At 51.5% G+C, this 57,671-nt stretch carries 50 protein-coding genes (2 of these 50 only partly in view); 22 read left to right on the forward strand and 28 right to left on the reverse strand.

All coding sequences use genetic code 11. The features are described 5' to 3' along the window. Positions 1-2,649: the 5' portion of a translocation/assembly module TamB domain-containing protein gene (locus ACYVJM_RS14220; RefSeq protein WP_461148895.1), read on the reverse strand. 2,412 nt of this gene lie to the left of the window's left edge; the window shows 2,649 of its 5,061 coding nt (coding positions 1-2,649); it begins with the start codon at positions 2,647-2,649; its stop codon lies off the left edge, out of view. A gap of 373 nt (positions 2,650-3,022) precedes the next feature. Between ACYVJM_RS14220 and ACYVJM_RS14225 the strand changes: the two genes are divergently transcribed. The 3 genes from ACYVJM_RS14225 to ACYVJM_RS14235 all read left to right on the forward strand — a co-directional run bounded on the left by ACYVJM_RS14225 (position 3,023) and on the right by ACYVJM_RS14235 (position 6,547). Continuing rightward, positions 3,023-3,838 (forward strand): TerC family protein, encoded by an 816-nt coding sequence (locus tag ACYVJM_RS14225; protein WP_461148896.1) that lies wholly within the window; start codon positions 3,023-3,025, stop codon positions 3,836-3,838. A 96-nt stretch (positions 3,839-3,934) separates the two neighbouring features. Continuing rightward, positions 3,935-5,455 (forward strand): NADH-quinone oxidoreductase subunit N, encoded by a 1,521-nt coding sequence (locus tag ACYVJM_RS14230; protein ID WP_461148897.1) that lies wholly within the window; start codon positions 3,935-3,937, stop codon positions 5,453-5,455. Positions 5,456-5,545: 90 nt separating this feature from the next. After that, the gene (locus tag ACYVJM_RS14235; RefSeq protein ID WP_461148898.1) at positions 5,546-6,547 is read left to right on the forward strand and encodes a bifunctional heptose 7-phosphate kinase/heptose 1-phosphate adenyltransferase; all 1,002 of its coding nucleotides are present in this window, start codon (positions 5,546-5,548) and stop codon (positions 6,545-6,547) included. Between the two features lie 93 nt (positions 6,548-6,640). Here ACYVJM_RS14235 and hemE read toward each other — a convergent pair whose 3' ends face one another. Continuing rightward, positions 6,641-7,675, reverse strand: a complete 1,035-nt coding sequence (gene hemE, locus ACYVJM_RS14240) for a uroporphyrinogen decarboxylase (protein ID WP_461148899.1) — start codon at positions 7,673-7,675, stop codon at positions 6,641-6,643. Between the two features lie 160 nt (positions 7,676-7,835). Between hemE and ACYVJM_RS14245 the strand changes: the two genes are divergently transcribed. Beyond that, positions 7,836-8,918: a glycosyltransferase family 4 protein gene (locus ACYVJM_RS14245; RefSeq protein WP_461148900.1), complete on the forward strand. Its 1,083-nt coding sequence runs from the start codon at positions 7,836-7,838 to the stop codon at positions 8,916-8,918. 490 nt (positions 8,919-9,408) lie between these two features. Here ACYVJM_RS14245 and ACYVJM_RS14250 read toward each other — a convergent pair whose 3' ends face one another. From ACYVJM_RS14250 to ACYVJM_RS14275, 6 genes are read right to left on the reverse strand one after another with little or no spacing between them, the layout of a single operon-like run. After that, positions 9,409-9,726 carry a hypothetical protein gene (locus ACYVJM_RS14250; RefSeq protein WP_461148901.1) on the reverse strand — a complete coding sequence of 106 codons (318 nt, stop codon included), beginning with the start codon at positions 9,724-9,726 and terminating at the stop codon, positions 9,409-9,411. A 26-nt stretch (positions 9,727-9,752) separates the two neighbouring features. Further along, positions 9,753-10,460: a hypothetical protein gene (locus ACYVJM_RS14255; protein WP_461148902.1), complete on the reverse strand. Its 708-nt coding sequence runs from the start codon at positions 10,458-10,460 to the stop codon at positions 9,753-9,755. A 10-nt stretch (positions 10,461-10,470) separates the two neighbouring features. After that, entirely contained in the window at positions 10,471-11,169 is a 699-nt protein-coding gene (locus ACYVJM_RS14260; RefSeq protein ID WP_461148903.1) for a hypothetical protein, read from the reverse strand. A 6-nt stretch (positions 11,170-11,175) separates the two neighbouring features. Then, positions 11,176-11,841 (reverse strand): hypothetical protein, encoded by a 666-nt coding sequence (locus ACYVJM_RS14265; RefSeq protein WP_461148904.1) that lies wholly within the window; start codon positions 11,839-11,841, stop codon positions 11,176-11,178. Between the two features lie 6 nt (positions 11,842-11,847). After that, a complete protein-coding gene (locus tag ACYVJM_RS14270; RefSeq protein WP_461148905.1) occupies positions 11,848-12,519 on the reverse strand; it encodes a hypothetical protein in 672 nt (223 codons plus the stop codon). Positions 12,520-12,521: 2 nt separating this feature from the next. Further along, positions 12,522-12,866 carry a PadR family transcriptional regulator gene (locus tag ACYVJM_RS14275; protein ID WP_461148906.1) on the reverse strand — a complete coding sequence of 115 codons (345 nt, stop codon included), beginning with the start codon at positions 12,864-12,866 and terminating at the stop codon, positions 12,522-12,524. A gap of 175 nt (positions 12,867-13,041) precedes the next feature. Here ACYVJM_RS14275 and ACYVJM_RS14280 point away from each other — a divergent pair, with 175 nt between their 5' ends. Beyond that, on the forward strand, positions 13,042-14,874 hold the full coding sequence (locus ACYVJM_RS14280) for an ABC transporter ATP-binding protein (RefSeq protein ID WP_461148907.1): 1,833 nt from the start codon (positions 13,042-13,044) through the stop codon (positions 14,872-14,874). A gap of 42 nt (positions 14,875-14,916) precedes the next feature. On the opposite strand, the gene ACYVJM_RS14285 is transcribed toward ACYVJM_RS14280, so the two are convergent. The 5 genes from ACYVJM_RS14285 to ACYVJM_RS14305 form a co-directional block, all read right to left on the reverse strand. Further along, positions 14,917-15,819: an SAM hydrolase/SAM-dependent halogenase family protein gene (locus ACYVJM_RS14285; protein WP_461148908.1), complete on the reverse strand. Its 903-nt coding sequence runs from the start codon at positions 15,817-15,819 to the stop codon at positions 14,917-14,919. Between the two features lie 53 nt (positions 15,820-15,872). Then, positions 15,873-16,649, reverse strand: a complete 777-nt coding sequence (locus ACYVJM_RS14290) for a bacteriorhodopsin (protein WP_461148909.1) — start codon at positions 16,647-16,649, stop codon at positions 15,873-15,875. Positions 16,650-16,712: 63 nt separating this feature from the next. Then, a complete protein-coding gene (locus ACYVJM_RS14295; RefSeq protein WP_461148910.1) occupies positions 16,713-17,369 on the reverse strand; it encodes a DUF305 domain-containing protein in 657 nt (218 codons plus the stop codon). Positions 17,370-17,582: 213 nt separating this feature from the next. Beyond that, on the reverse strand, positions 17,583-18,890 hold the full coding sequence (gene murA / locus ACYVJM_RS14300; RefSeq protein ID WP_461148911.1) for a UDP-N-acetylglucosamine 1-carboxyvinyltransferase: 1,308 nt from the start codon (positions 18,888-18,890) through the stop codon (positions 17,583-17,585). A 109-nt stretch (positions 18,891-18,999) separates the two neighbouring features. Beyond that, positions 19,000-19,812: a DUF4290 domain-containing protein gene (locus tag ACYVJM_RS14305; RefSeq protein ID WP_461149225.1), complete on the reverse strand. Its 813-nt coding sequence runs from the start codon at positions 19,810-19,812 to the stop codon at positions 19,000-19,002. Between the two features lie 233 nt (positions 19,813-20,045). On the opposite strand from ACYVJM_RS14305, the gene ACYVJM_RS14310 reads away from it, so the two are divergent. Then, positions 20,046-21,446 (forward strand): MATE family efflux transporter, encoded by a 1,401-nt coding sequence (locus ACYVJM_RS14310; protein WP_461148912.1) that lies wholly within the window; start codon positions 20,046-20,048, stop codon positions 21,444-21,446. 4 nt (positions 21,447-21,450) lie between these two features. Here the strand turns inward: ACYVJM_RS14310 and ACYVJM_RS14315 are convergent, their stop codons facing one another. From ACYVJM_RS14315 to ACYVJM_RS14325, 3 genes are all read right to left on the reverse strand, one after another. Next, positions 21,451-21,690 (reverse strand): hypothetical protein, encoded by a 240-nt coding sequence (locus ACYVJM_RS14315; protein WP_461148913.1) that lies wholly within the window; start codon positions 21,688-21,690, stop codon positions 21,451-21,453. Between the two features lie 89 nt (positions 21,691-21,779). Continuing rightward, entirely contained in the window at positions 21,780-23,915 is a 2,136-nt protein-coding gene (locus ACYVJM_RS14320; protein ID WP_461148914.1) for a carboxy terminal-processing peptidase, read from the reverse strand. A 144-nt stretch (positions 23,916-24,059) separates the two neighbouring features. Then, on the reverse strand, positions 24,060-24,836 hold the full coding sequence (locus ACYVJM_RS14325) for an FKBP-type peptidyl-prolyl cis-trans isomerase (RefSeq protein ID WP_461148915.1): 777 nt from the start codon (positions 24,834-24,836) through the stop codon (positions 24,060-24,062). Positions 24,837-25,209: 373 nt separating this feature from the next. On the opposite strand from ACYVJM_RS14325, the gene atpA reads away from it, so the two are divergent. The 9 genes from atpA to ACYVJM_RS14370 all read left to right on the forward strand — a co-directional run bounded on the left by atpA (position 25,210) and on the right by ACYVJM_RS14370 (position 39,376). Next, positions 25,210-26,784 carry a F0F1 ATP synthase subunit alpha gene (gene atpA / locus ACYVJM_RS14330; protein WP_461148916.1) on the forward strand — a complete coding sequence of 525 codons (1,575 nt, stop codon included), beginning with the start codon at positions 25,210-25,212 and terminating at the stop codon, positions 26,782-26,784. 87 nt (positions 26,785-26,871) lie between these two features. Continuing rightward, entirely contained in the window at positions 26,872-27,762 is an 891-nt protein-coding gene (gene atpG / locus ACYVJM_RS14335) for an ATP synthase F1 subunit gamma (protein ID WP_461148917.1), read from the forward strand. Positions 27,763-28,025: 263 nt separating this feature from the next. Then, positions 28,026-28,595 carry a DUF4136 domain-containing protein gene (locus tag ACYVJM_RS14340; protein ID WP_012930964.1) on the forward strand — a complete coding sequence of 190 codons (570 nt, stop codon included), beginning with the start codon at positions 28,026-28,028 and terminating at the stop codon, positions 28,593-28,595. 345 nt (positions 28,596-28,940) lie between these two features. Further along, positions 28,941-29,588, forward strand: a complete 648-nt coding sequence (locus ACYVJM_RS14345; RefSeq protein WP_461148918.1) for a response regulator — start codon at positions 28,941-28,943, stop codon at positions 29,586-29,588. A gap of 27 nt (positions 29,589-29,615) precedes the next feature. Then, on the forward strand, positions 29,616-31,394 hold the full coding sequence (locus ACYVJM_RS14350; RefSeq protein ID WP_461148919.1) for a tetratricopeptide repeat-containing sensor histidine kinase: 1,779 nt from the start codon (positions 29,616-29,618) through the stop codon (positions 31,392-31,394). A gap of 84 nt (positions 31,395-31,478) precedes the next feature. After that, positions 31,479-34,706 carry a SusC/RagA family TonB-linked outer membrane protein gene (locus tag ACYVJM_RS14355; RefSeq protein ID WP_461148920.1) on the forward strand — a complete coding sequence of 1,076 codons (3,228 nt, stop codon included), beginning with the start codon at positions 31,479-31,481 and terminating at the stop codon, positions 34,704-34,706. Positions 34,707-34,821: 115 nt separating this feature from the next. Next, on the forward strand, positions 34,822-36,387 hold the full coding sequence (locus tag ACYVJM_RS14360) for a RagB/SusD family nutrient uptake outer membrane protein (protein WP_461148921.1): 1,566 nt from the start codon (positions 34,822-34,824) through the stop codon (positions 36,385-36,387). Between the two features lie 69 nt (positions 36,388-36,456). Beyond that, entirely contained in the window at positions 36,457-37,551 is a 1,095-nt protein-coding gene (locus tag ACYVJM_RS14365) for a cell shape determination protein CcmA (RefSeq protein ID WP_461148922.1), read from the forward strand. A gap of 70 nt (positions 37,552-37,621) precedes the next feature. Continuing rightward, entirely contained in the window at positions 37,622-39,376 is a 1,755-nt protein-coding gene (locus ACYVJM_RS14370; protein WP_461148923.1) for a glycosyl hydrolase, read from the forward strand. Positions 39,377-39,427: 51 nt separating this feature from the next. On the opposite strand, the gene ACYVJM_RS14375 is transcribed toward ACYVJM_RS14370, so the two are convergent. The 6 genes from ACYVJM_RS14375 to ACYVJM_RS14400 all read right to left on the reverse strand — a co-directional run bounded on the left by ACYVJM_RS14375 (position 39,428) and on the right by ACYVJM_RS14400 (position 45,154). Beyond that, positions 39,428-39,718, reverse strand: coding sequence for a hypothetical protein (locus tag ACYVJM_RS14375; RefSeq protein WP_461148924.1), 291 nt, complete (start codon positions 39,716-39,718; stop codon positions 39,428-39,430). 22 nt (positions 39,719-39,740) lie between these two features. Further along, entirely contained in the window at positions 39,741-40,208 is a 468-nt protein-coding gene (locus ACYVJM_RS14380; protein WP_461148925.1) for a DinB family protein, read from the reverse strand. Next, positions 40,208-43,216, reverse strand: a complete 3,009-nt coding sequence (locus ACYVJM_RS14385; protein WP_461149226.1) for a glycoside hydrolase family 3 N-terminal domain-containing protein — start codon at positions 43,214-43,216, stop codon at positions 40,208-40,210. The genes ACYVJM_RS14380 and ACYVJM_RS14385 overlap by 1 nt, the downstream gene beginning before the upstream one ends. 101 nt (positions 43,217-43,317) lie before the next feature. Further along, positions 43,318-43,998 carry a porin family protein gene (locus ACYVJM_RS14390; RefSeq protein WP_461148926.1) on the reverse strand — a complete coding sequence of 227 codons (681 nt, stop codon included), beginning with the start codon at positions 43,996-43,998 and terminating at the stop codon, positions 43,318-43,320. A 136-nt stretch (positions 43,999-44,134) separates the two neighbouring features. Continuing rightward, a complete protein-coding gene (locus ACYVJM_RS14395) occupies positions 44,135-44,545 on the reverse strand; it encodes a hypothetical protein (RefSeq protein ID WP_461148927.1) in 411 nt (136 codons plus the stop codon). A 6-nt stretch (positions 44,546-44,551) separates the two neighbouring features. Then, a complete protein-coding gene (locus ACYVJM_RS14400; RefSeq protein ID WP_461148928.1) occupies positions 44,552-45,154 on the reverse strand; it encodes an RNA polymerase sigma factor in 603 nt (200 codons plus the stop codon). A gap of 192 nt (positions 45,155-45,346) precedes the next feature. On the opposite strand from ACYVJM_RS14400, the gene ACYVJM_RS14405 reads away from it, so the two are divergent. Together ACYVJM_RS14405 and ACYVJM_RS14410 are read left to right on the forward strand one after the other, a co-directional pair. Further along, positions 45,347-45,622: a hypothetical protein gene (locus ACYVJM_RS14405; protein ID WP_461148929.1), complete on the forward strand. Its 276-nt coding sequence runs from the start codon at positions 45,347-45,349 to the stop codon at positions 45,620-45,622. A 43-nt stretch (positions 45,623-45,665) separates the two neighbouring features. Beyond that, on the forward strand, positions 45,666-45,998 hold the full coding sequence (locus tag ACYVJM_RS14410) for a hypothetical protein (RefSeq protein ID WP_461148930.1): 333 nt from the start codon (positions 45,666-45,668) through the stop codon (positions 45,996-45,998). A gap of 79 nt (positions 45,999-46,077) precedes the next feature. Here ACYVJM_RS14410 and ACYVJM_RS14415 read toward each other — a convergent pair whose 3' ends face one another. From ACYVJM_RS14415 to ACYVJM_RS14435, 5 genes are all read right to left on the reverse strand, one after another. Further along, a complete protein-coding gene (locus ACYVJM_RS14415; protein WP_461148931.1) occupies positions 46,078-47,265 on the reverse strand; it encodes a DUF748 domain-containing protein in 1,188 nt (395 codons plus the stop codon). Positions 47,266-47,423: 158 nt separating this feature from the next. Continuing rightward, positions 47,424-48,197, reverse strand: a complete 774-nt coding sequence (locus ACYVJM_RS14420) for a pentapeptide repeat-containing protein (RefSeq protein ID WP_461148932.1) — start codon at positions 48,195-48,197, stop codon at positions 47,424-47,426. A gap of 150 nt (positions 48,198-48,347) precedes the next feature. Beyond that, complete coding sequence (locus ACYVJM_RS14425; RefSeq protein ID WP_461148933.1) at positions 48,348-48,695, reverse strand: hypothetical protein; 348 nt, start codon at positions 48,693-48,695, stop codon at positions 48,348-48,350. Positions 48,696-48,708: 13 nt separating this feature from the next. Beyond that, positions 48,709-49,503, reverse strand: a complete 795-nt coding sequence (locus ACYVJM_RS14430; protein WP_461148934.1) for a PD-(D/E)XK nuclease-like domain-containing protein — start codon at positions 49,501-49,503, stop codon at positions 48,709-48,711. Between the two features lie 19 nt (positions 49,504-49,522). Further along, entirely contained in the window at positions 49,523-50,161 is a 639-nt protein-coding gene (locus ACYVJM_RS14435; protein WP_461148935.1) for a hypothetical protein, read from the reverse strand. Positions 50,162-50,495: 334 nt separating this feature from the next. On the opposite strand from ACYVJM_RS14435, the gene ACYVJM_RS14440 reads away from it, so the two are divergent. From ACYVJM_RS14440 to galU, 4 genes are all read left to right on the forward strand, one after another. Beyond that, on the forward strand, positions 50,496-50,861 hold the full coding sequence (locus tag ACYVJM_RS14440) for an XRE family transcriptional regulator (protein WP_461148936.1): 366 nt from the start codon (positions 50,496-50,498) through the stop codon (positions 50,859-50,861). A gap of 115 nt (positions 50,862-50,976) precedes the next feature. After that, positions 50,977-51,459 carry a hypothetical protein gene (locus tag ACYVJM_RS14445; protein WP_461148937.1) on the forward strand — a complete coding sequence of 161 codons (483 nt, stop codon included), beginning with the start codon at positions 50,977-50,979 and terminating at the stop codon, positions 51,457-51,459. 160 nt (positions 51,460-51,619) lie between these two features. Continuing rightward, a complete protein-coding gene (locus ACYVJM_RS14450; protein WP_461149227.1) occupies positions 51,620-52,615 on the forward strand; it encodes a mevalonate kinase family protein in 996 nt (331 codons plus the stop codon). Between the two features lie 62 nt (positions 52,616-52,677). Further along, on the forward strand, positions 52,678-53,541 hold the full coding sequence (gene galU, locus ACYVJM_RS14455; RefSeq protein ID WP_461148938.1) for a UTP--glucose-1-phosphate uridylyltransferase GalU: 864 nt from the start codon (positions 52,678-52,680) through the stop codon (positions 53,539-53,541). A gap of 96 nt (positions 53,542-53,637) precedes the next feature. Here galU and ACYVJM_RS14460 read toward each other — a convergent pair whose 3' ends face one another. After that, positions 53,638-56,607 carry a sialate O-acetylesterase gene (locus ACYVJM_RS14460; RefSeq protein WP_461148939.1) on the reverse strand — a complete coding sequence of 990 codons (2,970 nt, stop codon included), beginning with the start codon at positions 56,605-56,607 and terminating at the stop codon, positions 53,638-53,640. A gap of 213 nt (positions 56,608-56,820) precedes the next feature. On the opposite strand from ACYVJM_RS14460, the gene ACYVJM_RS14465 reads away from it, so the two are divergent. Then, a protein-coding gene (locus tag ACYVJM_RS14465; RefSeq protein ID WP_461148940.1) for a sulfatase family protein crosses the window boundary here: on the forward strand, positions 56,821-57,671 show its 5' portion. It continues 715 nt past the right edge of the window; only the first 851 of its 1,566 coding nucleotides appear in the window; it begins with the start codon at positions 56,821-56,823; its stop codon lies off the right edge, out of view.

Below are 57,671 nucleotides of genomic sequence, written 5' to 3' on the forward strand. Positions count from 1 at the left end.
GATCCCCCGTATGGCCAGCGTACTTCCCTGCAAGGTGGTCGTGTCGTACACAACCACACCGGTGCGCAGCGTGGCCGATAAGGTCGTGTCGCGCGTGTTGTCCAGATAGGCGTTGAACCGGACGGTGTCCATTCGGGTCAGTGCCGGGACAAAGGCCTGCAGCAACGGATTCTGGTACGCTTTCATTGCCAGCGTAAAGGCATGAGGGGGCGGAATTCGCTTGTAGGTCAGTGAGGGCAGGGCAATGTACTGGCTGATCTCTCCGGCAATTATGTCGTACAGTTGTGCGTATTCGAACTGGCCATTCAGGCGAAGCTGAGCACCCGGAAGCCGGGCTACCACGTTTTTGGTCTTGCCATCGACGGCTAGTTTGGCATAGAGCGAATCGACAGGGTAGCTTTTGCCGTCCAGACTAATGACTGCATCACTCGCCGAAATGGTACCCACGGGTTTGGCCGGGTCGGTGGAGGTCATATCCAGGTTGATCTTCCCTTTCAGCGAGAGCGGGTCTTTGTACAGTTTTAGTTGCTGAAGGTTCAGTTCGTTAATGACCGTCTGTCCCGCTACGCTTGGAAAATCGCCTTTTAAACTGGCTTTGATGTCGAGTGCCAGATTGGCGTTCGGGTCTTTGAGGGCACCCACTAAGTTTAAGTTACCATTCGCCAGCCGACCCTCGGCGTCGAGGTTCTGATAGCGATAGCCGTTCAGCTCGGCCGATTGAACGGCCAGATCGAAGCGGGTGGTCAGCGTATTTACGTCGATACCGCGCCCATCGACCGTAGCCCGTCCGGTGATTTTTCCAACCGTACCCGATTGCTTGAGCCATTTGCCCGCATCGAAATCGTTCAGGTTCAGGGTGCCTTTATACGTCTGGTTTTTACCCGCCACAAATCCGGCAAGCCGACCATCGAATCCGGCGGTGCCCCAGGCGGTGTTCAGTTTGGCATCCAGAACGAGGTCGTTTAGTGCGCCTTTAAGTTTACCCGTCAGTTTGAAGGATGGCGGTAAAGCAATGGATGAAGGAATGGTCCCTTTAGGCACCAGTTTGTTGATGTCGGCCAGGTTCGTCGTAGCATCTTGAATCGCCATGTCGACACCTATGCGGTTGGGGTCCGTTACGTTGGTTAACCGGCCACTGGCGCGAATTCTGGTTCCGGAAAGCATATCGAATTCCAGACGGGGCAGGTTCAATGCAGCCAGTGTACCCGTTGCCAGGGCGTTGGCCCGGAATACTCCCCCACGATTCCCCGCAAAAGGCGGTGTGTCGGCCAGAAAGGGTGCCAGTTGAAGGACATCCTCCACCGACAATCGGCTTTGGCGCAGATTTACCCGAACGGCTACTCGTTTCGCAAAACGGGGGTCTGTCAGTTGCCCAAGCGAGTCGTACCGGAGCACCAGCTGATCCCGCAGCAAACTCGTTGGCGTTTGTACGTAAAGTTTGGTGATCGTGGTTGTGGTGTCGGTGTATAGAATATTACCTTCCAATTGCTGCAGCACGAACCCGCTGGTAGCCCGGAAGCGGCCGTTTCTCAGTTGGCCGCTGATTTTCTGCCCACGCTTACCCAGATCCCGATAGACCAGGAATCGGCCGTCGATACCCAGGTTCTGCAAATCGAGATGGCTGTAGTCGAGGCCCGTTTTCTGCCGGGGGGCCGTTTCGTCGTCGTACCGGATTCGGTTATTGGTAAAGCGGACGTTGGTTAGCTTCGCCTGCCAGCCGGGCGTTACTGCCGAAGCGGGTGTTGGCGGGGTTACCGTTGCCTTTTTTGTTGGTTTTGTTAGGGTAGCGGCCACATCGGCATTGGCCAGATCGAGAGATTTGATACCTATTTTTTCGCCGTCCAGGTAAAAATAATCCGATTCCATGGCCAGTCGCTCGGCGCTGCCTTTGGTTTTAAAGTCGGCGGTTTCTACGCGGATATCCCACTTAGCCCGGTTGATTTGCCATTTACCCAGCGCAATGTCGAGGGTGTCGCCGGGTTTGGCGGGCGCACCGGGTGGCGTGGGCAAGCCCTCGTACAAGCGGGTATACACGTCAAGTCTATTTACCGCTACATTCGACAAATGGTATTTCGAGGTGTTTACGTCCGTGGCGCTAAAGCCAGCCCGCAGGCTATCCATGTAGGCATTGACATCGGCTCCGGTAACGTCGTCTTTATACTTGATCCGCACATCTTTCAGTGCAATGCCGGTTAGGTTAATGGCCATCGGAGTCGACACCGTGTCGGAAGGCTCCGGAGCTGCGCCTGTGTCGAATGCATCAAGAATATACTGGAAATTAAAAGCCGTATCGGGTAGTGTTCGGCTGATATTCAGTCGGATATGCTCAAGCTCTACCTGATTGATGGCAACGCGGTTGTTAAGCAAACCCCACATGTCGAGGTCGACGCGCATACGGCCTCCGTTGAGGAGAGTGTCTCCTTTGGGCGTTTTGAAGAAAACATCTTCCAGTTCAATCCAGTCGGGAATGGAGTAGTGGATGCGCCCAATATGAAAGGGCGACTGAAGTTTTTGGGCGAGATAGGAGTTTACCTGTCGGGTTACCTGTTGCTGTCCCCAGGGCGTTGTGGCAATAATAACCACAAATCCTGCCAGTAACAGCACGATAGCAAGTAAACCAAGTAGTATTCGGACAAACAATTTCGACACAAGACGCTGAGTTTTGGCAGGTAACTAACCGGTTTAGGATCGAATCAGATTACTAATTGCTGCAAGTATAACGAGCCGGATGTAAATATGTTACCATCTCGTTTTAACACAACCAAATGTCCATAAATATCTTTTATTTATGAAATTGTATAATACCTGTCTGTGAATTCACCAGCACCTGTTAATCGGAGTCTCCTGCATTCAGTATAACTATACGAAGCTAACCCTTGTTTTGTTGCTAATGTCCCATTTGGCGGCATTTTACCAACTGTCCAACTTACCCGCCTTTTGTCCGGTGCTGCGTTCTTTCTTGAACAAGTTGTTGCAGACCTGAAGGACAGGGGGTAATTTTGGCTTTCACCTTTGTTCAACTATGAGCGATCTTTTTACTGCTGAATCCATCATCAGCCTGCTTACCCTGACATTCCTCGAAATTGTTTTGGGTATCGACAACATCATCTTCATTTCAATTGCGGCTAATAAGCTTGCCCGAAATGATCAGCCCAAAGCACGAAACATCGGCTTAATATTGGCTATGGCTTTCCGGTTGGCGCTGCTAATGGGTATTTCATTCGTTATCTCGCTTAGCAAACCTTTCACGCACATCGACGCCGGCTGGTTCAAAGCGGCTCTGACCGGACAAAGTCTAATTTTATTTGCGGGTGGATTGTTCCTGCTCTACAAAGCTACGTCCGAAATTCACCACAAGTTAGAAGGGGGCGAAGAGGAAGAGATTGAGGGAGGAGCGGTTAAAGGGAAAGCAACGGTTTCCAGCGTCGTGACCCAAATTGCCATTACCAATATTGTCTTTTCTATCGACTCCATCCTGACAGCCATTGGCCTCACCCAGAACGTAACGATCATGATGATCGCCGTGGTGCTGTCGGTAGTTATTATGATGTTTTTTGCCGGCCCCGTCGGCTCGTTCGTCAATGAGCACCCAACTATACAAATGCTGGGATTAGCCTTTCTGATCATGATCGGGTTTATGCTCGTGGCCGAAGGAGCTCACTTATCCGAGGTCGTCATCTTCAACCAGGAAGTGGGCGTTGTCCCGAAAGGGTATTTATACTTCGCCATTGCCTTCTCGCTACTGGTCGAATTCCTGAATATCCGGTTACGCAAAACGCAGCAGCCTGTAAAACTGCGCGGCTACGAAGGCCGACCCGACCGCGACGGAATGATTTAATCTGGCTTTGTAAAGTACGTGGTACCGTATCGTTTACGGTACCGCGCCACTTACTTCACAAAATCACCACGTTCACTTACCCCACTACTCTTTATTTTGCCACTTACCGACCAATTAAACGACATTTTAAGTAGCCTTGGGGGTTTCGGACCGGAAATCTGGTTGTCTGTAACCTTTTGTGTTGTGCTGGTCGCCGAGCTACTGCTGGTTCGGGCATTAGCCTTACCCAAAGCTCGTTTATACCTGGCTGGATTAAGTGTTGCCGTACTGCTGGTGGCTGGCGGCTGGTCCGTGCTGTTGCCTACGCGCGGGTTTCTGTTCATGCACCTGCTCTTTATCGACCAGCAAGCCATTTTTATTCAGGTGGTCGTTGCGTTGAGTGCGGTGAGCGTTGTCCTGTACGAAGCTTTCACATCGCCCACTAATCAGGCCATCGACCGGCCGAAGCTGCCGCTGGAGTGGTACTCTCTGCTGGTTGCCATGACACTCGGGTTATTTCTGATGACCTTGTCCGTCAATCTGCTCAGCATTTACCTGAGCATTGAACTGGTTTCCATTTGCTCCTACCTGCTCACCGCGCTCACCGCCGACCGGAAAGCCTCTGAGGGGGGGATCAAGTACCTGCTGTTTGGGGCGATCAGCTCGGCCGTCATGCTCTATGGTATGTCGTTGCTCTACGGCATGACCGGCACCCTCGACCTGACCGCTGAAGCCTTCGGTGCCGAAATGGCCCGGCAGGATGGGGCCGTTGTTGCTGTGGCCATGCTGTTGACACTGGCCGGTTTGTTGTTCAAACTGGCGGGTGTGCCTTTTCATGTCTGGACGCCCGATGCTTACGAAGCGGCTCCGGTGCCGGTAGCGGCATTTTTCTCGGTAGCACCCAAAGCAGCCGCCGTGCTGGTGTTGCTTCGGCTGGTAACTGCTCTGCCCCTGGCGGCATCGGGCTTCGGCTCGACTGCCCTTGTGCTGCAAACGCCACTGGCGGTATTGGCATTGGCGGGTATTCTGATCGGAAACTTATCGGCCCTTCGGCAAACAGATGCCAAGCGACTTCTGGCGTATTCGACTATTGCTCACGCCGGTTTTCTGCTGGTGGGTGTTGTTGCGTTCAATGAAGCCGGTTTCAATGCCGTCTTGTTTTATATTGGCACTTACCTGTTTAGTTCACTGTCGGCTTTCTTTCTCATTGACCTGCTGGCCCGGAGTAACGGAAGCCGACTGGCGATCAAAAATTTTGCCGGTTTAGGAACCCGGCAACCTTTGCTGGCCATTGCGCTGACAGTTGTCATGCTGGCCCTGACAGGATTGCCGCCCACGGTCGGTTTTACCGCAAAACTCCTGTCGTTCTCCGCCCTGTACGACGCTTACCAGCAACGTGGCGATGCCTGGCTGCTGGCGTTGTTTGGGCTGGGTTTACTCAATGCGCTGGTTTCGCTGGTCTATTACCTCAAAATCCCGTTCCTGCTGTTTTTTCGTACAGCACCTGAACCTCTTGAACAAAATACCCCGGTTCGTTTACCTGGAACAGCGGTCTGGCTGGCCGTTGGACTGGTGATCCCTATCGTCCTCTTATTCCTGAAACCTGATCTGTTACTCGACCTCATTACGGCTCCGTAGTCGTTCCATTTCCTCAAAGACAATACATGGTTTCGGAAAAGGCATTGCTGTTTCGTTTCTTTGTATCCTGAAACAAGCTGTTTAGTGAATATGAGTCCGGTTGGTGTCTTGGATATGTCTATTGATGAACTGTTCGATCAGTTCGATAAACTCCGCGTGTTGATTGTCGGTGATGTGATGCTCGACTCTTATGTGTGGGGGCGTGTTGAGCGGATTTCGCCCGAGGCACCGGTTCCCGTTGTAACCGTCGATCGGCGTGAACTGCGTCTGGGTGGCGCCGGAAATGTTTTGTTGAATGTACAGGCATTGGGAGCCGAAGCCATCATTTGCTCCATTATTGGGACCGATGCACCGGGCGATCAGCTCGAACAGGAACTATACAACCGGGGCCTCAACTGCGACGGCCTCATTCGAAGTACAGATCGGATTACAACCATCAAAGAACGCATCATTGCTGGATCGCAGCAGGTGGTTCGGGTGGATACGGAAACGGACAAGTACATCACCGTCGACGAGCGGGCGAAATTAATCGCCAAAGCAAAAGAGCTGATCCCGACTTGCCATGTCGTCATTTTTGAAGATTACGACAAAGGTGTTCTAAGCAAAGAAGCCATTGCCGAAATCACCGATTTTGCCAACGATAAAGGTGTCCCAACGGTTGTTGACCCTAAGAAGCGGAATTTTCTGTCGTACCAGAATACAACGTTGTTCAAGCCGAATCTGAAAGAGCTGAGGGAAGGCCTGAAGGTAGATTTTGATGTCGATAAGCCGGAGGAGTTTCGCGCGGTCGTCAATCAGTTGAAAGAAACTCTGAATTTGAAAGGGGCTCTGATTACCCTTTCGGAGCGGGGAGCGTATATTGATTACAAAGATGAATGCCTGAAATTACCGGCTCATATCCGCAAAATTGCCGATGTATCCGGCGCGGGCGACACGGTCATTAGCATTGCCGCCTGTTGCGTGGCCTTGCAGCAACCCCCGCACATTATTGCCGGCTTGTCGAACCTGGGCGGTGGCTTGGTTTGTGAATCAGTGGGCGTGGTACCCATTGATAAGGCACTGCTTAAACAGGAAGCGAAAGAGAGCTTGTAGTCAGTATCGGGGTGAGCACCCGCGCAGCCGTAGGCTAACCTCTGTTGAGTTACAACTTGGCCTACGGCTGCGCGGGTGCTCACCCCCGATACATTACATGTCTTTAATAGCGTCGACAAAGCACCGCGCCTTGTCGGGGTCGGTATCGGGGTAGATGCCGTGACCGAGGTTGGCAATGTAATGCTGGTGACCGAAGTCGCTGAGCATCTGTTTCACCTCCGCCCGAATCTGGGCAAAATCAGCGTACAGGACACAAGGGTCTAAATTTCCCTGCAAGACTCGGTCGGGTACCAGCGCCCGCGATTCTTTCGGGTCCATGTTCCAGTCCAGTCCTACCACGTCGCAGCTCAACTGGCCAATTTCGTGCCGGGCAAAGAAGGCTCCTTTAGCAAAAACGGTTACGGGTACGTCACGGTCCGGCGTTCCGGAGATCACGTCGCAGATTTGCTTGATATAAGGCAACGAGAATGTCCGGTACTGCTCCGGTGAGAGGATTCCCGCCCACGAATCGAAAATCTGAACCAGATCAACCCCCGCCCGAATCTGCGCCTGTAAGTACGCAATGGTGCTGTCCGTAATTTGCTGGAGCAGCGCGTGAGCGAAGTTGGGATCGGTATAAAGTAATTTCTTGGCTACTGAGAAGGTCTTTGAGCCTTTGCCCTCGGTCATGTAGCAGAAAATAGTGAACGGTGCCCCGGCAAAGCCAATGAGCGGCACCCGATTGTTCAGTTCTTTCTTGGTGAGTTTGATAGCATCCAGTACATAGCCCAAATCACTTTCGGCATCGGCTACGCGCAGGCGGCTCAGGTCGGACTCATTGCGCACAGTGGTCGGGAAAACGGGGCCCCGGCTTTCGATCATTTCATAGGGGAGGCCCATCGCTTCGGGCACGACCAGAATATCGGAGAAAATAATGGCGGCATCCACGTCGAAGGCATCGACTGGCTGAATGGTTACTTCTGCGGCTAATTCCGGGGTTTTGGCCAGCGTGATAAAACTACCGGCCCGCTCCCGAACGGCTCTGTATTGAGGAAGGACACGTCCCGCCTGCCGCATCATCCAGACGGGCACCCGCTCGGTCAATTCGCCCCGCGCGGTGCGGAGTAACAAGTCATTTTGTAAAGTCATGGTGCAAAAGTAAGTCTGAACCGGGATTTTTAGGATTGAAATGATTTATATGATTTTTCCGAAAGCAGGAAGACGGGCCACAGTTACAAACTATGGTCCGACTTTTTATTTGGGCTTGATGTTTAAATATTTCCCAATTTTGCCAAAATCAGGAAATCGTATGCCCTCTCTCTTTATCGACGCCGAACGCCTTCGGGACCTCAACAGTGGTTTAGGGCAGGTTTGCCTGCACCTTGGTCACGAACTTGTTCGCCAACGTCACGATGGGTGGAACCTGACGTTTCTGGTGCCAAAAGGAAAATCGGGTGTTTTTGGTGACTCGGTCTCTTACATTGAAGCATCCTGGCAACGGAAATTGCTGATTCCCGGCAGTTATAATGTCTGGCATTGCCTGCATCAGGATTCATCGTATTTGCCAAATTCGTTGATCAATAAGTCGGCTAAGTTGATGCTGACGATTTACGACCTTAATTTTCTGGAACGGGCCGATTATTCAGCCGCCAAAAAGGAACGTAAACTGGCCCGGTTGCAGCGAAAGATCAACAAGGCATCGTTGCTAACGGCTGGTTCGGCGTTTACGGCTTCGGTCGTTCGGAAGCACCTGACGATTCCGGCAACGACACCCTTCGATGTGGTATATACCGGTGTGGCTGTTGATCCAAAGAACACACCGCCCGAGCTACCCGCCGAGTCGCCCCTGCGCAATTTTACACAGTCTGCTTTTCTCCTGTTTGTGGGTGTCATTCACCCGAAAAAGAACGTACACACGCTGCTGCCGTTGCTCGAAGCGTTTCCCGACTACCGGCTGGTGCTGGCCGGTCCCGACCGCCACCCATATGCTCAACACATCCGCGAACAGGCCGAGAAACTAGGTGTTGCCGACCGGCTATTAGTGGCTGGTTCGGTTGACGAGTCAACAAAATTATGGCTCTACGCTCACTGTGAAGCGTTTTTGTTCCCCTCTCTGACCGAAGGTTTCGGTTTGCCCGTGGCCGAAGCCATGACATTCGGCAAGCCGGTGTTTATCTCTAACCTGACAAGCTTACCCGAAGTGGGCGGCAAAGAAGCATATTACTTCGAGGATTTCGAGCCGGAAACTATGGCCAAAGTGCTCCACGACGGACTGCACGATTTCGGTCAGAACTCTCTGCGCGAGGAGCGATTACGCAAACGGGCCGCCGGATTCAGCTGGCCCAGTGTAGCGGGGGAGTACTGGAAGTTATATGAGGGGTTAGTGAAGTAAATAAACTCGTGTCTATGGTTAGCCTGGCTACAAATAGTATATCGCTAGGCGACGGACGATCCGAGACAACTCCTGGGTGCATCGGTTGAGTTGGCTATTCTGAAACGTGTTCACCGACTCTTTTCATAGTCGTGTAACAACTCACGCATGTAGTGAGCGGTAAGCGCATACAAACATAGTTTTGACACGAACAGTGATACCAGAAATGCCTGAACAACTGATGGCAGCAGCGGCATTAACCAAAAATAACCTATTCCGAGGAGGCCTTGTATGGATGCGAGCAGGGTCTGACGCTTTACAAGATACAATACCTGGACCGGAACATTATGAAGTCCGTGCTGAAAGATGGCTTTCAGATAAGGCCACAGCAGCCCAAGTGAGCCTATTAAAATGCCTCCTAAAAGCCCCTGCCATATACCCTCCGCAAAGCTGGTCCACTTAGGATTCGTGACCGGATCTTGAATGAGAATGAGAAGAGAACAGAAAAAAGTTACAGCATAAACAGGCACCGTCTGCTGCCAAAGCAACGGTTTCTGAAACTGGGTGCGCAATGCCTGCCGCCAACGCTCATCGTACTGCCGGAAGGTGACCAGGTTGTACTGACGCTCCATTTTCTGCAATCCTTTGCGCCCCCAAACGCCTGTTGCGTATCCGTCAGGGCCGTTTCAAAGGTCATGCCCTGCGCCATACGGTCGAGTAGTGCCGTAGTATAATGGTCTGTCAATTCAAGAATCAGTTCCTCGTTTGTGAGCAGGTTCGTCTCGCGAAGGTGACAATCAAGGGCGGATTGTTGGGCGGGTGTGAGCATGGGATGACGTAGTTGAAAAAGGTGAATCAGCCGGCGGTAACGCCCGGAGCAGCCTGTTTTTTATACAATTGAACGTAAGTAAGCGTGTACAAAATAGCAACGAATGCCAGGGCCGCTGACAAACCCGCGTGCCACTCGAACAAGTATGGTCGATTCGGATACCAGCGCGTACCATCTAAAAAGAAGCTGGCTACCAGCGCGGGCAGTTGGATAACGACCAGATACAGGTAATTTCCGTAACGGGCCTGTCGATACACAACTTCCCGGCGGAGTGAAGTAAGTATTTGTCGTTTCTGGATACGCGCTTGCCAGATCAACCGTAATTCGCCGGGGATAAATAATAAATAGGGTGCGAAAACGAGCACCAGAAACGCCAGTGGTAAGGCTCCCGGCGGTACAGCCTTCGCTATGGAATAGGCTAATACGCCAATCAGAAACGTCGTGACCAGCGTAGGCCACCGGAAATAACGACGTACGATGGCCCAGTGCTGTACCTGCATCTGCTTCAGGAGTAATTTTTTGTACCGTTCCTGGATATGCGAAATGCCCTGCCCGCTCCCCAGATTGATCCACGCCTTTCGACTGGCTTCGTCAAACGAGTAACCTTCGTCCATCCTGTGCTCGGTCAGGCTGGCGTAATGGTCTAGTAGTTCATCCAGCACCTCTTTGTAAGAAATGTTCGCTTCCTCAAGCAGGTCCTGATGGAGAACATCGAGTTGGGCGGGTGTGAGCATGTTCGGTTAGTTAAGCGGACTTAGGAAGACGTTGGTTACGTTCTTTCAATAAAATGTGTCTCATCGCCAGCGCGATGGCAGCGTAATAAACAAAGCATAACGTCTGCAGCAAGGTTTCCAGTAATAGGATTGCTGAAACGGGGAGACCTGAGCCGTATTTTGTCAAACCATATTTGTTTAGAAGCAGCAGGGACATCGCGAGCAGGTAGGCCGTAATGTAAACTGGCGAGCTGGGTTGACCGATAGCCTGATTAACCTCATTCCGGTTCCGATAAAAGAAGTACAGGCTCTGGGCAACGCTGGCGAGAACGGAGATCGTAACGAACAGAAAACCAAAACTCAATCCGGTTCTGACGATGTTCTCTTCACCAGTATAGCTATTCACTGCATATAGGCCAACGAACAGACAGGCAGTAAATGGCCATTTTGCGCCGTGCATAAACGAGCGGACAAATTGCCATTCTAGTTGAACGAGTTTTCTATGGTTGTGCACCTGATAGTCCTCTTCCATTTTCAGCAGCCCTTTGCGACCGCCAAATCCGGTATGGATTTCCCGCAGGGCCATATCAAAAGCCATCCCTTGCGCCAGTCGGTCAGTGATACCATTGATGTAATGGTCGGTGAGCTCGCTGATCAGGTCTTCGTTGAGCAACCAGTTTTCCTTACGCAGATGCTGGTCGATGGCGGTGAGTTGGGCGGGAGTGAGCATGGTCGGTTAAGCGAGTTTCAGGCTGAAATTTTCTTTGAAAAGCTGAATGTAACTGACCGCATAGAGCAAGCTAACCATGCATAAGACAAGGCCAACTGTTGAGTGTACCTGAAACAGCCAAATTCTGCTCTTCTCTTCGAATAACGAATTAAGGTTATTTATGCCAAAAACGTAAATCAGATTCCATACAGTGCTAAATGACGCCCGCAGATAGTTCCAGACAATCTTTCGGCTATCCGTTTGTTGGTCTAGGTGCTTCTGATAACCATAGAATAAGATAGCTGAAGGAGACAAACCACAAATGAAGAAAATAGTAAACATGCCATTCGCGGTAATAAGTGGGGCAGTAAAGTACATTAATGCACCAATTAACGCCGTTGTCACAAAGGCAGGCCATCGAAAATAGCTCTTCAGGATTTCAAAGTGCCGGGTTCGTACCTGTGCTGTGATACTTTTCTCATAATCCGTCTGAATCTGCTGCAGGCCTTCGCCACTACCTAATTCGGCCCAGGCCCACTTACTGGCGTCTTCGAACGACATACCGGCGTCTATTTTTCGCTCCGTCAGGCTGGCGTAATGATCCAGCAGTTCGGCCATCACTTCATCGTATTCAATGTTCGCCAGACCAGATAGATCTTGTTGGAGATAGTTAAGTTGGGTGGGAGTGAGCATGGCGGGCTAAACGAATTTATGTTTGTACTGATGCTGGAACAGTTGGATAAAACTCGCGGTGTATAGTAGTACCAGTAGGCAAATGATAACAGAAACGGTCGGATACGTTTGCAAAAATGTCCGGGTTGACTGAGCGCCGTTTTCTGCAAAACTATTGGGCAAATTCAGTCCTAGCTGGACAAGGCTAGCCGCTCGCCCCCCATTATTCAGCATGTATTCCCAGACAACCTTACCGGTTGTAGTCTGTTGGTGAAGCCCGTAGTAATAGCCCCAAAGCAGAAACAGGAATGGTGTCAGACAAATAACACAAACGCCAACAATCAACCATTTGATAGGGATCATGGGCACAGCAATGTACACCAGTACTGAAACAAGCACCGATGTCAGCAGCATGGGCCACCGGAAATAGCTTTTCAAAATAGCCATATGCTGGGTTCTGATCTGACTCTCAATGGCTTTGATCGATGATGCTTCTATATGTTGGACGCCCCGAACCCCACCCAACTGCGTCCAGGCTTTTTTGCTGGCGTCTTCAAAGGGTAGACCGGTTTCCATTTTCTGTTCGGTCAGGCTGGCGTAATGGTCGAGCAATTCATCAATCACATCGTCATATTTGATGTCGCCAAGGCCAATCAAATCGAAGCGCAGGTATTTCAGTTGAAAAGGTGTCAGAGCCATGATTACATGGACGGTTTAAGTTTCATAACCAGATTCAGGTTTTCCAGAAAGGCGGCTAACTCGGCGATGCGCCCGGCGGCTTCGGTATGGCCGGTTTTCGTGAGCGAGTAGTATTTACGGGCGCGGCCATCGACAATCTGGGTTTCGGTGGTGAGCAGACCATCGGCCTCGAGTTTGTGCAGGGCAGGGTAGAGGGCACCTTCGGTAATGGTCATTTCACCCGCCGTCAGGTCTTTCACTTTTTGCGTAATCTCGTAGCCGTACATCTTCTCACGGTCTTCCAGCAACCGCAAAATCATAACCGACAGGCTACCTTTCAATAAAGAGGAATTTGAGGACGTGTTCATGACCCAAACGTACAAAAGAATTTTATATACCTCCAAATCTTAGGTATTAAATCTGAACCCGGATTTGTATGATTTTTTTGATTACTCTGATTTTAAAAGGATGCTTTCTAATGAAAGAATCAGAGTAATCAAAAAAATCACATAAATCCAGGTTCGGATTAACTTTGCACCATCAATGAAAACATACCTTCGATTACTTTCCTTTGCCAAACCACTCGGGCGTTTTCTGACACCGTTCGTGTTTACATCGCTGTTGTCCAGTGTTTTTGGCGTGTTGAATTTTACACTGCTCATTCCGCTGCTCAGCATCCTGTTCGATAAAGTGGACGCGCAGGAAATGAGTGCGTTTCTGAATCAGCCCGCGCCAACGCTCACCACCAGCCCCACCGGTTTTTTTAGATATTACTTTGCGCAGGTCTTTCAGGACTACGGTAAAGTGGGAGCCCTGCAATTCGTCTGCTTCGTCATTATTCTGTCAGTCCTGCTAAATAACCTTTTCAAGTATCTTTCTGTCAGGCAATTGGAATCGTTCAAGGCGAAGATGGTGGCCAAACTGCGTGAGGCTGTTTTTGCCAAAACGCTGGAACTTCATCTGGGCTTTTTTACGAACGAACGCAAAGGCAACCTCATTTCCCGGACTACCACCGACGTGCAGGAAGTGGAAAATTCCATTGCCAACACGCTGTCGGCAGCCTCGAAAGAAGTGTTTCTGTTGATTGGTTACGTCATTGCCCTGCTTACTATTTCGGTAAAGCTGACGCTGTTTGCCATCGTCGTCATTCCCATTTCGGGGGTTTTTATTGCCACGCTGGTCCGCCGGATGAAGCGCGACGCCCAGGAAGGGCAACAGCGATTAAGCGGTTTGGTAAGCCTGCTCGACGAGACCTTTGGCGGTATGCGCGTGGTGAAAGGGTTCGTGGCGGAGGGCTTTATCCTGGATAAATTTCGCCGAGAAAACGAAGGCTACCGCGACGCCATCCGCTCGCTGGCCAACCGGCGCGAACTGGCTTCGCCGTTTTCGGAAGTAGTCGGTGTAGCCGCCGTAGCCAGTATCTTGTTTTATGGCGGGTCGCTGATCCTGAGCGGTCAGTCGGACCTTACGGCATCGGAGTTTATAACCTATATCGCCATTTTCTCGCAGGTGACACGTCCTGCCAAAGATATTTCCAACGCCTTCAGTGGCTCGCAGCGGGGGCTGGCTTCGGGTGAGCGGGTGCTCGAACTGATCGACACGATGCCTGTGGTTCAGGACAAACCCGACGCGGTGACGCTGACTGGTTTCCGGGATAAAATCTCGGTGCAGCATGTGTCATTTGCCTATACTGTTGACACCCCTGTGTTGCGTGATATTACATTCGATCTGCAAAAGGGTAAAACCATTGCGCTGGTGGGTTCGTCGGGGGGGGGGAAATCGACCATTGCTGATTTGATTCCGCGCTTTTATGACCCCACGGCCGGGCAGATTCTGATTGATGGCGTCGACATGCGCGATTGCAGCATGGCTTCCCTGCGCGCACAGATGGGCATCGTGACGCAGGAAAGTATTCTGTTTAACGATACGATCTTCAATAACATCGCCTTTGGTAGTGCCGCTACTGAGGCTCAAATCATGGAAGCGGCCCGGATTGCCAATGCGCACGACTTTATCATGGCGCAGTCGGACGGGTACCAGACCATTATCGGCGACCGGGGCGGCAAGCTGTCTGGCGGTCAGCGGCAGCGCATTAGCATTGCCCGCGCCATCCTGAAAAATCCACCGATCCTGATTCTAGATGAAGCTACTTCCGCCCTCGATACCGAATCCGAAAAACTGGTACAGGAAGCCCTGACGCGCCTGATGGCCAACCGTACCACCCTCGTGATTGCTCACCGGCTCAGTACGATTCAACACGCCGACGAGATTCTGGTGGTCAATCAGGGACGCATTGTAGAGCGCGGTCGGCACGACGAACTGCTCACCCTGGACGAAGGCTTCTACCGGAAGTTGAGCACGATGCAGAGTGTGTAAGTCACGCCCGACCGCCGAAGCGTCGATGCGTTGGTACTACAGTTACTTACCACTAACCATAATCCACCAGTCCGGGCCGCTGAACACCTTGTACTTCTCCGAAAAATTACCCTGATTGACGGCGATGGAGAAGTTGAGCAGACTGTTCACATAAGCGACATCCTCGCCAACCGGAGCTTCCCCAAACGTATTGACCATTCGGATGGTCTTGTCGTACCGTGTGGTAGTACCCTGAAAGATTTGTACCCGCACCGACGCGCCGGGTTTCACGCCCAGCCGGTCGATTATAGCCCGTGGAATGTTGCTCCAGACATTGCCATACTGAACATCGAGCACGGGGATGTTTCCTTTCACAACCCCATTGTCAAGATCAGCTTTCTGGTAGTCCAGCTTAACGACCTGTGCGGGAAGCTTCGGACCGACTTGCTGAAACGTGATGGTATGGGCAGCCAATCGGGCGGCTGTATAGGCATATACGTCGCGGCCGTGGAAGGTGTAGGATGCGCCTGAGTTTTTCAATCGGTTAATCGCTTCGTCGATCTGCCTGATCTCAGCAATGCCGAGGTGTTCGGCCAGTAAGGTAAGCGTGCCGTTATCGGGTGTAACGATGTACTGTCCGGTTTTTGTGAGCATCACCACCGATTTCCGCTCGGTACCCACACCGGGGTCGCAAACTGAGACGAAAACGGTTCCCCTGGGGTAGTAAGGCACGGTCTGGTATAACCGGTAGGCTGCCTCCCAGATGTTATAAGCTGGAATTTCGTGGGTAAGGTCTTCCAGTTTAAGCGCTGGCGATACGCCCAGGGCAACCCCTTTCATCGCTGAAACGGCTCCATCTTTCAAGCCAAAGTCGGATTGAAAAACAACGATGCCATTCTGGGCTTTTGCTGGTGAAACCAATACGAATAGCAGCAGAATACCCAGGCTATATAGACGTCGCATCATAAACATACGCAGGTAAATGGTGTATAATGCTCAATGTACGCAGAATGTGTTCGTTACTCAACAGGGGGTTTATACGTATGGTAAACGGCCAGACCCAGGCCTGCTTTACTGACTACATCGGCGACCGTATACAGAATATGAATACTATTGAAGTCGATAGGGGCGAAGGTCAGAAAATAACCCAGTGGATAGGCCAGAGCAAATGCGGCCAGCGAAATCGTTATAAGCTGATTGACAGGCTGGGGGCTGGCCTGCTTTAAATGGGGTAGTAACGTTCGTACTACGACGGCATAGCCGAGGAGAGAAACAAGACCCCAAATCAGTTTGGGACCGACTAAAATTTCGTTGTCGAAGCCAAGCTGCTCATGACCGATATAGCCGGTTAGAATCATGAAAAAACTGGCTCCCATCAGCATGATGGGCAGCCGGCTCTGCTTTACGGTCGTATTGGTGCGTAGCAGAACCACTTGAATCAGCAGCAGCGGAATTGTGACGGCCCAATCCATAAACCGGTATTGGCCTATGGCGTTGTACGATTCGCGGATAAGAACCTGTCGGTCATTGGGGCTGGTAACCGTAGCCAGCTCGGCCAGCATGATATGGTAATGACTCTGAATCTGGTAGTAAGAGAAGCCCGCAATGGCAGCAATAACTGCGGTAAGGATCAGCGCAGGTTGAAGGGGCTGGGGTGTTGTGGCCGGACGCATGGCCAGAGACGCGATGAATGCACCCAGAAAAAGATAGGTAGCCACTACTAAGAAGAAGTAGGTAACTAACGGAAAAACGCCAACGACACCCGCCGTTGGAACAAACGAATCAGCTATTTCCATGAATGTACTAACGTTAGTAGCGTCAAAACTAACGTTAGTACATTCATGGTGCAACGATTGGCGTTATTTAGGCGTGGGTGCCATCGTTTTCATCTGCTGCATCTGTTGGGTCGACTGGTCGATCAACTGCTGCGCGTAAGTCTTCAGAGAATTATTCTTACCGTATTGCAGGTAAGTCTTTGCCAAATCGATTGCGTCCTGTCGCTGGTCGATCAAAAGGGTCGAGAAATTCTTATCCAGATTACTAGTCAGCTTATCGCTGGACCCCGTCTGCTGTAGCTTCAGGTTAATTGCTTCTACATTCCGGTTTTGCTGCTGTGTAAACGCCTGATTTGGCCGCGTTGGCTTTATGTTGGACAGGGTGTTATTCAGTTGAGAAAGTTCGGATTCGCTGGCGGTCAGCAATGTCTGCGCCATCTTTTTCAAAGACGAGTCTTTCCCATTCTGAATTTCCTGCTTTAACAAGTCCTGAGCCCCCTGGGCATGAATTTTAGCCTGAAAAGCATAGTCGAAGTCCGGGTCGCCGGTTGCCTGTAACTTTTTTAGTTTTGTAACCATCTGCTGAAGCGGTTGCAACAGCATTGTTTTGGCGGGGTCGCTGGCTGTTGAGGCACTGGCTGTTGCGCCACCCGTTGTTGCCTGGGCGCAGGCTACCAGCGAACCGCCGGACAGGAGAGCCGCCAGTGCCCAAGCGGCTAAGTTGAATTGGAACGTTTTCATTAGGCGTACTTATTTTTTGCTGTTAAACTAAACCTATTCTGTACTAAAGACAAGAATCTATGAAGAAGGTTTAACGGACTTTCGTTCTCTATCAACGAATTGTGTGGTACGGGGTTCTTGAAACCGATGTACTTAAGCACTGGATGACTGATTACACGCAGAAAAGCCCGGCCTGCATCTCACAGGCCGGGCTCAATACTATAGATGGGTTTGTTACAACCGAATGATCTCGGCACCAATGGCATTTAGCCGGGTGTCGATGTTCTGGTAGCCCCGGTCAATCTGCTCGATGTTATCAATGATGCTCGTGCCCTGCGCCGACATAGCGGCAATGAGCAAGGCAACGCCCGCCCGGATATCCGGCGACGACATGCGGATGCCTTTCAGGGGAATCTGGCGATTTAAGCCAACAACCGTAGCGCGGTGCGGATCGCACAGAATAATCTGAGCGCCCATGTCGATGAGTTTGTCAACGAAGAACAGTCGACTTTCGAACATTTTCTGATGGATCAGCAGCGTTCCCTGCGCCTGCACGGCGGTTACGAGAACAATGCTCAGCAGATCAGGTGTAAAACCAGGCCAGGGCGCATCGGCAACGGTCATCATGCCGCCATCCAGAAAACTTTCGATCTGGTAACGTTCCTGAGCCGGAATAAAAATATCGTCGCCCCGGAATTCCATCTGGATACCTAACCGCTTGAACTGGTCAGGGATAATGCCCAACTCCGGAATCCGACAGTTTTTAATCGTAATTTCCGACTGCGTCATGGCGGCCAGCCCGATAAACGAGCCAATCTCGATCATGTCGGGTAGCATGGTGTGCTCCGTGCCGTGTAATTCCGAGACGCCCTCAATGGTGAGCAGATTGGAGCCTACACCGGTTATTTTGGCACCCATGGAGTTCAGCATCTTGCTCAGTTGCTGCAGGTAGGGTTCGCAGGCGGCATTATAGATCTGCGTCGTGCCCTCGGCCATAACCGCGGCCATAAGTACGTTGGCGGTACCGGTTACCGAGGCTTCATCGAGCAGCATATAGGTGCCGCGCAGGTTGCTGGCATCCACCTGATAATAACCACCGTCGTTGGCATCGTAGTTGAACTGGGCACCCAGTTTCTCGAATCCTAAAAAGTGCGTATCCAACCGGCGCCGACCAATTTTGTCGCCACCCGGCCGGGGAATACGCCCTTTCTTGAAGCGGGCCAGCATAGGGCCGAGCAACATAACCGATCCCCGCAAGGCGGCTGCTTTGCGCTTATAAGTGTCGGTTTCGAGGTAATCGAGGTTGACGTCACTGGCCTGAAATCGGTACGAACTTTCGCCGATTTTAGTAACCCATACACCTAGATCGCCCAGCAGGTCGATAAGCTGATTCACGTCCCGAATGCCCGGAATGTTATGAATCGTAATGGGTTCTTTGGTGAGCAGTACGGCACACAGAATTTGGAGAGCTTCGTTTTTTGCTCCCTGCGGATTCAGTTCGCCTTTAAGTTTACGTCCGCCAGTAATTTGAAAAGATGCCATTTAGGAAATGATGAATTATGAATTATAAATGATGAACGAGTTACCGGAACAGGTGAATAAGAAAACGGTCAAAAGCCGACCTGAACCCGTTATCCTTTATAACTGGAATTTACCGTCTGCGACGGTCGTTGTTTCTGTTTTGGTCATTGCGGTTACGGCTGCCAAAATTCCGTGGATTCTGCCCGCCATCGCCGTTGCGGTCATTGCGGTTGTTAGGCCGTCCCTGCGAATTATCGTTCCGGTTTCGGTTATTGACATTACGCGGGTTTTGTCCGTTTTCATTATTCCCGTTGCGGTCATTGCGGTTATTAGGCCGTCCCTGAGGGCCGTTGTTGCGGTCGTTACGGAAATTGTTGCCGCCATTCCCAATGCGCTGTGGCTGGTCGCCGGTACGCTCGCGGGGGGTCGATTCAACGAGGCCCTGCTCCCGGATGAGCTTTATATCATCGGAAAGTTTACCGTTCGAGAGTTCGATCAGGCTTTGATAAATCGTTTCATCTTCAACGGATTCTTTATTCCAGGCTTGATAGAAGGTCCGCATCAGGCGCGTCAGGTAAGAAACAAAGGCGCGTCGTTCTTCGGGTTCTTCCAGGGCAACTGCTTTGGCAATGAGTAGATCGACATTCCGGCCAAAATGTCTGAATTTCAGGTTATGGGTGTTATAAGGAACCCGCTGGGGTTTTTTGCCGAGTGCTTCTTCCGATGGGGGTGGGTAGGGGCTATCCACATCCAGCGTAAAATTAGACATGATGTACAGGTCGTCCCACAATTTATTGTAGTAGTCCTGACCATCCTTCATGTTGGGATGGATTTGTCGCATCAACTCAATCAGGATATGTGCATACCGAGTTCGGGTTGAGCGATCGTCAATGTTGACCATATTGTCAACGAGCTTTTGGATACTACTGCCGTATTCTTTCAAGGGCTTGCCCGATAGGTGATAAAGTAACAAAAGTACAAAGGAATGGGCCAAGGGACAAGGGGTAATGAGTGTAGGGCCTCGGGATGCCAGGCAAAGGCGTAGGGCAGCGGGGTAAGGACTGGGGATAGGGGAAAGCATATGGGTAACGAAGAATGAGGAATCAGGAAGTGCTATATTTGTACCCTGATTTTGTCGCCCGTACCCTTCTGCCCAAGGCCCAACGCCCTTTACTCATGCCTGCTGCCCAACGTCCGCTGCTACCTATCTACAGAGCCGAATTTACCGATACCCTTCGACTGAGTATACCCATCATCATTGCCCAGTTAGGTGTGGTGCTGATGGGCGTAACAGACAATCTGTTTGTAGGACGATTGCTGGGGGCGGTGCCTCTGGGTGCTTCCGGCCTGGCCAACTCACTGTCTTTTCTGATGTCGAGCATTGGCGTAGGGTGCATGTCGGTTGTGGCGGCTTTAGTCTCCAAAGCCAGCAACCAGAACGATTCGGCGGCAGTGAATCGGTTATTTCGGGCCGGGTTACGGGTGGCCGGGCTATTGAGTATTCTGCTGGGCGGTTTGTCTATACTGCTGGCTTTCAACTTTAAGCTGTTCGGCCAAACACCCGAAGTAACGCGGCTGGCGCGCGACTTTATGCTGATTTTAAGTGCGTCACTTCTACCGCTGCTAATTTTTGTAGCCGCCCGTCAACTGTGCGATGGGCTTCGATATCCTCGGGTGGCCATGGCCATCACGTTATCTGCACTAGGGATAAACGCACTTTTCAACTACGTATTCATAAAAGGTGTCGGTCCATTTCCTGAACTGGGACTAATGGGTTCGGCCCTGGCAACCTTACTATCCCGGACGTTCATGGCGGGGGCAATGCTGCTCTATATCTACCGAACGGCGCACTTTAGGCCCTACCTGAAAAAGGAATTCAAGTCATTGCCGTCCAAAGAGGAAGCCTGGATTATTTTACGGCTGGGTATTCCGGGTGGCCTTACGTTTTTCTTTGAGGTAGCTACCTTTTCACTGGCGGTTGTCATTGTGGGCTGGCTGGGAGAGGCTCAACTGGCCGCTCATCAGATTGCCATCAATATGGCATCGGTGACCTACATGATGGCAACGGGTATTTCGTCGGCGGCTGCCATCCGGGTCAGTGCGGCCGTAGGACGGGGAAGCCGGGAGGATGTCTGGCGAGCCGGCGTGTCGGCCTTTCTTCTGTCGATAAGTTTTATGAGCGTTGCGGCTCTTATCTTCCTGACGGCCAACGACTGGCTCGTGACGCTTTACCTCCGCGACAATCCGGCCGTAATGAGCATTGCGGCTTCGCTGGTGATCATGGCGGGGTTTTTCCAGCTCTCCGATGGGGTGCAGGTTGTAGCACTGGGTGGCTTGCGGGGGCTTTCGGATGTGAACGTGCCCACACTCATTACACTATTTTCTTACTGGATGGTTGCCCTGCCGCTGAGTTACATCCTCGCGTTTCCGATGGGTATGGATGCCGTTGGAGTCTGGATTGGTTTATTGGCGGGACTTTCCATTGCCGCCGTTCTGCTTACCTGGCGTTTCTTCCAGCGGGTAAAACGAGCCGACATTTTTCCCGGAGTCCGGCTAATGGATGTTCCGGCAACCTGACCCGTTAGCGCATACTGTCCAGCATTTCATCACGCGTTGGGCGCTCGGTAGCCAGATCGTATCCAATACCAGCGCGGTCCAGATGGTCCATAAACGTTGTGTATGCGTCTTTCTCAACCGAAAAAACATACCAGTTTTCGTAAGGCTCATTGAACAATTCGACTTCGGTTAGCGAAGCCCGTTTTTGCAGTGACTGGTATTGAGCCCTGTCGAGGGTGTTTTGTTTGATAAGGAAATACCACATACGGTAATTTAGAAATTGACTATTGGTAAACACAAAAAACGCGCAACGGTTCGTTGCGCGTTTTTTAATGAATCGAAGTTGACACCGACCTACTTATTAACAGCCATATGAGCAGCCGTAATGTAATCGGCCAGTACCAAACCTGCTTCGTTGAGATACAGGTCTTTCTTCTTTTTGGATGTTGCTGGCGTCGCAGCCGCAACAGTTTCTGGCTCATCCGTTGAGGGGGCCGACAACTGCGACACTTTATTAGCCGCTGCGCGCTTACGTTCCGCTTCCTCGCGTTCTTTCCGGCGCTTGGTTTCCTGCAGCGACACAACCGTATTCTCTTTCGCTTTCTTAAAGTCGGCCAGTTCCTGCGCCAGTTGCTTTAGTTCAGGGTCTGACTTAAGCCGCTGGTCGAACCGTTCACGAAGCCGGCTCAGGATCTTATCATCAATACCGCGAGACTGCTCAAAGCGGGTCGAGTTAATCTGATCCCAGGGTAGCGCACTTGGCTGTGAGCTTTCGCCATACTCTTCGGCCGAAAAAGCGGAAGGCAATTGAACATCCGGCGTTACACCTTTGTGCTGTGTGCTGCTTCCGTTGATGCGATAAAACTTCTGAATGGTCATTTTCACCTGACCAATTTTTTCCGGCTCTTTGGGCAACCACTCACTCAGGTCGACCATCGTTTGCACCGTGCCTTTGCCGTAAGTTTGACCACCCACGATAATACCGCGCTTGTAATCCTGAATAGCAGCCGCAAAAATTTCCGAAGCCGACGCGCTGAAACGGTTAACCAGAACAGCCAGTGGGCCGTCGTAGAACACCGTTCCGCCATCTTTATCTGAGTAAACTTCCGTTTCGCCCGACGATTCTTTCACCTGAACAACCGGACCTTTGGGAATGAACAAACCCGTCAGGTCAATGGATTCGGTCAATGAGCCACCGCCATTGTCGCGGAGGTCAATGACAATACCCGCCACTTTCTCTGCTTTAAGCGAATCGATCAATCGCTTAACATCGCTCGTGGTGCTGCTAAATCCCTCTTCGCGCTTGCGTGCTCCTTCGAAATCCCGGTAAAATATGGGGATGTTGATAACCCCAATCTTGAACGGTTTGCCATTGTCAGTCACTTCGATGATCTCTTTCTTGGCACGCTGTTCTTCCAGTTTTATCTTTTCCCGAACCAGTCGAATTTCTTTAGGTGGAGCACCCGCCAGCGAATTTGGTGATATGACCTGTAAACGAACGATCGTTCCTTTAGGCCCTTTGATGAGCTTCACAACTTCATCGACCTGCCAGTTCATGGTGTTCACCATTGCGCCGTTATCGCCCTGCGCAACACCGGCTATTTTATCGTCTTTGTTGAGCAGCTTGCTTTTAAACGCCGGGCCACCGGGCAGAACGTCCATGATCCGGATGTAGTCGCCATCTTCGCGCAGAATAGCGCCAATGCCTTCCAGAGACTGGCTCATATCCTGATTGAACCGATCGGCCGTGCTTGGCGACAGGTAGTTGGTGTGCGGATCGAGCGCTTCGGCGAATGAGTTCATGTACATCTGGAACACATCTGCGCTTTTAACCCGGTTAATGGCTTTGTCGAGGTTGGTGTACCGCTGGGTCATCAAGGCGACCACGGCACTGTCTTTCCGATTGCCCAACTTAAGCTCGAGGGCCTGGTTCTTGAGGATTTTCGTCCACAGCTCATTCTGCTCTTCTACCGTCTTGGGCCAGGCTGCTTTCTCCCGATTTGTATTAAAGCTTTCGTCGGCGGTAAAGGTAAACGGCTTTTTGATTTGCGCTTTAATGAAATCACTACGTTCCTGATACCGCTTCCGATAGAGGTTAAACAAATCATAAGCTGCCGTCAGGTCGCCGTTGATAAGCGCGTCATCGATCTGATACCGATACTTCTCAAACGAGGCTACGTCCGATGCCAGAAAATACGTTTTGTTACCATCCAGTTCTTTCAGGTAATTATCCCAAACGACCGATGAGAGGGAGTCATTGAGCTTTACTTTTCGGTAGTGATACGTTGTCAGCAGCTTTGCTACCAGCGTTTCGACTTTTTCCTGCGAGACAGATGGCTTCAACTCCTCACCGGGGCCAGCATTTTTACTTCCATCCACAACGCCCGTAGAACTGGATTGCCCGTGTGTTTTGGGAGCACCATTCGAAGGCGAATCCGGCTGAAAACTCAGCATCAGCACGGGTACTAGGGTCACCAGATACTTTTTCATCTATATTACCCAGGTTAATGGCGAAAGAGCGGAAGAGTGAAAGAGCGAGCCGCTGATGGAGTGAAGAAGTGAACTATAGAAATCTAACATCATTTCTTCACTCCATTGGCGGCCCGCTCTTTCACTCTTTCATTCATTCACTCTTTATTGTTTAACTATATCAAGCAACTCTACGTCGAAGACTAATGTTGAGCCGGGTTTGATATCAGCACCGGCACCACGGTCTCCGTAGGCTAAATCAGACGGAATGTAAAGTTTCCACTTTGAGCCAACCGGCATCAATTGCAGGGCTTCCGTCCAGCCTTTAATTACTTCATTTACGCCAAACTCGGCGGGTTGACCGCGTTCAACCGAGCTGTCAAACACCTTGCCATCCAGTAAACGGCCGGTGTAGTGTACCTTAACACGGTCGGTAGCGGTTGGTTTGGCGCCAGTTCCTTCTTTTTCAATTGAATACTGCAAACCACTTTGGGTAGTAACTACCCCCGCCTTAGCTTTGTTCTCTGTTAAAAAAGCAGTGCCGATCTTTTTGTTTTCGGCCGATGCTTTCATGCCTTCTGCATTCCGAACGGCCATTTGCTTTTGCTGGTAAGCCATCATTACCTGATTGCATTGCTCCAGCGTTAGACGGGTTGGCTGACCGCCGATCGCGTCCTGAAGGCCGCGCGTCAACAGAGCTGTGTTAAGATCGGTAATTCCCTGCTGTTTCAGGCTTTGTGCCATGAACACGCCAATGCTATAACTAACAGAATCCTGAGTAGAGGCTATTGCCGAACCGGTGGTGGCAGGCCTGGCTGCGGTGGCTGATTTGGCAGGAGCAGCTGGTGATTTAACCGTTGACTTCTTTACTTGAGCTGTTGCGGAACCGGCAACAAAAACGGCTGACGCAATACCGGCCAGCATCCATTGATTAAACTTCATGCGAAAACGAAACGGGGTGTATGTAAACAAAATCAGATACTATTGAAACGTGAAAGAATAGGATAAAAGTTTAAGTACGGGTCTCTTTGATAAAAAATAGTATGGTGCTAACCTGTTAATAAATCTTAATTCTATGTAAGGCCAGACAGATAAATGTAGTTGAAAAGTTGGCGTATGCCAATTTTCGCGGGGTAAAGTACTGTTATTTTGGATGAACGGTTTCCGTGACCCACTTACTGGTTGAAAGCTGCCTGACGATTTAGCGGAAAAGTCTAACATTCAGCCGTTGTTTCTTTGTTTCATCGCAGTTTTATTAAATTTTAATCGTACCTTTGCGGCCGAAAAATCAACATTAAATTCTCATTATACTCATATGGAATCCGTAAGACCCGACGAGATATCAGCCATCCTGCGCCAGCAACTGGCCGGTACGCAAACCGAGGCTGAACTCGAAGAAGTCGGTACGGTGCTGCAAATCGGCGACGGCGTAGCGCGTATCTACGGCCTCTCGAAAGTGCAGGCCGGCGAATTGCTGTCGTTCGACAATGGGCTTCAGGCCATGGCTCTGAACCTTGAAGAAGACAACGTTGGAGCTGTATTGCTCGGCGACTATTCAGAAATCAAAGAAGGGGATACCGTAAAACGGACCGACCAGATTGCCTACGTGAATGTAGGCGATGGCATTCTGGGCCGTGTGGTAAACACCCTTGGTTTGCCTATTGACGGTTTGGGCCCTATTCAGGGTGAACTCTATCAAATGCCGCTGGAGCGTAAAGCGCCGGGCGTAATTTTCCGTCAGCCGGTAACCGAGCCTCTGCAAACCGGTATCAAAGCTATCGACGCCATGATCCCCATTGGCCGGGGCCAGCGGGAATTGATCATCGGTGACCGCCAGACGGGTAAGACCGCCGTGGCTATCGATACCATCATTAACCAGAAAGAATTCTACGACAAAGGTCAGCCTGTATTCTGTATCTACGTTGCCTGCGGTCAGAAAGCCTCTACTGTAAAGCAAGTTGAGCAGACGCTGCGTAAGGCCGGTGCTATGGATTACACCGTAATCGTAGCCGCCAACGCATCTGACCCATCGCCGATGCAGTTCTTCGCGCCGTTTACGGGTGCCGCCATTGGCGAGTTCTTCCGCGATACGGGCCGCCCGGCGCTGGTCGTTTATGACGATCTGTCGAAACAGGCCGTTGCCTACCGCGAAGTGTCCCTGCTGCTGCGTCGCCCACCAGGACGCGAAGCCTATCCCGGAGACGTGTTCTACCTGCACAGCCGTTTGTTAGAGCGGGCTGCTAAAATCAACGCCAACGACGACATCGCCAAAACGATGAACGATCTGCCGCCAAGTCTGAAAGACCGGGTGAAAGGTGGTGGTTCGCTAACGGCGCTTCCAATCATCGAAACCCAGGCGGGTGACGTATCGGCGTATATCCCGACGAATGTAATCTCGATTACGGATGGTCAGATCTTCCTGGAGTCGAACCTGTTCAACTCGGGTATCCGTCCGGCTATTAACGTAGGTATCTCGGTATCGCGGGTGGGTGGTAACGCCCAGATCAAGTCGATGAAGAAAGTAGCCGGTACGCTGAAACTCGACCAGGCTCAGTTCCGCGAACTGGAAGCTTTCGCCAAGTTCGGTTCGGACCTTGACGCATCAACCAAACTGACCATCGAACGGGGTCGCCGGAATCAGGAGATGCTGAAACAGCCTCAGTACTCGCCCGTACCGGTTGAGCAGCAGGTGGCAATCATCTACGCATCGACCAACGGTTTGCTGGACAAAGTGCCGGTTAACAAAGTGAAAGAATTTGAAAGCGAGTTCGGTATGGTTCTGAGTGCCCAGCACCCAACTGTTCTGAACGACCTTCGCGCCGGTAAACTGACCGATGAAGCAACGGCAACCCTGAAGCGAGTAGCGGCTGACCTGTCTGCAAATTATTAGTTTTAAGGAGTTAGTGGTTAGAAGCGGGGAGCCATCCAGTGGCCGAATTCCCGCTCCTAACTACTCGCTCCTAACTACTTAAAAAAAATGGCCTCACTAAAAGAAGTACGCGCCCGGATTTCGTCGATCAACTCGACCCAACAGATAACCAAAGCCATGAAGATGGTGGCGGCTGCCAAGTTGCGCCGGGCACAGGATAATATTACGCAACTGCGGCCTTACGCTCAGAAATTAAGCCAGATGCTCGGTACCGTTTCGGCAGGAGCAGAAACGGCGTCGGAGAACCCCTACAAGCAGACACGGGCCATCGGTCGCGTTCTGTTGATTGTGGTTACCTCAGACCGGGGTCTGTGCGGTGCGTTCAACACAAACGTGGTGAAAGCAGCGCTAACCCTGATCGATGAGAAGTATTCGGCCCAGGCTCGTTCGGGCAACGTTGAAATTATGGCCATCGGTAAAAAAGGTGGTGAAGCCTTTCAGCGTCGGGGCTTTAAAGTCAACACCTCGCACGTCGATGCGTTTGGCTCGTTAAGTTTTGCTACCGTGCGTACAGCAGCTGAAGAAGCGATGGAAGGCTTTGCCAGCGGTCGCTATGATCTTGTTGAGGTAATCTACAACGAGTTCAAAAATGCAGCCATGCAGATCGTTCGGACGGAGCAGATGCTGCCCATCGTTTCGGCAGATAAGCCGGGTTCGGGTGCTGCAGCGGCTTCGGTCAATTACATCTTTGAGCCATCGGAGGTTGAAATTATTACGGAGTTGATCCCGAAGACGATCAAAATTCAGTTGTATAAAGCCGTTCTGGATTCGAACGCATCGGAACACGGTGCCCGAATGACGGCCATGGATAAAGCAACGGAAAACGCCGGTGAACTTCTGAAAGAGTTACGCCTGGTTTACAACCGGACACGTCAGGCAGCCATCACGACCGAGATTCTCGAAATCGTGGGTGGTGCCGAAGCACTGGCCAGCGCGTAAAGCGACTAACTATATGGATTAATGAGAAAGCCATTGCCTTAGGAGGTAATGGCTTTTTTGTGGGCTGATTAAACGCTTGTTAAAAAAGCTTAACGGCCACAACAGGCATTGATTATCAGTAGTTTGTCTGGACTTTTTGCCCATATTGCTGTTTGAAAAACCTGAACGAATACGACTTGTTTTTAGTTATTTAGTTGTGATATACGAACGGCTTTTTTTCAGCGTTTACTAATCGGTTCGATACCAACTAACGATTCAACACAATGAAACTTACCCACATAATCACCAGTTTGTTCGTCGCCGGTACGCTGGCGTCCTGCGCTCCTGCCATTACGGTCAAATATGATTACGATCCTAAAGTGAACGTTCGGCAGTTTGCCACCTATCGCATCGAAGCGGATCGCCAACGGAATGCTGACCCCATTGTAGGCAGCAATCTTAACCAGCGTCGTATTGCTGATGCCCTCGACCAATCCCTCAAGGCACGCGGCTATAAGCCCGTAACGCAGGGTGAAGCCGATCTGGTTGTCCGATTCTTTATGGATTCCAAAGACAAGCAGCAGATTCAGTCTAACAACATGTATTCGCCTTACTCTTGGTGGTATGGCGGCATGGGCAACAACGTATACTCCCGTCAGTATGAAGAGAACCGGGTAGTTGTTAACGTATCGGATGCCCGTACCAATGATATCATCTGGCAGGGTTGGGCAACAGGCCAGCTCAATACCCGGAATAAAGAACGTGATCGTGATCAGGCTTTCCGCGAAACGGTAACCAGTATCATGAAGAACTTCCCTGAAAGTGCCGGACAGGATTATGGTGCCGCTCGGTAATCAGTAAATGACAACGCAGCAAGCCTGCCAACCCGACGGTTGGCAGGCTTTTTTTATGGCTTAATTTTATCGTTAAAAGCAGTGTATCTCTATAGGGTTTTCCCTAAATTTATAGTCTGTTGGGTTTTCACTATTCCCTATATCGTGTACTTAGTCCTACTTTTGCTAAACAAAATTCTATTTGCCTGTTTCGTGCAAATTAATAGTAAACGGGTTAAATTTTATGAACTCGTTTTTGTAAGCTGGTAAGAAAAAGGTGGGTAATAAGAAGGGCTGATTGAGTGCGGAGTGACAGATTATCTGCTTTTTTAGCTTATTTTCAATCTATACGAACAAACCTATTGCATGATACGGGTGCTGATTGCGGACGACCATAATGTGTTTGTGGAGGGGATCGCATCGCTTATTTCTGGCTCGTCGGATATCAAAGTGACAGAGCGTTGTTACACAGTTCAGTCTGCGGTGGAACGATTGAGTAAAGAGGCTGTCGATGTGGTGCTGCTGGATATTTCATTTCCGCAGATTGAAGACGGGCTTAATCTTTGTGAACACATCACGCGTAATTATCCGGGTACCAAAGTTGTAGCCTTAACCATGCATGACGACGCCAGCCTTATTAAGCGGGTGGTGAAGAAAGGAGCAAAAGGCTATTTGTTAAAGAACACAACCAAAACCGAGCTATTGCAGGCTATTCAGACGGTTCATCATGAAAAGCAGTACTTCAATGAAACCATCACGCATATTCTGCTGAACGACGGGCCAAAAAACAGAAAGTCGGCTGCCGGAATGGGCGTGAAGCCTAATCTGACGCCCCGTGAAACGGAAGTGCTGACGTTGATGTCGCAAGGGCTGACAACCCAGCAGATGGCTACGCAATTGTTCGTAAGTGCCAAAGCCATTGAATTTCACCGGAGTAGTTTACTCATGAAATTCGGGGTGCCCAACACCGCGCTCCTGATCAAGACGGCTATGGAAATGCAATACATTGATTGAGCCATAACGGTTGTACAAGGTAAATAGATGTCGTCCAATTCCGGGTTTTTCCTGCATCAACAAAGATGGATACTGGTTATTCTGCTCCTCGGAGTAAGTGGCTGGTATCGGCAGGGATGGGCTTTGTCGGCGTCATCGTCAATCGACAGCCTGAAGAGGCAGATTAGTGTATTGACGAAAGACCGTAAGTATGGCGATGTGGCCCGTTCATACGATAACCTGGGGTGGGAGTACCACCAGCAATATGGCTACAATAAGTACACCATGGACGCCTTTTTCAACAGCCTGAAATATTACAGTTTGCTGGGCGATTCTCTGGGGTACTATAATGAGCACATTGTTATCGGCGATTACTATACGCATGACGAGTTCATGCAGCCCTATGCCGAGAAGTACCTGAAGAAAGCACGTCAGTATTTTGAGCGGACGCACAACATTCCGAAGGTGATCGAGTGCCGACTGGGGCTGGCCGATATCGACCAGAAGAAAGAACCGATACCCGCCGGATTGCTAACGCAACTGCGGGAAACTGAACGGATGAGCGACCAGCACAAACTGGCCTACTCGCAGGCCTATGCTTTGAATCTGCTGGCCAGCACGTATTCGCGGATCAAGCAACCGGATTCGGCGCAGTATTTCGCCACCCGGAGTTTGGTGATAGCCCAGCGGCTAAAGATAAAGTGGCTGATTGCGCTCAACCATTTCTACATGGGTATCGTAAATCAGTTCAGAAATCAGTCGAAAGAAGCTATTGAAGAATACCAGAAGAGTTATCAACTGGCTGTAAATGAAAACAATGTGACCATGTTGCGGGAATTGTCCAAACACATGGCCGATAGTTATTCCCGAATGGGCGACAATAAAAACGCGTACGCTGCGTCGTTGAAGGCGCTGGATTTTACGACACAATTTTACACGTCTGAACAGACCAAAAGTATTCGCTTGCAGGAGTTGGATAGTCAAATTAAAACGCTGGCTGTGGAAAAACAGCTGGTCGAAGAGCAAAGTCGCAGCCAGCACGTGCTGAACTCAATGTTAGGTATTGGATTACTCATTAGTGTGCTGGGCGTAGGCGCGCTGGTATTTCTGCGTCGCCAGCAAAAGTTGATTGCGCATCAGGAAACGGTTATTGCTCAGCAGCAGATCCGGCAACTGGAGCTTAAATCGCTGCGAGCGATGATCGAAGGGCAGGAGGGCGAACGGAGCCGCATTGCCCGCGACCTGCACGACGGCCTGGGCATCCAACTGTCGCGGATAAAGCTGTTTGTCGAAGCGCATCAGGAACAGTTGCCCTTATCCGTAAAAGAACCGTTAAATCAGTTTTTAGATGAAGCTTGTACTGAAACCCGATTGATATCCAATAATTTACGCCCCTATGCCTTGTCAACATTCGGACTCATTCCGGCGCTGGAAGATCTGGTGCAAAAGTTAAACCTTGTCAATCAGACCAAATTGGTGCTGGAGCATTACGGCGAAGTACCGGCTTTGGACGACGAATCCTCGGTCATGCTCTACCGGGTGGTGCAGGAACTACTGAACAATGCACTCAAGCATGCCAATGCCCATACCGTAACAGTCCAACTGATGGCCAGTGACGAAACAACCCTGATCAGTGTCGATGACGATGGGAAAGGGGGCGACTTTGAGAATATGCCGATCCGGGGAAACGGCATTGCCAATATTAATTCACGAATTGCCTACCTCGGCGGGCAGGTCATGTGGCAGAGCGAAGACGGTAAAGGAACGTCCGTCATGATTTCGCTGCCTGTCAAAAAAGAATCACCCAAAATCACTTCAGTCGCGTAATTTCCAGGAAAGGCCGCCCTGTCAGATACGCTAAAATTCAAATTTCCTACTTGCTCTATATAATTGCTTTCAATTAACTATCGTATGATTAAACATATGCTTTCAGGCGCGTTTGTCCTGAGTAGCTGGCTTACTGTCCACGCTCAGGATCGAACCGCACCCAGATTAGCCCAGCTAGACAATCCAGCTGTTCTGGCCACTGCCAGAGGTGCCAAAAACCGCGCCGACGTCCAGTCGGATGTAAAAGCCCTCATTAAAGGGACCGTATCCGACGAAAAAGGGAATACATTGCCCGGTGCTACAGTATCGGTGAAAGGGACACAGTTGGGAACGACAACGGATGTGAACGGGGCCTTTACCCTCAATATGCCCGCCGGTGCCAAAGTGCTCGTTATCTCGTTTATCGGGATGAAAACGCAGGAGGTTGAAGTTGGAAGCCGTACAACCCTGAACATTACGCTGCAATCCGGCGATCAGTCGCTGGATGAAGTGGTCGTAATCGGCTATGGCACCGCCAAACGGTCGGACGTTACGTCGTCTATCACGACGGTAAAAGCGGCCGATCTGAAAGATATTCCGGCGGCCGGTATTGACCAGCTTTTGCAAGGTAAAGCGGCTGGTGTAACCGTAACCAGCAACGGTGGTCAGCCGGGGGGGGGCGTATCGGTGAAAGTGCGCGGGGTAACATCCATCAATAGCAACGACCCGCTGTTCGTGATCGATGGTGTACCGTTTGTGGGGGGTAATACATCCAACAGCACAGGTTATGCTGGTCTGGGTGGTGGCGATGGCCAAACCGGAAACAGCGTGATGGCCATGCTGAATCCCAATGATATTGAGTCGATCGACGTCCTGAAAGATGCGTCGGCCCAAGCGATTTACGGGTCGCAGGCTGCCAATGGTGTGATTATGGTCACGACCAAAAAAGGTAAGCAGGGTGAAGGCAAGATCAACTATGAAATGTACACCGGCGTTTCGGAAGTGGCTCGTCGGCTGAACCTGATGAAGCTGCCTGATTTTGCCCGGTATCAGAACGAAGTCCTGCCGATCATTGGCAATCCCGTTGCCGATGAGTTTAAAAACCCGGATCTGCTCGGGCCCGGCACCGACTGGCAGGAAGCCATGTTCCAGCAGGGTAAGATCAACAACCACCAGCTGAGCTTCTCAGGTGGCCGCGATAAAACGACTTACTACCTGTCGTTGAATTACTTTGATAACAAGGGAATTCTGCTGGGTTCGGATTTCAAACGCTACTCGTCGCGTTTCAGCCTCGATACACAGTTGAAGAGTTGGGTTAAAGTGGGTCTGAGCGCCAACGTATCGCGTAGTATCCAGAACGTATCCCTGGCCGATGCCGCCGAAGGAACCATCTGGTGGGGTGCTTCGACCAGTCCGCTGATTCCCGTCAAAAACCTCGACGGTTCGTGGGGTGGCGGTCAAACCGTAGGTGGTGTGCAATACAATAATGCCAATCTGGTCGGTAACAGCCAGTTCCGGGGCAATACCAAAACTTCGAACAACGTGTTCGGTAGTCTCTACGCCGAATTTCAGTTGCTGAAAGGCCTCTCGCTTCGCAACGAATTATCCTACTCATTAGGGCAGGACAACAACATTGCATTCCAGAAAGCGGGTAACGTGGGTGGTACGTCGTTCCGTAGCAAACTGATCGATTCCCGGTCGGACAGCTATTACTACTCGATCACCAACTACCTGAACTACAACCTGTATTTCAAGAAGCACGGTATTCAGGCCACGGTGGGCCATCAGGCGCAGAACTCGTATTACCAGTCGATTTCGGGTACGAAAGTGGATTTGCAGGCCAACATTTTTGACCTGAATACGGGCAGTTCGGACCAGACAACCTGGGGTCTAAGCGGTGGTAAAGGCCAGTGGGCTATGGACTCTTACTTCGCCCGGGCTAACTACACCTACGATGATCGCTACTCGGTTTCGGCCAGTTTCCGCGCCGATGGTTCATCGAACTTCGGTCCTAACAATCGCTGGGGTTATTTCCCCGGTGTATCGGCAGGCTGGACGATCTCGAACGAGAAGTTCATGAAAGGCAATATCTCGAAAGTGTTGACCTACGCCAAAGCGCGTGTGGGCTACGGTATTGTGGGTAACCAGAACTTCCCGAATGGCGCGCCGAACCCGGCTTATGTGGGCGCGGTTCAGTTCTTCTCCGGTCCGGTGGGCTTCGGTTCGTCCAACATGATCAATGGTATTCCGAACCCGAACCTGAAATGGGAATCGGTAAAAACAGCCAACGCCGGTGTTGACCTCGGCTTCTTCAATGGCCGCATCGACGCGACCATCGACGTCTACAAGAAAGTAACCTCCGACATGATCATCTTCCTGACCGGCCCGAACCTGATCGGGGTAGGTGACCAGTGGGACGATCTGAAAGCACCGCTGGGTAACGCCGGTCAGATGACCAACACAGGTATCGACATTGGCCTGACTACGACCAACATCAAGAAGGGTAATTTTAGCTGGAAGAGCAACGTCGTGTTCACGCAGTTCACCAACCGGTACGACCGGGCTGCCAGTGCTGCTTCGGCGCTCGATGGTAAGGTGTACTACAACAACTACCTGATTACCCATACCACGCCGGGTACGCCGGTGGGCTCATTCTGGGGACTGGTCACGGACGGGTTATTCCGCACCCAGGCCGATCTGGACGCCAGTCTGCCGCAGTTTGGCTACAAAGTGAACCCGACCGAAACCTGGCTGGGCGACATCCGGTACAAAGACATCAATGGCGACAAGAAGATCGACGCGCAGGACCTGACCTTCATTGGCAGCCCACTGCCGAAGTTCACCTGGGGCTTCACAAACACGCTCAACTACGGCGATTTCGATTTCTCACTGTTCTTTCAGGGGAGTCAGGGTGCCAAAGCCTACAACTTCCTGCGCTGGCAGCTGGAAGGGCTGAACAACGCCTACACCAACCAACTGAACACGGTGACCGACCGCTATACCGAATCCAACAAGAACGGATCGCTGCCGCGCTTCACGAACACCAACAAGAACAACACGGCCATGTCGGACCGGTATGTGGAGGATGCTTCGTATGCCCGTATCCAGAACATCACGCTGGGCTACCGGTTGCCAAGAACGTTACTGAGCAAAGTGAAGATCACCAACCTGCGGGTGTACGGGTCGATTCAGAATCTGAAAACCTTCACCAATTACTCGGGCTATGATCCGGAAATCGGGGCCTTCAACAACAGCATCAAACTCATGAACGTCGATACCGGTCACTACCCGAACCCACGGACGTTCACCGTAGGCGCTAATCTGCAATTCTAAATGTAAGAGGTTATTACACAGAGATTCGCAGAGGGAAAGGAGGTACACTGAGATCTCTGCGAATCTCTTCTAACCTCCGTGAATCTCTGTGTCATAGTTTTTTCTCCATAAGAAAATGAAAATCAAGCCACTATATGCCCTTGTTCTGACGGCGATGTTGTCTTCCTGTTCGAAAGACTTCATTGATCGGCCGTCGCTGTCGGGCACCACAACGGGTAACTATTACAACAACGCCGACGAAGTTCGGGCGGCCACGAGTACACTCTACAGCGGTCTGCCCTGGCGCAACTACGAAAGCCGGGCGCAGGATGCCATCGGCGACGTGATGTCCGGTAATATGTTTACCTATACCGATGTCGAATACCTGAACTTCACTGTGTCGTCGGCTTCCGAGCGGATTGGCGCGTCGTGGGGCGCGTTTTACAAGATCATCGGCTATGCCAACGTGATGATCAAAACCTTCGAAGAGAAGAAAGCTGCCGGTGGTGGAGCCGCTTACCTGGACCCCGCCATTGCTGAATGTCATTTCATTCGCGGGATGCTGTATTTCTACATTGCCCGTACCTGGGGAGCCGCTCCGATCATCACCGATCCGGGTGCCACGGCCCTGTCGGGTAACTTCAACATACCCCGTTATATCCAGAAAGATGTACTGCGGTTTGCCCTCGAAGAGCTGCAACTGGCCGAGACGGGTTTGCCGGAGTCGGACGTGCCGGGTCGGGTAACGAAGTATGCCGCGAAGGGAATGATGGCAAAATTGTATCTCTACAACAAAGATTACGCTAACGCCAAAGCGAAAGCCGAAGAGGTGATCAACTCGGGCAAATACAGCCTGGTGGCCGACTACAGCGGCATGTTCACCAAAATGAGCATGAACAACAACGCAGAGTCGATCTTCTCGATCCAGCACCAACTGGCGCAGGACCCCTGGGGAACGGGCAATATCAAAAACCCCGACCGGGGAGCTGGTGCCCTGCGGACGTCCGAAGCGGATGCCTGGGAAATGTACGTGCCGTCGCTGGATTTGCTGAAAGAGTATGAGTTTGGCGATTTACGCCGGCAATGGTCAGTAATGGAACAGGGCTGGACTAATCTGAACTGGAAGCCTCAGCGTGTCAATGCACCGAAGTACAACGCGTTTATGGCCAATGGGTTCAAATATGACACGCTGCAACCAACTGCCGATGGGGGAAGCCTGAGCCCAACCCGCGCGAATATTGTCAAGTATTTTGCCGGGCCCGGTAAAAGCTTCGGTGGAGACCCTGTGCTGGGTCAGAACTCCGGCAACAACGTGGTCCTGCTGCGTTACGCCGACGTTCTGCTGATCTATGCGGAGGCTGTTCTGGCCGGTGGTGCATCGACCAGCGATGTGAAAGCCCTCGACGCGCTAAATAAGGTACGGAGCCGGGCAGGTTTGTCGCCGAAGACGTCGTTTACCCAGAATGACATTTTGCACGAACGCCGGGTGGAGTTTGCCTTTGAGGGTGATTACTGGTACGATATTCAGCGTCAGGGCTACGCTAAAGCAAAGGCTATCGTTGAAAAGCAAAACCGGGGTACCGTAACGGGTGCTACGTACATTACCAACTTCACGGAGGATAAAATGTACCTGCCCATCCCGTCTGGCGAGATCGTTCAAGACCCCGAGTTAGGCAAAGAACCCGTTCCATATTACAAGTAAATCTGCTGTGCATGGACAACGGACGGCCCCGTCCGTTGTCCATGCAACTAGCCGCAAACCAAAAATCTGATGAAACTCCATATATTCAGTCGTTTATCGGGCTTGTTACTCCTGGCGGGGTTGACCGGCTTCGTGATGACCTCTTGCGAAAAAGATACGGACGGAAGTCCGCAAATTGCCCCCGGAAACCCCGTGGCAAAAGCCTTTACGCCTGACTCCGCATCCGGTGGCTCTGTGGTTACCCTGACCGGTTCTGGCCTGGGTGATATTCGGACAATCGTCTTTGAAAAACAGAACATACCCGCGGGCTTTCAGCCAACCCTTAACATCGACAATGCCATTATTTTCCGGGTGCCTACAGAGGCTTTGGGCGGCAAACAGAAAGTGACTTTCACCAACAGCGCCGGACAGTCGGTTGCCGTGGACTTTAAGGTGCTTGCCTATGCTACCATTTCCGACGTATCGAACTACGATTTCGCCAAAGGAGCCGAAATTACACTGACAGGTAATAACCTGGACGATGTATCGTCGGTGGCCTTCGCTGACTCGATAAAAGGCATCTCGGATGCGGCTACCATCGTGTCGAAATCGCAAAAGCAGTTAGTTGTGAAGATGCCAGCCTCTACGCTGACGCGTGGTACCCTGACGATTGTGAACGGCACGGGCCGCACACGAACTAAACAGGAGTTCGTGAACATGGACATGGCATACAAAGTCTTTACAGATGCCTATGCTAACGGCTTCCAGGATGGTTCCTGGGGCGACGCCGGTGCCGTTTCTGTCAAAGAGTTTAAAACCGGAACGGCTTCGGTGAGTAAAACCTACCAGAAAGGAAACTGGCATTTGATCGGCTTCGCCAACTGGTCGGGTTCGGCGCTGGCCTATTCAGCTGACTACACCTACGTAACGGGCTGGATTAAAGGAGCCTCTGCTGATTATTCGCTCTACCTGACCACCGACGCCAGCAAAGCCGGATTCGGCGGGTTTGACGAGAAGAACAAGATTAACGTGAAAGCGGGTGTCTGGAATTACTTCAAACTAAAACTATCGGACATTGACTTCTGGGCACCCGGCAAAACCCTAACCCAGGTTGGCTTCCGGATTCAGGGGCCCGACAAGCAGGACGAAACGTTCTATTTTGATGATATTTTGCTGGTGAAATAATGGGTGTATGTAGCGTGGCTTCCCAGCCACGCTACAACATATCCGACTATTCCTATTCCTTTCCCTTTTCATGATTTTTGATTTACTCATCACGTTAAACCGGGCGATAGGTCGTCCTAAAAAGGGGAGAATCCCCTTTTTTTTGTCCATTGGGCTGCTTTCTGGTCTTTTGGTAAGTGCTTCAGCCGCTCCCGACCCGATTAAAGTCGAGGCTGAACTGGGCGAGTTAACCGGCGTTCAGGTGGCGTCATCCAATCCGGGCTTTTCCGGAACGGGCTATGTGACGGGCCTGGATAATGAAACCGATAAACTGACCTTAACGATCAACGCCCCCGCCGGACTGTACGAGCTAAGCATCAGCTATGCCGCTCCTTACGGCGATAAAGGCATTGACTTTCAGGTGAACGCCGAACGGGGAAGTGGTATGCTCAAACAAACACTCGCTGGGTTTACCACTGCCGGGCTGGGTAAGTTTCTGCTGAATGAAGGGGCAAATACCATCACTATTTACCGGGGCTGGGGTTATTACGATATTGATTACCTTTTACTTACTCCAGCAGCCGTGTCGCTACCCACTAAACCACCAAAAAACCTTGTCGATGCGCAGGCCATGCCATCGGCCAAAGGCTTGTTCGCTTATCTGGTCGACCAGTACGGGAGTAAAGTGATTTCCGGTCAGCAGGACGATGTGGAGTATATTCTGGAAAAAACGGGCAAAGAACCGGCCATTGGCTCGTTCGATCTGATCGACTATTCGCCCAGTCGTGTGCAATTCGGAGCAACGCCCCAACGCAGTAGCGAAGACATTATCAAATGGGCGAAAAAAGGCGATGGACGAGGCATCATCAGTCTAATGTGGCACTGGAACGCGCCCACCGATCTCATTAATCAGGGCCCCGACAAGCTTTGGTGGCGGGGTTTCTACACCGAAGCCACCACCTTTGACATTGCCGCTGTGCTGGCCGATAAGCAGAGTGAACGCTACCAGTTTATCCTGCGCGATATTGACGCCATCGCCGTGGAACTCAAAAAATTCCAGGGTGCCGATGTGCCCGTACTCTGGCGACCGCTGCACGAAGCCTCGGGCGGCTGGTTCTGGTGGGGCGCCAAAGGGGCGGGGCCGCTAAAAGAACTCTGGCGTGTTCTATACGACCGGCTGACCAACTACCACCAGTTGCACAATCTGATTTGGGTGTACACGGCCACCGATGCATTTAAGGCCGACTGGTATCCGGGCGACCAATACGTAGACATCGTTGGGATGGACATTTACACGAACCCAACCGCCAACATGAGTGGAAACTGGGCAAGTGCCCAGGGGCAGATGAACGGAAAAAAACTGGTGACCTTGTCAGAAACAGGAAATCTGCCGAGTCCGGATAAAATTCGCGGGTTTGGTACCTGGTGGTCGTGGTTTGCGGTCTGGACAGGAACGGATTACATCAGGAAACAACCCGTCGATCAACTAAAGGCGGTCTTTACCGATTCCGACGTAATTACGCGCGATGAATTACCCGACTGGCGGCCACCCCTTACGCTGGGCGTTCAGGATGATGGCAAAGGGAACGCAATGTCCTGGCAAGTGACCTTATTGGGTAACCCCGCCAATGGTGATAAGGCCGATATACGCGTGCGGGGAGCTTTAGGAGGCCGCTTGAAATTCGTAGTGACAGACGCTAAAGGAAATACTTTACTAGCCAAAGAGATCGAGCATGCGGCCGATGTTGAAACCCACTCACTGCCTTTAGGCAAAACGGCGGGCGTTTACCTGATCCGTGTCAGCAAGCAGAACGAAAGCCAGCTATTGAAAGTCGTTCGGCCTTAAAGAGGGGTTTCTTAAAAATGTTAAGCCATTGTTTGCCCAGTTACTGATGCGTTAAACGCCTGAGCGCTTCAGCGAGCATAACCGAACGATAAGTTGAACCAGAACTCCCCACAAAACGGCATTCGAAAGAAAGCAAATGAAAATGCTCCATATGGAATCTGGCCAGTGTAAACCAGCTAAGGGGAAAACAGTATACCAGGCTACTTTCTGCCACATTGGCGGCTCACCGGACAGCGTAATAAAGAGCAAACTAAAAGGTAGAAGAGCCAGCGTAAGCCCTACAAAAATGGCGGAATTTACGCCTACAGCTACCAGTTGCGACTGCCAGGTATGATTGAGCATATTTTTTAGTCCGTTTGCTGCCTTACTTCACCGCTTGCTTCTCGCGTATCCAGACGATAAAGTCAGTGACGGGGGCTTCTTTCAGCATGGGCCGGATGAGTTGCACCACCTGTCCCCGGTGGTACGCTGCGTGGTGACTCATGTGCGTCAGAATATCCGGTAGAGACGTCTTAAAGGGCTTTTCCTGCGAGTTGACATACTCAACCAGCTCGCCTACCTCCGATTCGTTAAGCGCCGACACATAGCCGACGATCTGGCGGTGCTGGCGCTCGGCGGTTTCGATCATCCAGCTTACGGGAATATCTTCCCAGATGGCCACAAAGGCATATTCATGAATTATCCGGCCAAACCAAATGTGCTGAGCGGACAGAATGTGACCCATCACGGCCACGGCACGGCTGGGTGGGTTTTTGAGGGTATCGAGCGCTTCGATAACCCGCTGATTGGCCCAAAGTTCGTAATCCAGTAACTGAATCAGATGCTCTTTCATCACAATCCACGTTTGGTTGCCTGATACAATGCCTCAACAATGTTGGTGCGGGTGTTTAGATTGCCAAGTTTAGGGTTATTTCTCGTAGGATAAACGCGGTTGCACAAAAATATGTATGTTAAATTATAGGCTGGGTCGGGTTCAACCCACACAAAGGTGCCGGTATAGCCTGAGTGCCCATAACTGTCTTTCGTTGCCGACTTAGGCGCATTGCCCGAATACGTGAACGACGGTTTGTCGAAACCAAGCCCGCGCCGGTTGCCCAGCTCCGGAAACTGATACCGGGTAAACTCGGCAATGGTCTTTTCGGAAATAAACCGCTGCCCGCCATAGCTGCCTTTCTGGCGGTACATTTCGTAGACTTTCATCAAATCATTGGCATTGCCAAACAGCCCTGCGTGGCCCGATAAGCCACCTAACATTGCCGCGCCCTCATCATGCACTCGCCCCCATATGAGCGTTTTGCGGAACAGAGAGTCGTATTCGGTAGGCACAATCCGGGTGAGCGGGTAGAATCGACGGGGTAGAAACGTAAGCGTACTCGCGCCAAGGGGCTTGTAGAAAGTCTTTTTGAGGTAATCTTCAAAGTTCTCGCCGGTCAGTCGCTTTACGATCTGGGGATAAAGAATAAACGAGAGGTCGGAGTAGACATATTCTTTCTTCGCGTTCAGCTGGGAATCTCGTATCTGTTCAAAAATTGTTTTCGGGTAATTTTTGAACTCAAACAGGCTGTCGGTCACTTCAATCGGGTACCGGTTAGACCGTTCTCTCTGGAAAGTTTTGGGTTTCCATGAGCCGTCGGGGTTCTTGGTATCCATCCAGAACGGTATCCACGCTCTCAGCCGGGCCTGGTGGGTCAACACATCGCGCCAGAGCAGGTCGGCTTTGTTCGATTTCTTAAAACCGGGCAGGTAATCAGCCATTTTGCCGTTCAGGTTGAACTTGCCGTCGTCGACCAGGTGCATGAGGGCGGGGGTAGACGTGCTCACCTTCGTGACCGAGGCCATGTCATATAGATCGTCCAATTGCACCGGCAGGGGTTCGGCACCCAGCGAGGCATCGTACGTATGCTTTCCGTAGGCCTTTCGGAAAATCACCTTGCCATCTTTCGCCATTTGCACCACACAACCCGGAAAAGCACCCTGGCTGATGCCCACGTTCACCAGCGAGTCGACCTGCTGGGTCAGAAACTTACCGCTGATGCCCACCTCTTCCGGAATCGTGTATTTTAATCGGCCGATGGGTTGAACGTTCAGCCCGTCACCCAGCCGGAATCGCTGATTGACGGTAACGGGTAATTTTCCCGAAGCCCCAATGGCCCCGAAAATCAACTGAGCCGACAGTTCTTCGGTGTAGGGTGTCAGTTGGTAGGGCATGACAATGGCGCGCGCCTGTTCGATGTTGCGGCCGGGCTGGGCGGTGTCCATCGGAAAGGTCAGCTTATCCAGCGCATATACATTCCCGAATACCGTAACCACTGCTTTGCCGGTAGCCACCAGTTCGCCAACGATACCCGCCGTTTTGGTTTGCAGGCCATACTTCACGGCGGGCCGGATATTATTCAGGTGAACATCGACCAGAATGAGGTTGTAGTTGCTGAGCGAATCGCGGATCTGCGCCCAGGTTGAATCGGCCGTTTTCGAGGTTACGTTGAAATGGTCAATTTGAGTGTAGTTGGCTGCCATTTGCTGGAAAGCCGTAATCTGATCGCTCTCGACGGCTACTGACGCAATCCGGAGCGTATCCAGACCCTGGAGGGGAAGTACGTTCCGGTCGTTCTTCAGTACCGTCAGGCTGCGTTCGGTGAGTTTACGGTTCAGTAATTCATCCTGAACCGGATTCAGGTCGGCGACCAGATTCTCCATGACAATGGGCTTGTAATTGTCCAGCCCGGCCCACGCTTTTGCCTGAAGCACTTTCAGGCAGCGGGCGTCGATGGAAGCCTGCGTGATCCGCCCGTCTACAATAGCCTGTTTAACCTGCGCCAGTGCCGCCGGAACGTCCTCCGTAAATTCGAGCACGTCCATTCCCGCTTCCAGACCAAGCTCATCGGCCTTTCCGGATGGATAATATTTGGTGACGGCTTTCATGTTCATGGCGTCGGAAAAGACCAGCCCTTTAAAGCCTAATTCATTCTTGAGCAGGTTGGTCACGATGGCGGGCGAGAGCGTCGAAGGGCGGTTGCGGGTGGTGTCGAGCGAAGGGATATTGAGGTGCGCGATCATTACGCCCGAAGCCCCTGCCTTGATCAACTCCCGAAACGGATATAGTTCGAGCGAGTCGAGCTGAGACCGGCTTTTCGCAATGAGGGGTAAATCGTAATGGGAGTCGGTGCCGGTGTCGCCGTGACCGGGGAAGTGCTTGAGGCTGGTTAACAGCTGGTTATCCTGCATGCCGCGCATGTAGGCGAGGGCTTTGCGGGCAACTGCGTATTTGTCTTCGCCAAACGAGCGGAAGTTGATGACGGGGTTGTTGGGGTTATTGTTGACATCGACAGAGGGGGCGAAGTTCACATGCATGCCCAGCCGGCGGGCCTGTTTGGCCAAATTGGCACCCATCTGGTAGATGAGCGAGTCGGAAGCGGCCCCCTGCATGGCGCCCAGGGTCATCTGGTATGGGTAGCGAACAGTGCTGTCAAGACGCATGGCAATGCCCCATTCGGCATCCATCGCAATAAGCAGCGGAACGGGCGAGCCAGCCTGTAACCGATTGGTGAGCTGTGCCTGCCGAACGGGTCCGCCCTGAAACATGACGACCCCACCGAGTTTGTTGGTCTGAACAAGCCGTATGAGCGAATCTTCGTAGGCCGGTTTCCGGTTCGAGTAGCCCGCCACCATGATCAATTGGGCGATCCGGTCCTCGGGGGCCATGTTCGTAAACACCGAGTCGGCCCAGCAGGCCTGGCGTGCATTGAGTTTAAGAAAAGAGGATGAGGTTGTTTGCGCGAAGGTCGTTATGGACAGAAGAACGCTAACTAGACTAAAAAAAGCAGACCGACAGAAGGGCATGAGCAGGAAAATTGGGTCGTGATAGGCCAAAAATACAAAAAAGTGTCCTCGCTGTTTCATTAAAAGAAAAGCGAGGACACTTAAGCAGAAGGGTGAATTAACTACCGACGGTAGCGACTGCGGTATTCGGGACCAACACCGAAGCCGTAGCCGAGGGTTAGCGTAACCGTTGAGTTGTTGATATTCTGGCCGTCATTCAGCGTGATGTCGCTTAAACCATAACGGTAGCGGGCGTCGATTAGAAACCGCTGACGCTCGCCAAATCCTTTAAAATTAAATTGGAAACCGGCGATCAGGCCCAGATCCATAGCTCGGTAAGCGTCGGTATTGTCGCCATCGGCCCGGCTCACGCCGTTTTCGAGGATGTTTGTGCGTTTGGCGTTCAGCTTGAATGCCAGCGACGGACCGAAGAACACGTTGGGGCGGAAGTTGCCGTTCAGCGTCAGGAAATAACGCAGCGCAATGGGGATCTCCAGGTAGTTAATATGCTGCGTGTAGGAGCTTGCCAGGCTGGTGTTGGGCTGCTTGTATTTTCCACCCATCTGGGAGTACAGAATATCACCCGAAATGCCGAAATGATTTAATGAACTATACATCAAAAAGGCACCGGCAGTTACACCGGGCTTCATGGTGTAGTCTCTGGCGTCCATGCCAAATGTGGATAAATTTAAGCCAACGCGTGGCCCTGCACTAAACCGTTGCTGGGCAAAACTGCCTGATAAACAGCCAGTAATCAAGATAAACGATAGGGTAATAGCACGTAGTGAATTTGCGCGAAACATAGACTGAACAATAAGTTGTTGTGTCCCGTTAACGCGTGGGGTTTTGTAAATGTTTTAGGCAATTGACGGAGTGGCCCGTTTTTTACGCAGTTTCTGTGCTCAATTTGATTGAAAAATAGATCAATGGAATAGTCTCTCATGAGATCGTATACCAACTATCTGTAGGCTGGAGCAGGCTGCTGGTTATTGAGTGTGTTGGTTTTGGCTGAGGCTTTTGACGATGCTTAGGCGCAAAAAAGATGAAATAAATTGCCATGGCAAGCATGAACAGAATGGCCGCTGTGGTCGTCGCAATCCAGAGCGGCCACAGCCGTTTCTGGTTTGCCGATGCGTGAATGCGTTCGTGGAGCGCATCCCGGAGATCGGCCAGTTGCTCGGCAGTGGGCTGGGCGCTGGTTGTACTTTGCTGCATGGCTTCCAGCCCCGCCAGAGCATCGGCATAGAAGGGGTTTTCGAGCAGCAGCCGCTCCACGCGGTAGCGTGCCGGGCCGTTTAACTGCCCGGATTGGTAAGCCCGTAATTCATCAAAAGTTAGTTGGTCGATCATTGTTGGTTACTTACTCATACAAATTTTCAACTTCCGACGCCCATTTTGCAAATAACTTTTTACCTGTTTCAGATCGTAGCCGGTTAGCTCGGCCACTTCAATATAGGTTTTTCGTTCCAGATAAAATAATCTCAGGCAGGTTTGCTGTTCGGAAGGTAATGTTAGCAGACAGGTTTCCATGAGTGTCAGGTCTTCTTCCAGTTCTGCCCGATCGTCGTCATCGGCCGAAAGCTGCATAACCGGATCATCGTCCGGGTCGATCCCGTTGCCATTTACCAGAGCCGCTTTGGGATAAGCCTGTTTCTTTCGCAACTGCATCAGGCAGTAATTACGGGCTACACTATGAAGCCAGGGGCCAAACTGCTGTACCTCGTGTTTACGGAGGTCGGTTACCAGTTGTTCAAACAGGTTCATGACGGCATCCTTGGCTTCATCCTCATCGCGGAGGTAGTTAAAGCAAACGGCATATACCAGGTCCATATATTGCTCATAGAGTTCACCCAGCACCGTCAGATCGCCGGTAGCACGGTAAGTAGCAATGTAATCGGCCGGGTCATTGCGGGAGCGCTCCGGACCGGGCCGGGACTTACGGAACAGTTTGAGAAACATACTTTGCTGGACTGCTTATCCGGTAGATGCAGAAACCGCCTAAATTCCACAATTAATCCGTAACTCCTTTACAAACAACGGCGTGTACGGTCAATAGTATCAGGAAATAGGCTCACTCACTCATTAACCCCTTTCATCCATAACCTATTACCGGCTCAGGTCGTTACAAGGGCATACAAACTCAACGAAATTATGAAACGGTTCTTGTTTTGCTTACTGGGTCTGGCGCTGAGTGTCGTTACCTACGCGCAAAGTAATCAGTCGCCTGTTATGCAGCAGTCGACTTCCACAACCGATACGCGACAGGCCAATCCGGCGCAGCCAAAGGTGAAAATGAATCGGAAACAGCGGTCGAAGATGGAAGCCGGTATGGATACAACCTTACCTGGAAACCGGAAACAACGGCGCTTGCCGCCCGATTCGCTGCGACGAGGAGGAGCTACCAAAGTAGACAGCGTACGACGGTAGTCATTTGTATAGTGTACATTAAGGATAAAACTCAAAAAACGTTATGATGAAGCTAGTGATAGGTGTCATGCTGTTGGCTACGACGGCCATGGCTCAGACAACACCCAAAGGGTCAACAGCCGGATCGAGTTCACCAAAATCGACAACGACGAATGCCACCAAGCCTAAAGCCATGTCGGTAGCATCCGCGCGGTCCAGCAAGCCCATTCCTCCGCCATCCCTAAAGGATAATCTGGAAAGTAAGGATAATGCCATTCCTTCGTACAAGATGGAAAAAGATGCGGGTGTACAAAAGACCCGAAATCGGTATGTACCGCGCCGAACCGACTCCGGTGCCCGTAAGGATACACTGATCCGCCGTCGGAAGACCCAATAGTGTCGTGCTGACCGTCCCGGTCTGACGTGAAGTAGAGGCATCTGGTCATTTACTTCATACCCGACCGGGACGGGCGATACTACTTTTTCTCGCGTTCGGACTTTCGCCGGGCTCGTTTCGCTTTCCGTTCGGCTTTTCGTTTCGCTCGTTTTTCTTTGCGCTCAGCCTTCCGTTCCGCCCGTTTTTCTTTAAAGTCTTCTTTGACACTCTTGAGTGCATCGCTCAGGGTGATGTTGTTGTCGAATTCACCTTTAAAAGCCTCGATGTAGGCATTTCGGAGCACCCCGAAAATAGTTGGCCAGACGAACGTTTCGATGTTGTCGACTGTGCCACTGAGTGGAATGCGGGTAGCTACCTGATCGTGTTTCTGATTTTTGAGGATGGCGGTCCCGCCCTGGGCCAGCAGTTCGGTAAAGAAACGCCCCACCGAACGCCCTTCGTGTTCATTAAGTTTGAAGATCTGCATGCCCTTGGTGAGGGGCTTGAGGTAGCCATTTAACTTGCTGTCCAGCATGGCCATCTCACTGTACACACTGACCGTTCCCCGCTCAAAATCAAGATTAGCGTACTCTTTCGCCAGTGGGTTGAGCTTTACCAGTTGAAGGTCGCTAAAGCGGAGATTATAGTCGAAATCGGGTATTTCTTTCAGCAGATTCATATTCGCCGAAAAATTCATGGTGCCGCCGTAGCCCGGCACATCGCCCGACGCCACAACCGGTGAGGGAAGTTTCTTGTTCTCATCTTCCACATTCCGGATGTTCCGGATTTCGCCCTGTAGTTTCTGGATGGACAGATCGGCGCGGGGCTGCGTAATCAGACTCGTCAGGTCGACCCGGCCATTGATCACGGCGAAGCGGTTGATGCTGATGGGCAGCAGCTTTTTTAAGTAAGCGGTCCAGTCTACATCGGCACCGGTCTGGCTGCTGGCTTCGCTTTCGCTGAACGCAAAATTCACTTCGGGCTCGTAGCACTCGACCTCACTAACGAGTTTCCCTTTGAAAAGCGACTTCCATTCGATCGACAAATCTGTTTTAGGAATGTTGATAAATGGCTCTTTAATCTTGCCATTTATCTTGCGAATGCGCAGTCCATCGATCTGGTACGCCCCCCGAATGAGTTGAATATCAATGTCTTCGACATGCCCCGTATAGCCTCCCATGTCGGCCAGCGTCTTGTTGACATACCGCAGTACAAAGTAAGGAAGCAGCAATCGGGCAATGATCAATAAAACGACAAGCGCAATGAAAATTTTAGTGGCGCGTTTCAAAACGTTGAGTGGATTGGTTTCTGGTTATTAGTAACTGGTTAATTGGCTGATTAGTTAATTGGTAGGGTACGTAAAATGGGTGGAGTGAGTGAAGTAGTTCTTTCCGCAACTACCCCACTCACTCCACCCATTTTACGTACGCCACTTATTTCATTCACTTATCGAGCGTTCGGCGAAAACTTGCGTCCGTCGAGGGTGGTGTATTTGAAGTCGGTGGAGCCGGTGAACCGGGTATCATCAAAATTGGTACCACGGGGCAGATGCGTGTATTTGAAGTCGGCAGTGCTGCTAAACCGGGCCTGGCTGAAATCGACGCGCTCATCGAATTTCGTGTATTTGAAATCGGCGTAGCGCTCAAAGGCTACTTTTCTGAACGAGGAAGACTCGTCAAATTTAGTGTACTTAAAGTCGGCATAGTCGCGGAAGGTCGAGCCACTAAAATCGGCTTCATCGCGGAAGTTACTGTATTTAAACAGTGCCCCATTCCGGAAGGTGTTATTGGTGAAAATAGCCCGCTGGCTGAACAACGAGTACTTAAAAGCCGCATCGTTTTCAAACTGGCATCCGTCGAAGGTAACGGCTTCGGTAAAATCGGCGTTGTAAACGATGTTGCTCACCTTGATAAGCCGCCGGTCCTGGTCTTCTGTGCGATAGGCCAGTACTTTACCCGTAAAGGTGCAGTTTTTGAAAGACAGTGGCGATTCAACTACACTCAGGTACTGACGCGAATCGCCCCAGCCGCCTTCCCGTGACTCTTTCCGATTGGCCAGGTTGGTCAGGTCGAAGTCGCCATTGATGGTGACGTTTTGATAGGAGACGCTTTCTTTCCGATTTATTTTGTCGATAATATCTTTCGCGTCAATGGTTTTCTGAGCCAGTGCAGGCGCCAGAGCCGCAAGCGCGAACAGTAGGGAGAGGAGAATAGCTTTCATGAGTTTTCTGAGATTTCAGGTGATTTTTCATGAAAGATGCAGGCTGGCGGAGAAAGGTTGCACGGGCAAGGATAGTACGTGAAAAGTAGCAGGCCGGTAGGTGGCCGACGCCGAAGAACGCCTGCGTTAGCTACCTGCCGGCCAGTTAACTTACTCGATCCACATTACTTTATCATACGCCACTTCGTAATCCATTTCTTCGAGAGGGGTGAGGCCGGCAAAGTGACCCGTCTCGTCGGTTTGAACGGCGTTCCAAAGACCCGACGCATCACGCAGCAGCAGCCGGTAACCGTAAAGCGGATGCAGGGTGTTGCCATCCGTCCGGTGATCCCAGCCCGTTTGCAGTTCGATGGCAAAAGCAATGCGGTCCATTACCTCGCTCATCTGCCCCGCCAGACTATCTGCCCCGTCCAGTTCTTCAATCCACAGTACCAGCCCATCGGTACCCCAGTCGAAGTGGAGTTCGGCCGGGGTAAGGGTTATAATGGAAGCGTTCATAACGGTTGTTGATTTAAGCACTCATACTCCAGGCGGGCGCCATTGGCTGCTCCGTAACCTGCTCATCCCGCCATTTGCGGAGCCAGAAGCGGTATTTCTTTCGGCCGTAGTCGATAAAGCCCGGAATCGACGTAGCATCAACGGCAAACAGGCGGTAAGGACTCTGTTTCATGATGCCAACGAATACAAATCGAAACTGCTTTGTCGTGCTCCATTCGCGGCTGTCGGCATGACGCAGGCTGTCCAGATAAAAGGCCGCCTGCCGGTCGTAATCATAGGTGTAGCACGATTCCAGAAACTGCGATTGTGTGCGGGCCGAGGTTGTTTTCAGGTCAATTACAAGCGCATTACGGCGCTTGGGACTGGTGTACACCATATCCAGCCGCGCTTTACAGGCTACACCCGTTGTTGGCTCGGTCGACAGGACAATCCGCTCCCGCTCCGACAAGCGCAGGTAACGCCGGCAAAACGCGTCCTGCCGAATGGTTTGCATCAGCGTCTGCAACTGCTTTTCCTGAGCAGGGGCCAGCGCATTCAGTTCCGGTCGACCCGCCGGGTCAACCAGATCGGGCAGCAGTTGCGCCAGTACGGTGCCCACCGTTTCGGGTTCGAGCAGGTGCTGGTGAAAAGCCCGGCCAAACGCCTTGGTCTTTTCGGGAATATATCGGGCCGAGGGCACCGACCAATACCCCAGGTGTTCTTCTTTAAGCCGGGTCAAATCCGAATTTGATATCCTGGGCAGGGCGCGATAGTCGTCACCCGGTGTGAAGAGCGGCTGCTGGGCCGTTGTCAGCAATTGAGAAATCATAAGCGATCTGAGAAAGAGATTATCCGGCAGCCAGTAAAACAGGCTCGTCAATCGGGTTGGCGAAGGGATTGTAGTAATTCATAGCCGTTTTAATGTTGGCAATGTCCGTCAGGGTTTCCTGCCGGAAAACTTTAACCTCCTGGGCAAACTGTTTTAACTCTTTCGTTTTTTCAACATCCGCCATTTTGTAGGTAAAGTTGGCGATGTAATACACCCCTTTCGGCTGAATTTTGTTGTTCTCTTTTTTCTCGGCTACCGCCGTGATCACCACATCGGCCAGCGTCAGGTCATCATAATAAAGCGGCTCGATGAGCCGGAAAATATTGTCGACCGAGTAGCCGTGAAAGAGCACCGCAGATACACAATTTTTCTCGTCGATAAAGAAAATTTCTGCCCAGTTTTTGGTGCCCATATTCAGGATATTATCGGTAAAAATCCGCCAGGCAATTGGCTGAAATGTGAGCGTCCGGCCAAGCTTTTCATTTCCGTTAATATTGAAGACACCTTCCTTGGCATCGAACCGATATTGGCGGGGATGTCCTTCCAGGTATTTATATTTATTCACGACCTCGCCAGTCAATTCGTGAATCTTTTGATACGGTTTAAGTGAGCTACCGCTTTGAATTGTCTCGATTTGGCTTTTGTTTTGTGTGTTCATTAGTATTTGTTGTTTACTGTTCAAGCAGGGGGCCCATTTTGAGGTCCCTTTTGCCTTTTTAAGGGGTCGTGTTTACTGACTTAAAGTTACACAAAACTGTGTAAAAAACAAGCCCGTTCTATAAGTAATTCCTTCCCGTGCAGACCGTCGGAACAGGCCGGGGCAGTTGAAGGTCGTTCGACTGAAAAAGTTCCTTAAAAGGCCGTTTATGGTCTTTATTTTGCCTGTTTTTCTACTGTGGGCGGGAACTTTGCGAAAACGTAAATCCGTTTCCAGTCCATCCGGTCGGTTCCGCCCATGTTCCTGTTGGTTTTTACATAGAAAACTGTAAACTATGACTATTCATCTCCGGCTTCAGCAGTTAATTGATTCGCTTGGCATCAGCGTTCTTGAATTTGCCAGACAACTTGGCGAGCACCGGGGCGAAAAAGTTTATCATATTTTGCACGGCCGGTTAAAACCCCGTTACGATACACTCGAAAAGATTCTGGTAGCCTATCCGCAGGTCAATGGCGACTGGCTGTTACGGGGCGAAGGGCTAATGTTTAAAGTGCTCAGTTCGCCTTCCGCAGCCATCACTACCGAAGAGCGATTACGCAATATGGAGTTCCTGCTTTTTCAACTGAACGAACGCATGGCCCTGCTCCAGCAAACCAACGATCAATTGCTGGCGGAGATGAGGAGGGGCGTGGTGGAGTAGTGGCGTTAGTGAAGTCAGTGGAGTGAAGGAACGTCTAACTCACTCCACCAACTCCACTGACACCAAAACAACCCGCCGTCCTTCCGGGTTATAGGGTAAACTAACACTTAACGTTATGGCAACTACATCACCATTCGACCCGGATAAACTCGACCCTGACTATTATTCAAAAGATCCCAACCAGCATGGCGATTCTGACTACGGTCGCGAATCGGAAGGCGTCGGCACGAACCAGATTGGTACGACGTCGGGTATGGATATGGATACCGAAAACAGGAACATAACGCACGATACCCGTGAGGGAAACAAAGGCGAAGGCCGGGTGGGCGACCCCCGTGGCGAAAGCCAGGGTACTTCGCAGGAGTGGGACGTCGACGCCGATGCCATTTCTGAAGCGCCTAAAGGACATATGATGAGCGACGAAGCTGCCAGAAAGTTGAGCGAAGTGGCGGAAAACCCTTCCGATGATGCGCTGCTCCACCGTTCCGATGCAACGTATCTGGAAGAGGGCGACGACCCAAATAAAGGTTATGATCCGCACAATGTCGGCTATACCGGCAAAGACAAGGAAAGTGTGCAGAAAGACGATGTCAAGTAGTCACTTAGGCTAGGCAATCGATATACCTGAGCGACCGGCTAATAAACCGGTCGCTCTTTTATTATCCTGTGGGCGAGGCTTTCTCGTTCAGGATGCCGATTCTTTCGTAAACTTGTCGTTTAATCAATTAGCCAGCGAAGTCAACCTTCGCTATACTGTTTTGCTCATCGAAACCCGCGCTTATGCTCGGGCGGGCCTGCTTGGTAACCCGTCCGATGGATTTTTTGGTAAAACCATTGCGATCACTGTCCGGAATTTTGGCGCGTCTGTAACGCTTTACCCATCGCCCGAACTACACATCGAACCACAGCCGCAGGATACGAACGTATTCCGGAGCCTGCATCACCTGCGCGATTCGGTGAGTATGCTAGGGTACCACGGCGGGGTGCCGCTCTTAAAAGCTGCGGTTAAAAAATTTGCTGAATACTGCGAATCAGAGCATATCCGGCTTCCCAATCAGAATTTCTCGATTCGCTACAATACGTCTATTCCCCGACAGGTGGGGTTATCCGGTTCCAGCGCCATCATTGTGGCTACGTTCCGGGCGTTGATGCAATTCTATAACGTAGAGATTCCACGGCCAATATTGCCCAATCTGGTGCTGGCTACCGAAGCGGAGGAACTGGGCATTACTGCCGGGTTGCAGGATCGCGTGATTCAGTGCTACGAAGGATGCGTGTACATGGATTTCGAGCGCGAAACGATGGAACGTCAGGGATACGGGCAGTACGAACCCCTCGACTCCCGGCTGCTGCCCAAACTGTACATTGCCTACAATACCGATCTGGGAAAGCAATCCGGACGTGTACACAACGACGTTCGGGCGCGCTGGCTCAAAGGCGAACCCATTGTAGTCGACACGATGAATGCCATTGCTGATGTAGCGCGCGAAGGTCGGGAGGCCATGCTGAATCAGGACACCAAATTATTGAATGAACTGGTGAACCGAAATTTCGATCTGCGGGCTCAGATCTATACCATCAGCGACCGAAACCGCAGCTTAATCGAAACGGCCCGTGCCTGCGGTGCATCGGCATCCTTTACAGGTTCCGGTGGTTCCATCATCGGCCTTTACCGCGACGATGCCATGCTGAACCGGCTCTTTGTTGAACTGAAGAAAATCAATGCTCGTGTTATAAAGCCGTATGTAGTATAGGAGCGGGCATAGGGCACTTCGTTTTCGCCCTGCGTCCAGACCCTCTACCCTCTGCCAAAATTATGATAAAGAAAGCCGTTATCCCCGCTGCCGGACTTGGAACCCGGTTCCTGCCCGCCACCAAGGCTCAGCCGAAAGAAATGCTCCCGATTATTGACCGCCCTACCATCCAGTACGTTGTACAGGAAGCCGTCGATTCGGGTATTGAAGACATTCTCATTATTACGGGTAAAGGCAAGCGGGCCATCGAAGACCACTTCGACCGCAATTTCGAACTCGAGATGCGGCTCGAAGAAAAAGAAGATCAATTGCTCCTCGACGAGATGCGCCGGTTGTCCGACATGGCAAATCTGCATTACGTTCGTCAGCGGGAACTGAACGGTCTTGGCGATGCCATTCGGTACGCCCGCCACCACGTAGGCAATGAACCCTTTGCCGTACTCCTCGGCGACACCATTATGGACTCGGTCATTCCCGTTACCCAGCAGCTTATTGATACCTATGCCCAGTACGGCTGCAGTGTGATTGCTGTCGAAGAGGTGCCGCACGATAAGGTGAACCGGTACGGCATTGTAGGCGGTAAATCGCTGAGCGACCAGATTCTTGAACTCGATACACTGGTCGAAAAACCGTCGATCAATGAAGCGCCGTCGAACCTCGCCATTGCCGGTCGGTACATCCTGACCCCCGAAATTTTTGCCATGCTGGAGCAAACGCCGGTTGGTAAAAACAATGAGATTCAGCTGACGGATGCCATGCTTATGCTGCTGAAACGGGAGAATTTGTACGCGCACCGCATTGAAGGTAAACGCCACGACATCGGCAATAAACTCGACTTCCTGAAAACAACCGTCGAGTTTGCCCTCAAGCGCCCCGAATTTGCCGATAAGTTTCGGGCGTTCCTCGAAGAAATTGTGAAGAAGTAAACGCAGAAGGCCCCGCAATGAGCGGGGCTTTCTTTTTGAAAGAGATGGGCAGATTCTGGACCGGATAAACCAGGGTGCTTGCCAAACGGTAAGCGTCTACTTCAGCCGTAAACGAATCGTTGCTTCATCGTCTTCGCCTTTCGTATAGCCGTTGCCCGGCGTGGAGTCGGGATCGGCAGGTGATGCGCCCGCTATCTGCGCCTGAAGCGTACCCGGCTGAGTTACCCTGACGGCGAGTGTGAATGTGCCTGTACTGCCAACTGCAATGGACCCAATGGTCCCTGTTACGGTTTGACCACTTGCCGTTAGCCCCGTTGTGGCCAGTTGCCAGCCCGTAGGCAAAAGCGCCTGTACCGATACATTCGTGGCAGCTGCCCCGCCCGAATTACGGACGGTCAAAGGAATATTTACGGTCTGATCGGCAGAAACGACCAGCGTGTTGGTGGCAATGGACAGACTCAGATCGGCCTTGGTGCCGTCTGTTGGCGGCTGGCTGGATTGAACGGGGGGCAGTGGGACTTGTCCGGGGTTGGGCGATACGCTAATGAACGTGCCGGAGTTGGGCGTGCGGAAGTCGACCGTAGCTTCATCATCCTGCCCGCTTCCCGTACCCGAGTTAGGCTGGCTATCGGGGTCGAACTGGTTACTGGCGGTAATTTGGGCAGACGTAAAAAAGGTGCCGGTTCTACTGGCTTTAATTCGGAAGACAAACGATTTACTGGCGCCATTGAGCAAGTTACCGGCATTGATGGATACGGTGTTGGCCGTCGCGCTGATGGCTCCCGAAGACCCATCTACAAAGCTCATTCCATCGGGGAGTATGCTACTTGCCTGCACATTGGTCGCATCCATCGGGCCTGCGTTGGCCAATACGACCGTCAGCGTAACGGGCTGGCTGGTTTCCAGTGTCCGGTTGCTAATGGCCATGTTCATGGACAGATCGGCTCCGGCGCAAATGGAAAACGATTGGCTGGGAGCGCTGGCTACTGCCGGATTGCTGGCAACGACCCGAATACGGTAGTTGGCTCCCGGGGGAATTGTTGGCGATAAACTGACCGCAATGGGGCTGGTTGTACCGCTGCCGATAGTGGTTTCGCTGGCAAACGAGCCGTTGGCGTCCGATAGTTTGACACTGAAGACATTGTCTGCTTTGACGGCACTTTCGGTCACGTCGACCGCCACGGAAAAGGTGTTGACCTGGCAGGGAGCCGGCGAGTTGCTGATGGTAAGCACCGTCGGAACAGCACCAACGGGTTCCATAGGATAGTACAGGATGTTTCGGCCGTCGAGCAGCTTCATTTCGTACCATAAACCCGGTCCGGTATCGCCCTGACGACGGATTGAGAAGCGGTATCTTCCCGGAATAACACCGCCAACACCACCCGAAATAGGCGGGTAATTACGGATATAATTGAAGTCAGCGAACTGATCATAATCCGGTGCTTGAGAACTGACAGGGGCAAGGTGCCAGTCAGAATCATTAAAACCACTGCCATCGAGACTCTGCAATCGAACTTCTACCGGCGAACTGGCCTGAATCAGCCCATAGAACGAATGGGAGCCTGTTTCAAAACGATAGCCAAAGCGTCTGATGGTTGTATCGGCTGTTCCTCCGCTAATGGGCATGCGTTGTATAGGGGGTTGAGGCTGGGGTGTGGCATCCTGCTGCACATTGAAAGGTTCGCCCAGGGTGCCCAACAAAGCGGGATTCGTGGAGCGGGTACGCAGACGATATTGCCCGTTTGCCAATGTAAATGGTAACACCATCGAGATCGGATTGTCGGTAGTTGGACTGGATTCGGCCATCAGCGCCCCATCACTGGCGCGAATAATCTGGGCAACATACTGGTTGTCCGATGCATGTGCATCGCTACGGACCGAAGCGACGGCAACCGTCTCACCCGGTCGGCGCGTAAGGGGTATGGTATATCCGCTCGTGATCAGTGATGCCGAGTCGGTTGGCATAACGGGCAGTGCATTTTGAAAAAAGGAGCTTGTCAGGCTCTCATCCCAGGCACTGGCAAACCGAAAGAGCCCATTACCGCCAAAGTGGAGGTCGTCGAACCGGTTGTCGGGGCCAATAATGCCATCGGTAGCGGGGCCGGCAAAGACGTTAAATACACTACTGATGAGCTGGTTCTGTGCCGCGATAACCGAAGAACTGGTTTGCCCGAAAATATAACTTGCCCGCGAAACACACCAGGCCAGCGGCTTACCGCCAAGCTGCTGCCGACTTTTTTCGATGACATACTTGATGTTGTCGAAATACGTCTGTGTTGACGAATGAATATCACTTTCTCCCTGGTGCCAGAGAACAGCCCGGGCTCCGGTTCGGGTGACATAATGGAGCAAAACTGCCCCCATTCGCCGATAAACGGCTGAATTACGACCAGTGCCCATATTGCCGGCTGCTGATTGCTGCCAGTCGGTGCTGCTAGTCCCTCCCAGGGCCGCCCCTAAAAACAGTATGGGAACGTTAAGCCGCTGGGCGAGCTTGTCGCCCAGAATACTATAAATATGGGGGGGCTGGCTGGGGCCAATGTTGGTGCCGTAACTGATGTGGCTAAATTGTAAGGGGATCAACTGCTCACTGAGGCTGTCCTGTCGGAAATCGACACACATGACCCGGTCGTCCACAGCGCTGGGCGGCCGTTGAAACCCGCCTTCGGCATTCGACTGCCCGGCAATAATGAACACCTCGCCCACACCGACACGGTTGACCTGGCTTTGAGCAATAATGGTTGTGCCTGATCGTGACCGCACATCCAGTCGATACCAGCCTGCCGATACGGTTATGTGTCCGCGAAAGGCCGTCGACTGAGGGCGAAATGGCAAGGGTGTCCAGTCCGTAACGTTTCCCTGACCAACAGCCAGAGGAACAAAACGAGCTTCGACAATTGAGGCTGAAGAAGAGGTAATTCCGGTTATACTAACACTGGCTTCATTCGCTAAATTGCGCTGGAAAACCATCCTTGGTACCGGGCTGGTGATGGTGAGTTGTGCGAACGCCAGACCAGAGAAAAATTGTAAGACAATAACCCCAATCCATCGGAAAGGAAATGGCATAAACGAAAAGTTAATAGTTTTATAAATTGTATAAAGCGTAGCAAAAAGTCTGCCTGACGTATTTTTTTACAAAATAGTGTTCTTCTCAAAGCGAACGCTAGTATAAATAAAATTAGAATTGGTTTATAAAAAGGTCAATAAGTTTCATAAATATATCGAGAGTTAACCCGATATTCGTTAATAATCCATTAAAGAATACATATTTGTTTCCGCATGGTCAACGGCCTAAAGTCGCTTTTGAGTAGCGTTCCGGTATTATTCTGGGTCGTATACACCGTATCTGGCGGTACCGAACCTACCCCTTTGCCCCGTAAGGCCGGGCAGAAAACAGGGGTTGTCGATAGCCGCCCAAACATTGTTTTGATCGTTGCCGACGATCATGGCCGGGAGGTTTTAGGCTGCTATGGGGCATCGGCTGTCAAGACGCCCAACATCGATCAATTGGCCGCCGACGGGGTTCGCTTTTCCAATGCGTTTTGTACAACGGCCAGTTGCAGTCCCAGCCGATCCGTGTTGTTGACGGGCTTGCAGAACCACACCAACGGGATGTATGGTCTTGAACATCAGGAGCACCACTTCGCGTCTTTCGATACTGTGCGGTCGCTGCCCGTTCTCCTCGAAAAAGCCGGCTACCGCACCGCCCGAATCGGGAAACTGCATGTGGCGCCGGAAAAGGTGTACCATTTTCAACAGGTGTTAAAAGGGGGTGGCGTCAATGACCCGGTCTCCATTGGCCGTAGTCCGGTCGAAATGGCTCGGTTCTGTTATCCGTTTCTGGAAGCTACGGCTACGACCCGTGCCAGCGCATTAACGGCCCAGCCGAGCGAAACCCAACCGAACACCGCTCAACCCTTCTTTCTGTACTTTGCCACGGATGACCCGCACCGCAGCAACACGGTAGCCGCCGATGGGTCGCCAATTTTTGACGGTACCAAACCTAATGTGTTCGGAAATAGGCCGGGTGGGTATCCACAGATAGGCGACCATTTTTACCAGCCTCGGGATGTGCGCGTACCGGCTTACTTACCCGATACAAAAGCGTGCCGGGCCGAACTGGCTCAGTA

This window comes from Spirosoma pulveris, assembly GCF_054781875.1.

Excerpts from the sequence above, each read along its gene's own strand:
- ACYVJM_RS14370 (WP_461148923.1), top strand. The coding sequence starts at position 37,622 with ATGATTTTTGATTTACTCATCACGTTAAACCGGGCGATAGGTCGTCCT.
- ACYVJM_RS14345 (WP_461148918.1), top strand. The coding sequence starts at position 28,941 with ATGATACGGGTGCTGATTGCGGACGACCATAATGTGTTTGTGGAGGGG.
- ACYVJM_RS14380 (WP_461148925.1), bottom strand. The coding sequence starts at position 40,208 with ATGAAAGAGCATCTGATTCAGTTACTGGATTACGAACTTTGGGCCAAT.
- ACYVJM_RS14400 (WP_461148928.1), bottom strand. The coding sequence starts at position 45,154 with ATGTTTCTCAAACTGTTCCGTAAGTCCCGGCCCGGTCCGGAGCGCTCC.
- ACYVJM_RS14360 (WP_461148921.1), top strand. The coding sequence starts at position 34,822 with ATGAAAATCAAGCCACTATATGCCCTTGTTCTGACGGCGATGTTGTCT.
- ACYVJM_RS14375 (WP_461148924.1), bottom strand. The coding sequence starts at position 39,718 with ATGCTCAATCATACCTGGCAGTCGCAACTGGTAGCTGTAGGCGTAAAT.
- murA (WP_461148911.1), bottom strand. The coding sequence starts at position 18,890 with ATGGCATCTTTTCAAATTACTGGCGGACGTAAACTTAAAGGCGAACTG.
- ACYVJM_RS14255 (WP_461148902.1), bottom strand. The coding sequence starts at position 10,460 with ATGCTCACACCCGCCCAACTCGATGTTCTCCATCAGGACCTGCTTGAG.
- ACYVJM_RS14310 (WP_461148912.1), top strand. The coding sequence starts at position 20,046 with ATGCCTGCTGCCCAACGTCCGCTGCTACCTATCTACAGAGCCGAATTT.
- ACYVJM_RS14420 (WP_461148932.1), bottom strand. The coding sequence starts at position 48,197 with ATGAAAGCTATTCTCCTCTCCCTACTGTTCGCGCTTGCGGCTCTGGCG.
- ACYVJM_RS14280 (WP_461148907.1), top strand. The coding sequence starts at position 13,042 with ATGAAAACATACCTTCGATTACTTTCCTTTGCCAAACCACTCGGGCGT.
- ACYVJM_RS14290 (WP_461148909.1), bottom strand. The coding sequence starts at position 16,649 with ATGGAAATAGCTGATTCGTTTGTTCCAACGGCGGGTGTCGTTGGCGTT.
- ACYVJM_RS14445 (WP_461148937.1), top strand. The coding sequence starts at position 50,977 with ATGGCAACTACATCACCATTCGACCCGGATAAACTCGACCCTGACTAT.
- ACYVJM_RS14385 (WP_461149226.1), bottom strand. The coding sequence starts at position 43,216 with ATGCCCTTCTGTCGGTCTGCTTTTTTTAGTCTAGTTAGCGTTCTTCTG.
- ACYVJM_RS14350 (WP_461148919.1), top strand. The coding sequence starts at position 29,616 with ATGTCGTCCAATTCCGGGTTTTTCCTGCATCAACAAAGATGGATACTG.
- ACYVJM_RS14295 (WP_461148910.1), bottom strand. The coding sequence starts at position 17,369 with ATGAAAACGTTCCAATTCAACTTAGCCGCTTGGGCACTGGCGGCTCTC.
- ACYVJM_RS14340 (WP_012930964.1), top strand. The coding sequence starts at position 28,026 with ATGAAACTTACCCACATAATCACCAGTTTGTTCGTCGCCGGTACGCTG.
- ACYVJM_RS14225 (WP_461148896.1), top strand. The coding sequence starts at position 3,023 with ATGAGCGATCTTTTTACTGCTGAATCCATCATCAGCCTGCTTACCCTG.
- ACYVJM_RS14460 (WP_461148939.1), bottom strand. The coding sequence starts at position 56,607 with ATGCCATTTCCTTTCCGATGGATTGGGGTTATTGTCTTACAATTTTTC.
- ACYVJM_RS14405 (WP_461148929.1), top strand. The coding sequence starts at position 45,347 with ATGAAACGGTTCTTGTTTTGCTTACTGGGTCTGGCGCTGAGTGTCGTT.
- ACYVJM_RS14410 (WP_461148930.1), top strand. The coding sequence starts at position 45,666 with ATGATGAAGCTAGTGATAGGTGTCATGCTGTTGGCTACGACGGCCATG.
- ACYVJM_RS14320 (WP_461148914.1), bottom strand. The coding sequence starts at position 23,915 with ATGAAAAAGTATCTGGTGACCCTAGTACCCGTGCTGATGCTGAGTTTT.
- ACYVJM_RS14355 (WP_461148920.1), top strand. The coding sequence starts at position 31,479 with ATGATTAAACATATGCTTTCAGGCGCGTTTGTCCTGAGTAGCTGGCTT.
- ACYVJM_RS14430 (WP_461148934.1), bottom strand. The coding sequence starts at position 49,503 with ATGATTTCTCAATTGCTGACAACGGCCCAGCAGCCGCTCTTCACACCG.
- atpG (WP_461148917.1), top strand. The coding sequence starts at position 26,872 with ATGGCCTCACTAAAAGAAGTACGCGCCCGGATTTCGTCGATCAACTCG.
- ACYVJM_RS14250 (WP_461148901.1), bottom strand. The coding sequence starts at position 9,726 with ATGCTCACACCCGCCCAACAATCCGCCCTTGATTGTCACCTTCGCGAG.
- ACYVJM_RS14315 (WP_461148913.1), bottom strand. The coding sequence starts at position 21,690 with ATGTGGTATTTCCTTATCAAACAAAACACCCTCGACAGGGCTCAATAC.
- ACYVJM_RS14325 (WP_461148915.1), bottom strand. The coding sequence starts at position 24,836 with ATGAAGTTTAATCAATGGATGCTGGCCGGTATTGCGTCAGCCGTTTTT.
- ACYVJM_RS14260 (WP_461148903.1), bottom strand. The coding sequence starts at position 11,169 with ATGCTCACTCCCGCCCAACTCACCGCCATCGACCAGCATCTGCGTAAG.
- ACYVJM_RS14265 (WP_461148904.1), bottom strand. The coding sequence starts at position 11,841 with ATGCTCACTCCCACCCAACTTAACTATCTCCAACAAGATCTATCTGGT.
- ACYVJM_RS14245 (WP_461148900.1), top strand. The coding sequence starts at position 7,836 with ATGCCCTCTCTCTTTATCGACGCCGAACGCCTTCGGGACCTCAACAGT.
- ACYVJM_RS14390 (WP_461148926.1), bottom strand. The coding sequence starts at position 43,998 with ATGTTTCGCGCAAATTCACTACGTGCTATTACCCTATCGTTTATCTTG.
- ACYVJM_RS14365 (WP_461148922.1), top strand. The coding sequence starts at position 36,457 with ATGAAACTCCATATATTCAGTCGTTTATCGGGCTTGTTACTCCTGGCG.
- ACYVJM_RS14275 (WP_461148906.1), bottom strand. The coding sequence starts at position 12,866 with ATGAACACGTCCTCAAATTCCTCTTTATTGAAAGGTAGCCTGTCGGTT.
- ACYVJM_RS14435 (WP_461148935.1), bottom strand. The coding sequence starts at position 50,161 with ATGAACACACAAAACAAAAGCCAAATCGAGACAATTCAAAGCGGTAGC.
- ACYVJM_RS14395 (WP_461148927.1), bottom strand. The coding sequence starts at position 44,545 with ATGATCGACCAACTAACTTTTGATGAATTACGGGCTTACCAATCCGGG.
- ACYVJM_RS14425 (WP_461148933.1), bottom strand. The coding sequence starts at position 48,695 with ATGAACGCTTCCATTATAACCCTTACCCCGGCCGAACTCCACTTCGAC.
- atpA (WP_461148916.1), top strand. The coding sequence starts at position 25,210 with ATGGAATCCGTAAGACCCGACGAGATATCAGCCATCCTGCGCCAGCAA.
- hemE (WP_461148899.1), bottom strand. The coding sequence starts at position 7,675 with ATGACTTTACAAAATGACTTGTTACTCCGCACCGCGCGGGGCGAATTG.
- galU (WP_461148938.1), top strand. The coding sequence starts at position 52,678 with ATGATAAAGAAAGCCGTTATCCCCGCTGCCGGACTTGGAACCCGGTTC.
- ACYVJM_RS14270 (WP_461148905.1), bottom strand. The coding sequence starts at position 12,519 with ATGGCTCTGACACCTTTTCAACTGAAATACCTGCGCTTCGATTTGATT.
- ACYVJM_RS14440 (WP_461148936.1), top strand. The coding sequence starts at position 50,496 with ATGACTATTCATCTCCGGCTTCAGCAGTTAATTGATTCGCTTGGCATC.
- ACYVJM_RS14235 (WP_461148898.1), top strand. The coding sequence starts at position 5,546 with ATGAGTCCGGTTGGTGTCTTGGATATGTCTATTGATGAACTGTTCGAT.
- ACYVJM_RS14285 (WP_461148908.1), bottom strand. The coding sequence starts at position 15,819 with ATGATGCGACGTCTATATAGCCTGGGTATTCTGCTGCTATTCGTATTG.